We start from the raw sequence: 56,586 nt of genomic DNA, 5'->3' as shown, positions 1-56,586 counted from the left end.
CCAGCACCAGAAAGGTTCCCCCATGCCCGCGAGCCGCGATGTCCGGCCGGTGTTCGACCCCGGCCTCCCCCCGAACGTCGCCACACGGCTGCGCGACAACCCCGAGGTCCTGATCCCCAAGAGCAGGCTGACCGACCACCGCCCCCTGCGCCGTCCCCTGCTCGTCGCGGGCGGGACCGCCCTGGCAGCCCTGAACCTCGTCTGGGCCGCCGCTAGCATCCCCTCCGTGGAGGCGGGCGCGTTCGGTGCCTACGTCCCCGGCGCCGTGGTCCACGCCGCCCTGGTGGGTGCCGCCGGCATCGCGGCTCTGCGCACTACCCCCCGTTCGTGGCTGCCCGAGGCGCTGCGCGAGGGCAGGAGACGCGACCTGTGGACCCTGTTCTGCGCGACGCCGCTCCCCCTGTCGTGCACGGCCTTCGTCCTCGGCTCCCTGTGGTGGCCGACGGCCACCGCCGTGCTGTCGGTGTACTCCGCCGCCGCGCTGTGGGTGGCGTTCGGGTGGACCGCCCGTGACCGCTTCGCCACGGCCCACGCCCACCGGTACCTGGTGCCGGAGGACTTCAGCTCCTCCTACTCCGCCCTGCTCACCGACGTCCAGCGGACGATCGACCGCCTTGAGGAGGCGGGCGAGAGGTTCGACGCCGCCGAGCCGCTGGCAGTGCTGCGCGCCGAGGAGTGGCGGATCGCCTCGGCCCTGCACCGCTACCAGCGCCAACGCGCCGAGTACCTGAAGAAGGCCGCCCGCGCGGCCGACCGGCAGGAGCGTTCCACGCTCACCCGGCAGTACGAGCAGCAGGAGCAGGAGTACCGGGAGCTGTCCAGACAGCGGCACCGCATCCTGGAGTACGGCAAGGTGATCGAGGAGGCGCTGCGCACCCCGCAGGGGCGCGCGGAGGTCGAGCGCGCCCTGGCCTCGGGGGAACTGCTGGCGGCGGACCGCTCCGACGGCGGCTCCTGAGCCCACCCGCACCCGATGTCCTGGCTCACACCGGAAGATGGCACGAACCCCTCCTGGCACCGTGGTAGAGTCGAAGACGTCGCCAGGGGGCACGGCCCACCGGGCGACACACAACTGAAGACCTGCACTCGTAGCTCAATGGATAGAGCATCTGACTACGGATCAGAAGGTTGGGGGTTCGAGTCCTCCCGAGTGCGCCACCGTGAGACAGTGGAGAGAACGCCCGGACCTGCACCAACAGGCCGGGCGTTCTCTTTTGTCCGCACACCCGCGGTCCGGCTGGCGACGGCCGGATCCGACCGCTTACGGCTGCCCGCGACACATACGCGGCAAAATTCTCGCGCCCCCGAACCACGGGGCGAACTCCCACCCATGGACTCGCGTGATCTGCATCACGTACCTTGGCCTGCTGTTTCGGTGCACTGCCCGGGACCGCCCCGTGGCCGCACCGGCAGGGGAAACCCATCCCGGGCGGGGGCGGACCGCATGGTCTCAGAACCCTTTGAACCCTGAAGCGGCCCGGCGCCTGTCGCGCTCCTCGTTGCCGCTGATGCACTTGGCGTAGACCCTCAGCAGAACCTCCTGGCTGTGTCCGGCCCATGCGGCGACCTGCGCCGGAACAATGCCCTGTTCCAGCCACAGGGAGACGCAGGCGCGCCGCAGGTCGTAGGGGGCCTCAGCGAGGGGAGTGGCCTGCTGGGCTTTGCTGAGGACCTGTCTCCGGGCTCTGGCCCAGGCGTCCTGGTACACGCAGGTGGCCAGTTGGCGGCCCTGGACACCGAAGAAGACCAGTCCTCCGGGCCCCTCCCCGAATTCCTCACGGTGCCGACGCAGGACACGGGTGAGTTTGGGCGGGCAGGGAACGTGGCGCTGCTCTCCCACCGCGCGTCCTTTGGGCTGGCGACGGTCGCGCAACTCACCCGAGTCGGTCCACCGCTTGCCGACGTCGGGGGCCACCTCGCGCACGACGATCTCACCCCAGTCGTGCTCCGCCTCGGGCGGGCACCACTGCTGTGTCTCGTGGTCCCAGGAGCACGGCTTGAGGTGGACGTCTCCCCAGGTGAGGTTGACTGCCTCTTCGGGGCGCAGCGCGGTGAGGTAGAGGGTGGAGAAGAAGGCGTTGAGGCGGGGGCCGCTGGGCTTGTGGCGGGTGACGGAGTCGATGAGGGCACGCACCTGCTTGGGGCTGGGCACCGAGGTGCGGTCCAGTTCCCGGCTGACCTTGGGGGCCTTCCACTTGACCGCCGACAGCGGATTGGCCGTCAGGTACCCGCATTCGACCGCGTAGTCGAGCGTGTGGGACAGGACGCGCTTGGCCTTGACGGCGCTGGACGCCGCGGCCGGCGTGCCATCCTTCTTCTCAGTGATTCTTTTGAGGACTGCACGTACAACCGACGGTTCGGCAAGCGCGGTCAGGACAACGGTGTGTTTGTCGGCCCAGGCGATCGCGTTCTCTATATCCACAGTACACTCGTCGCCGCGGTGTGCGGTGTTGTAGGACCATCTTTGCAGGGCGGTACGCATCAGATCCCGGTCGGGTTTTCCCTTGTCCGTGGTCCACAGCGCTTCGGTGGCGTCGGTGAGAATGCGAGCCCGGTCCTTGCGGTGGTTACCCGAGGCGTCCCTCCAGTGCTCGTCCATGTATGTCTGCACAAAAGCGTGCCAGGTCAGGACATCCTTCTCCTGTTTCCAGGTGACGGGTTCTCCGGTGGAGATATGAAAGGCCTCGCCGCGGCGCTGGGCTGCTGTGAGCTCTGTTCTGAAGGACTCGGCGAGCGCCTTGGTCCTGAAAGTTCTGCTGTGGAGCTTACCCCCGACGACCCAGCGGATGTTATGGGTCGTCTTCTTCTTTCCCTGGAGTTTCCTGATTCCCCAGATCTTTACATCGTAGGTACTGTCTTCCATAAGTGGGCTACTCCAGTTCCTTGAGCCAGTGGTCGTAGTCGCTGCGGCGAATGCGCAGCGAACCGTTGGGGAGTTTGGTGCACTTGGGGGCACGCCTCTTGGCCCGCCAGTCGTGGAATGTGGACCTGGCGACACCGAGGTCGGCGCAGATGTCGTCCACGGTGAGCCAGGTATCGGCGGACGCCGTGGTGCGGGTGGCGTTGCTTCGCACATCACCTCCGGGGTTCGGTCGGGGCTCGGCACGCGGTGGAGTGGGCGCGGCCCGGTTCGGTACACGCGCGCGGCGCGGTGGTCCGGCCCGGGTCAGGGGCGGTACAGGCGGGGGTTGACCAGGTAGCGGCGACTGGGCCGCCCCGGGGCGGGGGTGGCGGGCCCTGGTGCGGGGCGCAGCCAGCCCAGGTCGGTGAGCAGCGCGACGGCGGGGTCGAGGTCGCCCGAGCGTTGAAGGGTGGAGCAGCGCAGGGCGGTGAACAGGTCGCGGTGGCCGATCGTGCCGTCGGTACTGGTGCGCGTGCGCAGGTGGGTGAGGACCCTTCCGGCGATGGCGTGGGCCGATGCGGGGTCGGTCCGGTCGAAGACGGCCAGGGCGTGTTCGCTGTAGTAGCGGCCGATCTCTTCGGCGGCGTGCAGCGTGGCGGCTTGGACCGGGTGCTGGTCGGCGTTCTCGAGGTGTCGGGCGGTGTGCAGCAGCCCGGCGATGCGCACGGTGGCGCCCAGGAGTTTGCCGCCCCAGTCGCCGATGTGTCCGAGGCGGCCGTTGGGGCGCAGCTGGGGTTCGATGACCTCGTCGTGCAGGTGGACGATGCGCTCGCGGGCCTGTTCGGCCAGGGTCAGGGTGACCGGGCGGGGGTGGTGGCGGGCCCAGGTCAGGAGCCGGTTCAGGTGCTGGTGGTAGGTGTGGCGCACCTGGGCGGGCATCGGGGTGCTGCGGCCGATCTGTCGGAAGCCGACCGTGCTGCGGGGCAGCGAGAAGAGGATGCGGGCGGTCATGCCGCGTCCGCGGCCCCCGGGGGTGGCGAGGATGTCCCGGACGGCCTCGGGCTGTAGGGCGACGCCGATGGTCAGGGCGGGTGCTGGGACGCGGTCGGGGGCACGTCCCTGGCGGTCGACGCGGATGGGGTCGCCGGCGTGGGCTTTGAGGAAGGTCTCCAGGTTGGGGGTGCCGCCGTGGCGGCCGCCCAGCGTGGAGAAGAAGCCTCCTTCGGGGGAGAGCAGGGAGAGTCCTCCGCCCTGTTCGGCGAGTTGGCGGGCCAGGTTGGCGGGGGTGATGTCGGCGACGATGAGTCTGGGCGGGGCGGGGACGGTGGCGTGGGCGGCCTGCTCAGCGGCCCGCACCGCCTGCGCCAGGGCCTGGGGGGTGCCTTCGGTCTCTGCGGTCTTGGCTGCCTTCTTGGCCTGGGCCAGGGCGACGCGGCGGGTGAGTTCGGCTTCTCTGATGCGGGGTGCGGCCTGCTCGGCCAGACGGTGCTCGGCCTCGGCCAGGGGCGCGGTCATGGCGGTGAACACCGCGGACTTGCGCGAGGCGGGTTCCATGGCGACCACCGTGTACAGGCAGCATGGTTCGCTCCACATGCCGGTGTCGATGCGTACCCGTCCTGAGGCGGCGGTGGACAGGGCGGCCAGGCTCAGGCACCCGGCGAGGTCGGGTGGGGTCTGGGTCTGCTCGGCCAGAGCACCGGCGTGCTCGCCCACCCACGTCGGCAGGGCGTGCAGGGGGAAGTCGGGCAGAGGGCGGCCCGGCGCGGGCAGGGGTTCGGGGCTGTTCCAGCGGTCCCTGGCCCTGTCGTAGCGGTCACCGGTTTCGGTGGGCGCGGCTACGCGGTGTTCGTTAGGGTGGACGGGCGCGCAACCGCCTCGGGCTCGTGGGTCTGTGGTGGTCATGGCCTGCGCTTTCTCCCTGTTTCTCCGTCAGCGTTCGCCTGGTGGGCGGCCGTGTATGGGGTTGTGCTGCTCGTCAAGGGAGAAAGGTTCTCCCGCGGGCTCTTGTGACTCCTGGGCCCGGTGGCCCTCGCCGGGGCAGCCGATCGGTTGCCGGCCCCCGGTGGCGTGCTCTGGTACAGCGCGGACCGATCCGGTCCGTCCCTGGTCCGGCCCGATGCGTCGTGGTCCGCACCTGAGACACCAACCGATGGAATCATAGATTATTTTCTAATCTATACTTACATCAGTTGGTGTCTCCCCCTCGGGAGCGCGGCCGGACCGCCGCGGAGCCCTCGCGTCCGCGGCCCCACGAGCACAGGTGCAGGAGAAGCATGGAACGTGTCGCCCTCGACCCGGCATCGTGGTCTCGTCTGGTGGTCAGCGCCGCAGGCCTGTCCCGGACCGTGCAGGCCTCGTTGACCACCCTGGGACTGCTGATGTCGCCCTCGGGCTCGGTGCGCAACGCCCTCGCCCACCTGGTGGGCCTGACCGACAGGTCCCGGTCCACGATCAGCGAACATCTGGGCACGGCCCAGGCCCAGGGGTGGCTGACCTGTCTGGAGCGCGGGGGCCAGCGCGCCGACGGACCCCGGCCGAGCGTGTACCAGGCCACCGTGCCCGCCCAGGTCTGGCAGCGGCGCGAGGAGTTCCTGGCCCCCTTCGCGTGCGAAGAACCCGACCAGGACGCCCTGCCGGTGTTCCCCGCGGGGTCTGTCATCCCAGCTCAGGACCACCGTGGACCCTCGTCGGAGTTTTCCGCCCAGAAGATCAATCCATCTATCCCTCAAGGAGAAGCGCCGGCTGCGCCGTCGAAGCAGCAGGTGGCGCTCGCCCCGGGGACCGATCCGGTCATCGCCGCGGTGATCGAGGAGCTGGCCGCTCTGGCCGACCACGTGGTCTCCCCCGCATGGGCCGCCCGGTGCGTCAGCCAGATCATGCGCCACCGGCGGGTCCGCCACCCCATCGCCTACGTCGTCAAGACGCTGCAGAACGCCGCCGGGGACGGCACCCTGACCGAACGCTTCCTCCCCCCGCAGGCCGCGGGCCGCCGGTCGGGGCAGTATCCGGCACAAGAGCCTGCGCCCGTCGCAGACCGGGCCCCAGAGCAGGAGAGCACCGCGGCGTCGGGCACTGGGGCCGGTGAGGCCCCCTGGGACCGGTCGTCCTTCCCCACGGCGAACGGTTGGGGTCACGAGCCCGAGACACCCGCCGCCCCCGTAGCCGAGCCCGACCGTCCCGCAGCACAGCCTGACGCCGTGGGCAGCCCTCCGGAACCGCAGGAGCCCCCGCAGGAGATCTACCGTCCCGGGGGTCGCGTCCTGTCCGGCCTGGGTGAGACGGGGGCCAAGGAGCTGCTCAGGCTGCGCCGACAACTCGCCGAGCGCCAGCACCCGGGCCACCAGCAGAGCAGGAGCCAGGCAGAACGAGCTGAGCCGTTGGTCGGCTCCCTGGCCCCTGCGGCCTGAGGGTTCCCACCGTGCCGACGAGAGATCATCTAGGCCTGCAAGGACAGGGGTTCCTGCACGCCGCGAACGTCATCGACAGACCCACAAGCGTGTCCCGGTCCCACACGCGGAGCGGGCACGCGGTCTCCATGGAGAGGAGCGAGCGGATCGTCTATATCCGGACGCCGGTGACCGGCGGACACCGGCCGCAAGGTCACACCCCGCCACTATGGTCACCGGAACCAACCGCTGCCGGAGAGGACCCCGCCCCATGGCCCCGTACACCAGCGTCGTCGACGTACACACCATCCTGCGCCGGAGCGGCGAGATCGCCCTGCTGGAGCGCCGGGGCACCGGCTACTGCGACGGCATGCTGCACCTGCCCTCCGGGCACCTGGAAGAGGGCGAACCCGCGCACGCGGCCGCGGCCCGCGAGGTGCACGAGGAGGTCGGGGTCCGGGTGGATCCCGGCCACCTCACCCTGGCGGCGGTGGTCCACCACCGCCAGGAGCCCGGACACGCGCGCATCGGACTGTTCTTCTCAGCCACCGCATGGGAAGGCGAGCCCTACAACGCAGAATCCCACAAAGCCGCCGAGCTGGTGTGGGCCGATCCCCGCAGCCTGCCGTCGAACACGATCGCCTACCCGGCCGAAGGGATCCGGGCCTGGCTCGACGGAACAGGGTTCGTCCCACACGGGTGGTAGCTCAGAGCACCGCGCACACGCCCAAACGGCGCCAGGCCGCGGGCGTTCGCCCGCCCCGGCGCGTCCGTCTAGAGTCCTAGGAACGGATCGTTGGCCGACGAGGGTACGGGTGAGCATGCCGAGAAGCGGGGTCGTGGGCTGGAAGCCCTCCGTACTCAGACAGGCCCGCCAGGACAAGGACTGGAACCTCTCGGAGCTGGCCCGCCACGCCGATCTGAGCCGCACCGCCGTGAGCCGCTACGAGAAGGACGGCGGCAGCGCCCCCACCCCCGAGGCCCTGCAGCGCCTGGCCGCGATCCTGGGCGTGCCGGCCCGGACCTTTCTCGACTTCCAGGTCGCGGGCCTGGCCGGATACCGGGCCGTGGCCGGGCTGACCCAGGACCAGCTGGTCGACGCGGTCGCCGACCCGGACCTGAACGTGCAGACCTACCGCGCGCTGGAGAGCGGGCGCACCCGCAAGCTGCGCACCGCCCAGGCGCGGTCCCTGGCGGCGTTCTTCGGTGTCGACGAGGAGGAGGTGCGCACCGCCCACGCGCACTCGGTACGGCGACGCCAGGAACAGGAGGGTGCGGGCCTCACGGGCGGGAGCGCAGAGCGAACGCGGTGAGGCCGGCGGTGACCACCCCGGCCCGTTCGGCATGAGCGCGCAGCACCTCGCGCAGGGCTTTGGGCGCCATGCGCTCACTGGTGAGGGATCCGCCCCGCCGGACCCTGCGCAGCAGCCAGGCGTGCGGGTCGGCCGGCGCGGCCAGGGCGTGGTCGAGATGGCCGCGGGGCGGGGTGCGGCCCGTCTCGGTGAAGGTGCGGCGCAGGGTCTCCTTGCCGTCCTGGGCCAGGTCCAGGACCTGTCTCCACAGCACCAGGGAGCAGGGCAGGCAGGTGGTCCAGTCCGCCTCCGGCAGCGGGGCGGCCAGCGCTCGGGGCGGCTCGTCGGCCGCGGCCAGGACCGCGGTGCCCTCGGCGATGGCGAGTTGTCCGGTTCGCAGGGCGAGGGTCTCCTCGGGGCCGTGTCCGGTGGCGCGGGCCAGGAGCAGGGCGAGGCGGTTGCGGCGGTTGATGACCAGCTCGGGCCACCTCTCCTGGCGTGTGGTGGCCAGCACGCGGGTGAGTTCGGTGTCGGTGAGCCAGCGTGAGGTGCGCCGCTGGGGCTGGGGGCCGGAGCGGCGCAGCCACCTGAGCAGGTCCAGGACGGCCGGTTTGCTGGTGGGGTCGGGGTGGCCGTTGGCGGTGTGGGCGGTGGCCAGGGCCGAGGCCCACCGCTGCAGGGTGGCCTGGCCCTTGTGGTGGGTGTCGTGGGCGTGGGCCAGGTACAGGGCTACGTCCGCGGGGTCGGCGGGCAGGGGTGTGCGGTGGTTGGCGCGGCACCAGCGGGCCCAGAGCGTCCAGTCGGTGAGGTAGGCGCGGCGGGTGGCGGGTGCGTAGTCGGCCAGGTGGCGGCGCAGGTGTTCCAGTCCGGGCGGGGTGTCGCTGCCAGGGTCGGCCGGGGGTGTGTGCAGGGTGTCCAGCAGTGGGCGAAGCCCGGACGGCAGTGCCGTCCGGGCCTGGTCACGGTGTGGCGGGGCCTGGCCCACGCTGCTCACTCCTCACTCACCTGCCCGTGCAGGGGTGCTTGCCGGATACGCCAGGGCCGGTCCTGGCCCACAGGGCGGGCGTAGCCCGCCAGGTCGAAGACGAAGCCCTCCAGTTCGGGGTTGACCAGCGGACGGTTGTCGGCCAGCGCCTGGCACACCTCGTCCAGGGCGGTGGCCGGGTCGATACCCAGCAGCCCGGAATAACGGGCCGCCACGCTGGGGGTGCGGCTGCGGCCCGCCGCGCAGTGCACCAGCACCCGCTTGCCCTCCCCGCGCAGGCCGTGCACCGCGCGGGCGGCCTGGTCCAGGGTGTGGTGGCCGTGGGCGTTGGCACCGGGGCGGTCGATGAGCCACACCTGGACGTGGTCGCGGGCCGGGACGTGGGCGAAGTCGGCGGCGCCCACCCGGCACAGCGACACCACCGCGTCCACACCCAGCGCGGCCGGGTCCAGGTCGGCCAGGGGCAGGTTGCCCAGGACCACCCCGTCGTCGTGCGGGTGGGCGGTGTGGAAGGGGTCGGGGGCCTCGGCATGGCGGGGGTGGCGTGCGGCGTGGGGCCAGCCCTGGCCGTCGGGGGCGCCCTGGCGGGTCAGGCCGATAGCCAGGGCGATGAGGTCGCGGGCGGTGTGGCCGGGCCAGCCGTGGACGGCGCGCTGCCAGTGCCAGGGCACGGCCGAGGCGCCCCAGCGGGCGCCGAGCAGGGATCCGGCGATCGCGGCGACGGTGTCGGTGTCGCCTCCGGCGCGCACGGCCGCCTCCAGGGCCAGGCGCAGGTGGTCGGCGGCGAAGACGCCCGCGGCGGGGTCCTCGTCGGGGACCGGGGTGCGGGTGATGGCCGACCAGGCGACCTGCAACGCGGTGACGGTGTAGCCGTTGTCGGCGAAGGCGTGCGGGTCTTCGGCCTCGGCTTCGTCGAGGCGTGCGTGCCACCAGGGGCGGCGCTGGGCGGGGAGCAGGTCGACCCCGGCACGGACGCCGTCGAAGCCGCCGTGCAGGACGGCGTGGCGGATGCCCTCGCACCAGATGACGCAGGCGTCCCCGGCGAGGGGGTCGGCGTGGGTGAGGTCGCTGACCAGCCGCGCGGCCTCGGCAGTGGCCTGGGCGTCGTACAGGTCGTGGAGAGCGACGGGGGCGGTGCGCATCAGGGAACCGTTGCCCGCGGAGCGCCTACCGGACTGCCATCGTTCGCGTGATCTGCGGAGCATCGCACCGGCCACCCATGGGGTGGCCGCGTCGCTTGCGGTAGCGCTGAGCACCGAGCGGGTCTGGATGCCGATGTCGGTGGCGCCCTCGCGCAGCCAGGTGAGGAAGTGGTCGGCGATGCGGTTGAGGACCCGGCTCTCCTGGATGGCGGCGGGGGCGGTCTCGGTCAGGGCGCGGGCGATGCACACGCTCATCTGGGTGTCGTCGGAGTACTCGCCCGGGGCGTAGGGGCCCAGGCCGCCGCCGACCATCTGCGGGGTCTGGTCCGGGGTGAGGCGGGGGGCGAACTCGTAGGGGACGCCGAGGGCGTCGCCGCAGGCGGCGGCGAGCAGCACACCGGCGGCGCGGTCGTCTCGGTAGGGGGCAGGGGTACGCGGTAGGGCCATGGAACTCCTCGGATCAGGGGCATGGTGGAACACCCAGAAACTTAACAGTCGATAATGACATTATCAACTTCTATTTTCAGGGATGGTCACAGCCGTGCGCCCTGATGGCTTGCAGGGGTTGTTTCCGCACACAGGAGGAGCCCGACCATGGACCAGCACCCGGTGTCCGCCGCCGATCCCCGACCGTTCACCCTGCTCACGGTGACGGGCCGACCCGGCGAACCCGGCAACAGCATCGATCTGGCCTTCCGCACCAGCGGCAGCGGCAGGGAGGCCCACGGCCCCGAGGTGCTCTGCCACACCTATGCGGACCGGACCCCGATCCTGAAGCTGCACCAGGGCGACTTCAGCGTGAGCCTGACCACCGCGGGCCCGGAGACCGCCGGAGAGGCCGACGTGCGCTTCGCCCGGGCGATGGTCATGGGTGCACTGCGCTACTACCAGGCCCTGCACCAGTTGCGTCGGGGGCAGGGCGCGGCGCCGACGCGCTAGCCAACCGAGGGCCGCTGCCTGCGCGCCCATCCGGGGCAGGCCGCCGCGTTCGCGCTGGGGCGCACGCGGCGGCGCGGGCTTCGTCGTCGTCCTCCTCGTCCCGCTCGTTGGCGTGGCGGTCCGCTGCGGACTGCGCCCGGGTGTCGAACCCGGACTGGGCCGTATCGGACTGCGGTTCCCGGTCCGCCACCGACTGGATGCGCGCGGCGGCGTCCTTGTCCATCTCGGTGTGTCTGCCCATGTCCGTTACCTACCCCGGCCAACGCGAGCGGCACAGGGCAGCCGCCCTTCTGAAGGAGCGGCCCCGTGGCGCACGTGAGCACTCGGGACCGGATCCGGAGCTTGCGTTCTCGCAGTCCAAGGCATTGATAAACCCTGGGCCACACGGGGGGACGCGGGTCCGACTTGCCAAGATGATGCTCATAGATTAATTTCAAATCTATGAGCACATACAGCGGGCGGAGACCCCGCACCACCGACCACGACCGCATCCGCACCATCACCGACCGCGTCTGCGCCGCCTGGGCCAGCCGCTTCTCCGGCTCAGGCATCGAACTGCCGCTCAGCGCCGTGGCGGCACTGGCCCACCTGCGGGACCGCAACCCCCGCAAGGCCACCGACGACTTCCTCGACCTGGACCGGCAGCAGGCCGCCCACGTGCTGCGCATGCTCTGGACCGGCTTCACCCGCACCCGCCCGGACCTGGCCTACCGCGTCCTGCCCCTGGCGCAGCACAGCCACCACAAGGGGCGAAGCGACCACGATGCGGCCCTGGCCGCCATCGCCCGCACCGCCGTCAGCGCCGGACTCTTCGACCTGACCATGACGCCCAGCAGGACCTCGACCGACCTCTTCGGCCCCCTGCTCATGGGCCTGCGCCCCCGCAAGGCCCTCGAATCCCACGGGCAGTTCTACACCTCACCCAGCACCGCCGCACTCCTGGCCGACATGGACGCGGTGCCACCGCCCGGCTCGGCGGTCTGCGAGCACTCGGCGGGCACCGGCGCCCTGGTACTGGCCCTGGCCGAGCGCATCCGCGCCCACGGGGGCGACCCCGCCGACCTGCGCTGGGAACTGGTCGACATCGACCCGGTGGCCACCGCGTGCCTGGCGGTCAACGCCGACCTGTGGCAACTGGGCCCCCACGTACTCATCGGGTGCGCCGATTCCCTCACCGGGAACTGGCAGGCCCGCGCCCGCTACGAGCGCGGCCTCGGGATCGAGATCGACAGGACGCGGGCGCTGTACCGGCTCGCCGTCCTGGGAGACCGCTACGCCTCGGCTGCCTGACCCCCACCTCTCCCCCCAGCCCTCATTTCGCCTGCGAGACGACAGGAGACCCGCCCATGACCGTAAATTCCACTGCCTTCGCCGACGCCGTCGCCAACCAGTGGCACGACCTGTACGGCCCCAGCCGCGCCGAAGTACCGATGAGTGTGCTCACCGCGGCCGCCTTGCGCTCCCGTCTGGACTTGAGCACACCGCAGCACGCCCCCGACGGTGTCGGCGCCTTCCTCTCCGCCCAGCGGCGGGTGTGGGAGAGGGCAGCCCAGCGCTGGCCGCACCTGTACCACCACTGGGATCAGTACACCGACTGGCCCGCCTGGCCCGACCGCGAGCACACCACGAGCGCCGCGCTGGAACTGGCGCGCCGTCTCACCGCCACGGGCGTGATCGATTACCTGGACGACCTCACCCACCGGCGCGACTTCCTCGGCGGTGTGCTGTACCGGCTGCGCGCCCCGCTGGCCAGCACCGGCCGCGACCCGCTGGAGGCCGCCACCATGCGCCCCGTGCACCTGGACCGGGACCGGCCCGTGCGGTCGATCACCCTGGAGCGCACCGGAACCGGACACGGGCTCCTGCCCCTGCTGGCAGCCCTGCACGAGCACGGCGTCGACCCCCGGGACCTGGCCTGGCAGCTGCGCGAGATCGACCAGTTCCAGGCCGCGGTGCTGTGCACCAACCTCGCGTGCTGGGACGTGGCCGCCCCCAGAGGGGCGAACGTGCTGGTGGCCACCGGCCAGGACGACGACTGGATCCAGGCCGAGCGGGAAGAGCGCGCCGAGTCGCTGCAGACCCTGTCCATGGTCACGGACCTGTCCGGCCCCTGCCCCTGACCGGCACCCCCACCCCACGCCGCACACCAGCCCCACCCGCAGCCCCTCTGGGAGGTCCCCCCATGCCCGCATCCTGGCGCACCGCGCCCATGCCCGCACCCGTCGCCGCGCTGCCCCGCACCGCGCAGGGGATGCCCATCCCCTACACCGTCTCCCGCGGCGAGGACCCCGAACGCATCGTCCACCGGCCGGGAACCGGACCGATCGCGGTGTGCGACTGCTCCCCCGACCACGGACGCCCCTTCTTCGGCTCCCAGTGCCCCCAGCGCCAGCGCCGGTGCGTGCGCCAACGGCGCTGCCCGGTGTGCGGCCAGAGGGTGGACTCAGACTCCTACCTGGCCTTCGGCGGCCTTCCCCTGCCGGGCACACCGTGGTTCATGGAGGCCGGAGCGCACCCGCAGTGCCTGGCCTACTCCCTGGCCGTGTGCCCGGCCCTGCGACGCGGCGCCGGCCCCGACTTCCCCATCGCGCTGGCCCTGACGGTGCACACCTGCGAGGAGCGCCTCATCCACGGCCCCGGCACCACCGCGATCCTCGCCGTGCCCCACGGCGACCCGCTGGGCCGAGAGGGGACGCTGCACTTCTTCCTCTCGCGCCCCCTGCAGCCGCTGGTGCTGGAGCGCGACACCTTCCTCGCCCACCCCCTGGCACGCCCCTGACATCCCAGGCCAGCCACCACCGCACGCACCCCGCTCCCCTCAAAACCCCAGGTGATCACCATGAGCACTGACGTCCCCATACCCGGACCGATCCGGCGCCTGCCCACCACCCGGGCGGGCTACCCGATCCCCGTCCTCACCCCGCGCGGCGACATGTCCGCCACCTTCACCATCAAGGAGCTGCCCGACACCGGCCTGACCGCCGTGTGCCCCTGCCGCGACCACGACCAGCCCCACAAGCTCGGCGCGATCTGCCCCGACCTGCAGCGCAGCGCGATGCGCCGACACCGGTGCGGCGTGTGCGGCACACGCCTGGACCCCCGCTCGGGCCTGGCCTTCATCCGCGACGACCCGTACACGCTCGACTTCATCGAACCGCCGCTGCATCCGCGGTGCATGGCCTACTCGGCGCGGGTGTGCCCCGTGCTCGCACGCTCGATCGACACCGCCCAGATCCTCATCTGCCGCCGGGTGCGGCTCTACGAACGCCGCGAGACCGCCAGCCAGGACGGGCAGCGTACCGTCCACCGCTACTTCCCGCTCGGCGACGGGCAAGGGCGCCGGTTCGGGGCCCTGGTCTACCTGGTGGCCGTGCCCGTCAACCCCGAGGTCCACCCCTGCGCCGCGTGGCTCGACCAGCACGCGCCACCGCTGTCGTGAACCCCCGCCCCTGGAGAACCCCTTTCACATGGACACCACGCAACTGATCATCCTCACCGTCTGCGGCCTCGCCGCCGTCGGCGTCCTGCTCTACCCCTGCCTGCGGCTCGCCCGGTCCTTCTCCGCCTGGTACAGGGACCTCACCGGCCAGGAGCGCGCCAACCTGGTGGAGAACGCCCTCGTGGTGTTCTTCGCCTCGGTGGCCAGCGGACTCATCATGCAGGGCCTGGTGGGGTTCGCCCGAACGGAGATGGGCCTGACCGGTATCTGGCCCTACCTGCTGTTCGCCGCCCTGGACGGCATGGCCGGCTTCTTCGCCTTCGTCTCCTACCGGTGGGCGCGCATGGGCGCCAGCGCTCTGGGGCCACGGGCGATGGTGCTGCTGATCGTGGCGGGCAGCGCCTGGTTCCAGTGGTCGCACGCGGCCGCCGCAGGCCAGGGCGTGGCCGCCCGGGTGGCGTGGTCGCTGATGCCGGTCATCGCCGCCGCCCTGTGGGAGACCGTGCTGCGCCACCGCCGCAAGCAGTGGGCCCGCAGCCGCCAGGAGGCGGCCGGGCCCCTGGTCCCGGCGGCCCGCTGGTGGTGGGACCCGCTGGGCTCGCTGCGCATCGCCCGCCAGGCCGCCATGTGGCACGTCACCGACTGGGAGAGCGCCCTGGACCTGTACGCGATGAAGATCGAGACCCAGCGCCGCCTCAAGAGCGCCTTGGGGCCGCTGTGGCGGCGCAGGGTGCCCGCCGAGATCTCGGTGCGTCTGCGCCAGGGGTTCCACATCCGCGAGGCCAAAGACCTGGCCGACGCCTTCCTCGCCCAGCAGGAGAAGAGGAACGGGACCTCGGCCGAGACCGACCCGCTCGTCTTCTTCAAGGCCGTGCAGTTCTACGTCGAGGCGGCCGGGGCCGGCATGGCCCCGTCCGAACGCGGGCTGTGTGAGCAGTTCGGCATCTCCCCCAAGAAGCGCCGCTGGGCGCAGAAGGTCATCGCCAAGGCCAAGGAAGTACGCGAGGACGGCGACGCGCCGACTCGCTCCGCTCAGCAGCAGATCGAGGCCGGCGCCTGACCCCCGCGGCGCCGACCGTCCCCGCCCCCTGTCCTCAGAAGGAGTCCGTATGACCACTCATCCGATGCCGCCCGAGATCGCCCGCCTGCCCCGCGCCGGTTCGACGCCTGTGCCGTGGACGGTGCAGTGGAGCGGCGGGGGCGACCACGTCGTCCAGCGCGACCAGGGGCCCGTGCTCGTGTGCACCTGCAAGCCCGGAAAGGGCCGACCCCGGTTCGGCACACCGTGTGTGAACCACCAGCGGCGCGCGGTCCAGGAACGCCGCTGCACCGTCTGCGGTATCCCCATCGACACCGATCAGGCGTGCACCTGGCCGTTGGCCGACACCGACACCCGCTACTACTTCGAAGCGCCCTCTCACGCGCAGTGCCTGGCCTTCGCGCTGCGGTCCTGCCCCAAGCTGGCCTCGATCGCCCACCGCACCCACGTGGTGCGGGCCCGCGACTACACGGTCTTGGAGCGCCGAGCGGTCGGCACCAGCCCGGAGGGGATCGTCTTCGAGATGGTCCCGCTGGGTGAGCAGGGCTCGGGAGTGGTCGAGCTCTACGCGCTCACTCCGATTGACCCCGAATTCACGCCGACTTCTGAATGGCTGGCAGCCCAGTAGCACGCATCCACAAAGCAACCCAAGGGAGAGCGATTGAAAAAAGATATTTACTTCTCCCATTTGGTCATCTCTGAATCAGACCATGCGAGAATACACGAGCTAATCGCCTTTCCTTGCGACGAACAGGGAAGACCAGGGAAAAACGTGATACTCACCATGAAATCGGAAGATGAACCTGAACACGCAGCCCATCAGTCGGGAGCAATCAGATGGAATGAAACACAAAATATAGCAACGGAAATATACGTTACTCCAACGATGCGCAGGAAAGGCATAGGGACCGCACTGTGGCGCATGGCCAGAAATTTGCATGCCATAGAAACCGGTCGCGCACTTCAACCTTCCCGAAGGCGCACCATATTAGGCGAACTTCTGACCCAAAAAATCTGCACCGATCCACCCAAGGTCAAGGAAATCATTCTACCGATGACACCTCAATCAGAAATCAACGGAGCCAGGAAGCATCAGCTTGTTCCAGATGACATGAACGCGATTCTCCGCCTCTATTCTGATCGGGGTTCCTCAAAGCAGATCAGGGCTCTGTGTGCAGCTACAGCCGAGGAAGCTTGGGGTTACCTTCGCAAAAAGAACCGGAGCTAGCGTTGACAAGAACCCGACTTGGGTCAATTTTGTACGGACGAAGTTGACCCAAGTCGGGCGCCATTAAACCGAGTGAGAAATGACGTTGGCCTACGACTCACCGGAACAGAAATAATGACCCCATATTTACGAACCAGGGTTCATTTGCACCGTCTTGGATTCCTCTTTTCCCAAGTCCAACTCGGCCTGACTGCCATGGGGAGCCGAACCTGCTCGCCATGCTTCAAAATCCTGGTCCGACACCTCGAACCAGTGCCTGAGGGCCTTCTTGAGATCCTGGGTCGCCAATTTCTCAGCCTTTTCTTTCCGCTTCCCGGGGTCAAGAGTCGGCTCACTCTTTTCCAAGGCTTTGTCCTTCTGTTTGATACAGAGGTCCATGTAGAGGCGCCGGGCATGGCCGAGTCCGGTATCGAAGTCGTCCTGGTTAATCAGCCAGGGAGCGATGTGCTGCCACACCTCGGGGATGGCGAGGGCCTGCATCCAAAAGTATCGGAAATACACCGCGTAGGGGGTATCCATTTGGGAGATCTGGTTGATCGGGTAACTGCAGTCTCTACTGAAGGCATACTTCCGGTCACGAGCTCGGCCGTGCTCCATTTGAAAGAATGTATTCCATGCGGTGACGAGGGCGTCCGCGAAGGCAGGGAGATCCTTGAGGTCGACACCTCCGGGCTGCTTCTTACGCATCTCCCAAAGCGAACCGAGGGCCATGACCATGCCGAGCTGACAGGCATGCGTGTTGAAGACATCGAAGGCAATCTTACAACGCTTGATGACCTGAGGGCGAGTCGAACCGAGATACTCACGAGCGCGGTGTTCGTCGAACTCGGCCTGCTTATCCCTCAGAGTGTCCCAAGCTCGGATCACGTCCGATTTCACAGGTCGAGGGCCCTCAGAGTTCCGGACAGCGTCCTGGTAATGGTCGTAGCCGTCGCGAAGAGTCCAGTAAACTCCGACCCCGCCGAACAGGGCGTCGTGCGCGAGTGCCGCATGGGTTTTTGTGGTGTCCCAGTTCTCCTTGAATTTGGTGAGGCTAGCGGCGTGGGCAGCATAGGGAGCGGCCTTGGACAAGAGGATCAGGATCGCTTGCCCCCAGGTTTCCATGAACCTGTCAGCCAAAACCTCCGCACGGCCCAGTGGGAACTTGAGGTCCCCGATACTGTCCCGGTCATACTGGTAGCCAGCATCATCGAGATACTCCGGCAAGAGGCTGACCAAGTCCAGTTGGGCGTGCATGAATTCGTCGCGGTCCTTGGCACTCTCCCTTCCACCAATCGTCTGGGCGAGATTGGTGAGGTACTTGGAGGGACCGAAGACGCAGCGATTGACGGCCATCTTGAGGAGATGAATGTTCGTCATGACCGACCAGCGGGCGGGGCGGCTGGTGTTGATCTCAGGGTTGTCGTACTCGACCGCATACAGCGGCAGGTGACTGTCCCTGCGGCTGCGCAAGGCACTCAGGAGACTGCGTGTGAGGACATTGGAGAGTTCGCCGTCAGACAGGAGGATGATGCGGGAATCGCTTGGTGGACGAGCCTCCTTGTTGACGTCGACAAAGAGCTTGCGTGCCGCTTCGTGTGGCCGTGAGGGATCCCCGGTCTCGTCAGGGAACCAGCAGACTGTCACCGGAACTTCGATCTTCGCCAGGTCCAGTTCGGACACTTGGTACTCGTCCAACAGACGCTCAACCTGGTGTTCGTAGAAGGGGCGAAACTTCTCGCCGTTGTTCTGCCAGGAACGGGACAGAGTGCGCTCGATAGCCAGCAAAGCCATCGCTCGGTGTTGGCCATCGAGAACTACGAGGCTGGCCTCAGACTGGTTCCACCATAGCTTGCCGAGATTCGCAGGGTGCAACTCACCGTCGGGGAACACAAGCCGGTGGACCTGGAAGGATTTCCCCGCTCGTGCTTCCTGCCACAGTGTGTCGTCATGCTCCACCTGGGTCGGATCCGCCAGTGTCGGGAAGGTGGTCGGTCGCTTGTTCCGGAAAGGCAGAAGAATAGCGACGATAGGGGGGAAGAGCGCAGGCCCGGTCACCTCTTGCTTGAGCAGATAGGGGATGAGCTTCACCGCCACCCGATGATCATCCAGGTCACGTTGCAGCAGCTGGTTGAAGTCCAGGTCGCCAGGATCCATGATCTCTCGAACAGGGGCAAGGCTCCTGGTGAGCCGTCGTTCAGGGGCATCAAGATCTCCGCCGAGTCGGGCCTTGGTCATGATGTAGTCGACCCGGCCAGCAGGAGTGGCGAATCTGCCCCAGGTGCCTTGCACGTAATCGCGGAACGTGAAATTAGAACCGGAGCCAAACATCTTTGTGTGTTTACCTTTCTGAAGAGGGTCAAGCCCAGAGTGGCAGGAGAACACTGTCCGAGAATATTGAGACAGCGGGGCTGAAGACTTCTAGGCGTTTGACGGTGCCTGCCATTTGCAACGAGCTGGGTGAGATTCCAGAGACATCCCACCCAGCGTCCGCTCACTGATCCTTGAACTTCTCCCGGAGCAGTGCCTCGGTGAACATGCCCCAGTAGGTGCGCAGGTCGTCGAAGCGCTCAGGGTCCTCGTACATGCCCTCAGCGCGCGCGTAACCCATGAACAAAAGGTCGATGGCTGCTTGAGCCCGCAGGGCCAGGTCAGTGAGCTCTTCGTGTTCCAGGCCTTCCGCGCCTTCGTCGGCAACCTTCTTCAAAGGGGCGTACACCTTGTCGAAGAAGGCGTGACGATGGTTGATCTTGACAACGGATTTTCCGTTGAGGTGGCGGATCTCCAGGAATTCCTTACCGGGCCACTGACCATCCAGCAGCGTGATGGGTTTGGTCTTGATCTGCTCGCGCAGCTTCTCGATCTCGGGAGCGTCGTTGTCGGCGTCCAGCCCCATGTCCGCGGCGGTCTCTTGGACGACCTTCTCCTCCTCCGCTGCGGTCGCCCCCCGGCCGGCCAGTCCCTTGGGCAGAGAGGGCGCCACCTTAGCGGCGGTTTCCATGCTCCCGCTGTGCTCACCGTTCTCCAGCCGCTGGCGGGTCTCGTGTTCCTTCCACGCCGCACGCACTTGCCGCAAGGCCTGCTTCACCGGAGCCTTGAGCCACTCCCGGAGTTGGGTCCGCAGCTTGCTGACCGGCTCCGCGCCGCGCTTGACATGGCGGACCTGGAAGTACTCGTCCAGTTCGGCAGGAAAGTTGACCTCGATGGCGACGTAACGCAGGACCTTGTCGTTGCGCCCGCCTTCCAGCAGGCGTGGGACGATGTCGTAGTAGATCTCACGGCCGTTGCGCAGGATACTGATCTTGGCCGTGTTCTCATAGTTGATCTGAAACTCTTTGATGTCCTGACCTTTTGAATCCACCTCACCACCAGCTCCCTGCCATGGGCGAAACTCCTTGGGCACGATAGCGACCGAGACGTGAACCTTGTGGCCGTCAACCTCCAGATCGGTCTCCTCGATGAGCTCTCCACGTGGGTCCAGTTGCTTGTAGCGGGAGATGATCCGAGGATTGTCCCTCAAGAAGAGCGGATCGTGGAGTGTGACGGCCTTCCCGTCCAGCTCGAACACCCGACCTGTGTCGATGTATGTGCGGTAGGCACGAGCGATGAACTTGCGCAGATCGGCGAGCTTCTCGTCAAGGGAAGTACCGTAGGGCCCCCCGCTAGACAGCCGATCGATCTTGCCGAACACCACGATCGTGCCGGAGGAAAACGCCCGTCCATCACGCCCGGTCATGAGCTTGGCCGCTTCCGCAGGCCAGCCCTCAGCCTCGGTGGTGGTGATGTGGGTCTGCTCGCCCTCCCGGATCTCTTCGAGGTCGATGTAGCTGTGGTAGATCGTCGGGTTATTGGTCTGCTTGCTGTAAATGTCGATGCGTTCGCCCAGGCTGAGGCCAGCGAGCTTGAGTCCGACCCCGAACCGTCCCAGCCCTTGGCGCTGTCCGTACCGGGTGCTGTAGCCCATGGAGAGCACGTGGTGCATCTGGGTGGGGTCGATGCCGATGCCGTTGTCGGTGATGATGATCTTGTCGATCGTCTTCTTGCCCCGGCCGAAGACGGACTGCACACGCATCAGCGTGGCCTCCGCCTCGATGGAGTTGTCCAGGGGCTCGCCGATGGCAGCGGTGAGGTCGAAGCCTGCGTCACGCATGGAGTCCAAGGCCCGGTCGACCTGGATGAGGTCAGCGCGGTGATCGTCGGAGGACAAGAACAGCGGATTGGTCGCCATAGTGGATCCTTAGCTCGTGTTAGTGCCGTAGCGGCCCCAGTCCTTTCCCGGGGGCTACATGCGGAGACGGGGCCAGCGCGCATCGCGCTGCTCAGGTAGGCAGAACGCGCACGGGGTGGGATGGAAGTCAGGACGGCGGGGGTGGATACGGTTGGACACCTGCGGTGTCAAGATGTGGAACAGCGCGCACTCAACGTCATAGGCACTGACCGAGCTGGGGTGGACGTCGTAGGTGAAGTAGTCGCCATGCCGGTCGGTGCAGTGTCTCAGGAGCCTTCGACGGATGTCAGTGTCGCTGCGACCGATGTAGGTGGGCTCGCCATCTGCCGTATAGAGCACGTATGTGCCGATCCGGCAAGGCGGGATGAGAGCACGCACCAACCACGGGCGAAGCCTCAGGGCCCTGGGGCTCACGCAGCAGCCTCCTCTGCGGTCCACAGCGTCCTCGCACGGCGACGGGCACGGCTGATGCGCTCGCGCATACGGGGTAGTGGCACACCATAACGCTGGGCCATGGTTGTGGCGTCGTGGCCGTGTGCTAAGTCCTCGAGCAGCGCGCGCTCCCCGTTGGCAAGGTGGGGCTCGGTCTGCAACCACGTATGGATTTCCACCACCAGGTAGCTGGCGTCGGTGTTCTCCTGGTCCCCAAGCTCGTGGTCGAAGGCAGCAGCAGGAGCGATGGTCCTACGGCGCTCCAGAACCTCATAGGCGTGCCCCATAGCCGAACGGATGCGGTGCTTGGTGGGGGTGGAGGAGGTGTCGTCGGGGTTTCGGAGAAGCTCGTCCAAAGCGCGGTCGATACGGTCGAGCTCGTAGGTGTCGTGGCTGGTCAGGGCCTGCTTCTGCAAAGCCTGGACTGCCCCGATAACCGGGGGGCTGATCATATTGCTCCAAGTATCTGGTGGTGGGCCCCATACGGTGGCACACGTCCGAAAAGTGAAGCTGAGTTATGGAGTTGTCGGGTCAGCGTACTGGACAGAGCCGACAAGTGAGGGGGTTTTACCGAAACCGGGGCGGCTTCGGCTCTTCCTTCCTCCTCACTCATAGAGGTCGGGTGGGAAGCCAAGTTGTTGCGCCCCGCCCGAGGAATTTTTGATGGGACATCAGCGGTCGGCGAGGACTGGCAGTGTGACATGGCAAGGGCCCGCCGCTCCGAAGCTGCTCAGAGAACGGGCCCATGGTCAGGTGAAGGCTCTACTCAGTTGTGATGGCGAGAAGATCCTGGATGGAACGCAGGTCCTGGCGCCCGGCAAGGTAGCCGATACCGCGGTGCAGGTGGATGTGCAGAGTCTTGTTCACAGCATCGTCGTTGGGCTCTTGCCCATCGGCTACGCACCGTTGCTTGAGCAAGGACAGGTAGATGTCGCTGTGCTGGCCCGTGAAGGTCTTCCAGGCGATCTCCACGTTGGAGTCGGTGACAATGTCCCGCACAAGGGGTGCCGAGGAATCTCTTAGGGACATAGCCAGTGCCCACCGGCACAGCTCATTCCACTGGGTCATCCCTGTGTGACGTTTGAGACGACTGAGCTGATCCTTGGCGGTTTGGGACAACCGGATGGTGATCTCAGACGGCATGCAGGGCTCCCTCAGTCCACCAGTAGCCCGACGCGACGCGAGTGGTGAACGTGGTGTCGTCGTGCACAAGGATGTAGCTATGGGCGATGGACGGCTTCAGCCGGCGCAGCAGGTGCTCGTCGATCTCCTCGTCAGTGGATAGGAGAAGGACTTGTCGACCAGCACGCGGGAAGTAACGGTCCACCAGGTGTTCACGATGGCGACTGTCCAAACGCCCCAGTGGCGTATCGATCACAGTAGGTAGTCGGTTACCCGCCACCTTAGCCAATCCCCACAACAGCGAGATGGCCAGTAGCTGACGCTCGCCAGCGCTGAGCCGGGTGGGGTCTATGGCTTCCCCATCGCGATCGGTCAAGGCGAGCGTGAACTTGTCCGTGTCGATTCGGAGATCCTTGACCAGCCCATTCTTACGCATCAGTGCCTGGAAACTGCTCAGGACCGCCACTTCCAAGCTGCTGATGTGCTTGCGCAAGAGCGCTTCACCGAACCGCCCCAACGTGGCGCGGGCCTTCTCTGAATAGGTGACGATGCGCTGGAGTTCCTCCTCGCGGATGAACGTCCTGACCCGCTTTTGCCGGGCACGTTCCAGGTCCGCTTCGAGACGCTCGAGTCGAGCCCTGGCCTCATCCACCAACTCTTGATGACGATTGACCGTGGAGCGGGCGACCACCACAGCTTCTCTTGCCTGTTGGCAGCCTTCGATCAGGTCCTTGATGAGTCGCTCATCGGGGACCGCTGCCAATTGCCGCTCGGCTTCCTGGAGCTCGTGTACTGCCTTGCCTGCGGCCTGGAGAAGCTCCGCTGTGCGAACGGTATCCCCTCGCAATCCCCCCTCCAACGTCGAGAGCTTCTCCGTGAGACCTCTTGGCAGGGAAAGGTTCAGCTCCAGATCAGCTTTGGCCGCCCGCACCTCACGGTCAGCCGCCAGCTTCTTCTCCAGCTCAGCGCGAACATCCGCAGACACGTCGTCAGAGAGCTGATCGATCAGCCACGCATCACGCTTCTGAAGCGCGCTCGTGATCTGTCGAGCCTCACTCGCTTCCTGCTCACGCACCGCCTGCTCGCCCAACGCGGTGAGCTGTTCGCGTAGCAAGACGAGTGGCAGTGCGCCCTCGGCCAGTCCGCGAAGAGCTTTCTGGGTTTCGGCCAAGTATCCCTCAGCGTCGTTCTTTGCCGCCTCCAAGGAGCGTCGCTCCTCGTACAGCCGGCCTCCCGCCCGTTCGAAGTCCCGTTCTGCCGTGGCGAGCCGGGCTTGGGCGACGTCCAGGGACGAGACGGCCTGGGCGTGGCGCTGACTGTGGTCAGACACCTCCTGAGCTGTGTCCTGCGCCTTGGCCTTAAGGTCACGGATCTGCTCAATGATGCCCTGATCTTCTTGCGACAACCGTTGACGACGTTGAAGGGCAAGAAGGTCCGTTCGCAGCCGTTCGACCGCCCTGACACCGAGGAGAGACTGGACGGCGGCCTCGATCACACCAGCGGCTCTCTCGGAGTCCGCGAGCTGCTCAACCTTCTCACCGTCGAAGAAGAAGAGAGAGGCGACTTCGAGGGGCAGAATCTGCTCGACGTGCTCAGCCCACGTATCGCTGATCGTCGCGTCGTACTTGTCGTCCACAGCGACGGAGAGGTCCTCGCGCACGTGCTTACCACTGACATACCAGGTGCGAGACACTTCGTAGGTGCGGGGACGACCTTCGACAGTGATCGAGAACTCCAGGTGGAGTTGGGCCCCGCGGCTGGAGTCGGCCGCACGGTTGATGCTCTCTCGCAGGTAGTTGTCGTAGGAGCGGTTGCCCCGTCCACTGCAACGAGCTCTGGGCCCGTACAGCACGAGTTGAATGGCATCAAGCAGGGTTGTCTTGCCACAGCCGTTGAGGCCACCGATCAGGACGATCGGGCGCTTCGGCTTGACCCGAAGGTCCAGGGTCTGTCGTCCCTTGTAGGCGCCGAAGTCGTGCAGGGTGAGGTTATGCAGGTGCATCGGTGGTGGTCTCTTCGTCCAGCTTCATCTGGGTGGGGTCACTGTCACGCAGTTCCTCGAGCTTCTTGGCGAACTGCAGCGCATCGTCTGCGTCCTCGTAGTAGCCCTTCTTGACCGCCTTCTCCAGGGCTTCGAACAGACCGGCCCTCCTGCTCATGGTTCGGTACTGGCGCTCGACCGCCAGGAGCTCGCGGGTCATCGAGAAGTGGATCGGGTCGTCGTCGCACGCCTCCTTGAGCAGGCCGATCTCCTCGGCTCCCAGGACGACTTGTTCGTCGAGGGGCAGGCCAGGGAACTTCTCGCCAGTGGTCTCCTCGTAGATCTGCGGCAGGGAGTCCTCGACCTCGTGCTTGTCGAAGACCCAGATCCGGCGGATCTCATGAAGCTCCGGCATCGAGATGAGCTCGATGTTGCTGACGTGCTCTGGGGCCTTCCTGCGGACTTGAGCCTGGGCGTCAAGGAGCTTGCGCAGCCAGTCTTCGCGCGCCGACTGTTTGTAGGGGCCAGGGATAGGCCGTTCACCGAAGAGCTGGACCTTGCCGTTCATGCGGCGAAAGTCCCGGGTCTGGCTTTCCTTGCTCACATCGTCGAGCTCGTTGCGGAGCTTGAGCAGCGGTCGCATCCACTGCTTCTCTTCGTCGTTGCGGATCATCGCGGTCATGGACTTGTCCTGCTCCACCAGCGTGCACGTCCAGCAGCCGAAGCGGCTGTCTCCGCATGAGGGAGTGGTGTCGTCGACGACCAGCGGGCACTCGGAGTCGTCGGACGCTCCTTGGTACATCGTCAACAGGTCCTTGTTCTGATGCCCCCAGGGATTGGGGTGCTGCATCAGGAACGTCCATACCTCGTCGGTGGACCACGCCTCGATCGGGCTGTAGACAAGGGAATTGGGCAGATTGCCGTTGGGAGAGAGGCGATCGCGAACACGCTTCTTCTCGTGCCGGGCCATCGCCCGGGCCCGGGCTTGGCTCTCGGCCTTGCGAATGCCTAGCACCAGGATCGCCTCACCGTGTCGGCGTACGACGCGGCGGATGAAGGCGTTCGACGGCTTGATCTTCAGCCGCTCGGTGCACCAGCGGAACTTGGGACGGGGCGCTGGATAGCCACGGCCGATCAGGTTCACCCAGAAGGTGTCTTTGATGGCGGGGGTGAGCTTGTGCGGCTCGATGGGCAGCTGCTGAGTCTGGGCCGCCGTGTGCATGGTGTCCAGAGATTGGCTGACCCACGCAGCGACAACCGGGTTCTCCACCAGGGTGTCGGTGCTGATCACATGAACCGGCTTTGTGCGCTGCTCGGCTGGTAGGTCCTTCAGAGCCAGCCACACCAGTTGGAGGACGGCGGTGGAGTCCTTGCCCCCGCTGTATCCGACAACCCAGGGAACCTCATCAGCAACGTAGAGCTCACGGATCTCCTCCGTCAGCTCTTCGATGACCTCAGCCAGGGACCTGTCCTGGAAGGGCGCACTCGACTTAGGGGTGCTCATGAGTCTCCTCGCAGGTAGGCGTCTTCCGCACGCTGTTCTTCGGCGCTCAGTTGGAGCGCTAGATGTTGGCGCAGGTAGTTCACGGTAAGAGTCAGATTCTGGTGGCTCTTGGAGACCTTGCCGTTGATGAGGGCGCGCCCTTCCCAGTCCGGGTTGGTACGCGACCAGTCCACGGACGAGAGGAGGGTGAGGGACGGCGTCCAGTCAGAGGGGGTCAGCGAGTCACGCAACAGGGCGTTGCCCACGCGTCCTAGCGCGTGCAGTGCGATTCCGTGGCTGTGCAAGTAGTCAAGGCGCACGTCCCGGGCCGACAGTTCCCGGTTCCGCACCAGCTTCCAGTCCGGGATCGTCTTGTCGATCGCTGTCCAGTATGCCTCAGCCAGTTCCTGGGATTGTTCCTTGGTGACCTCCAGCCCTTGCAGCAGGGCCTGAGTGGCGTAGTACACCGAGCTCAAGGTGAACAGCTTGCGTGAACGCTGGGAGAGCGTGCTGCTCTCCATCTCCACACATCCCTTGAACACCGGCGTGCGCATCGCCAGCAGTCGTACGATGGCGGCCAGGTCGTCGCGGTGATCGTAGAGCACTCCGATGGAGCGCGGGGGGCGCACGGCGTGCCGGTTCAAGTCAGCGAACATCTGCTGGCAGCGGGCGAGCCCGGTGTCATGGAAGAACACGACCGCGATGGTTTCTTCCCCGAGGTCAGGGTTCTCCTTGAGTGCCTGTTCGATCGCGGCGCGCCGGTGCTGACCGTCGTTGATCAGGAACCGAGCTGCCATCGGGATCCGGATCTGGCCGGTACGCATCCCCACGCCACTGTCGGCGATGGCTTCGAAGCGGATGTCGCCATCAACCGAGGCGGTGATCGCGCTGAAGACGTAGTCAGTGGGGTTGTCGACGATGTAGCGGGTTAACGCGGGCAGGCGCCCCTTGTTCAGGATCCGCTGGGCGCGTACTTCAGGCGCCAGTTCGTCCTCGTCGAAGAGGAAGATCTTCGGGATGAGCCGCATCGGGCACATGGACGCGTAGTACTCGCGCCCCGCCTGGATACCGCGGATGGCTGGGAAGACGTACTCAAACCCGGCAGACGTGGCCGGTTCCGCAGACTGAGAAGCGATAGAAGATACCACTCGGTCACGCTATCGTACGTCAAGGAAATCACGTACAGAGACCGAATATTAACGTTTGAAGGTGACTTGGGTTCGATGGTGACGTACCTCGATGCGGCGGCGACAACACGCGTGGACCAGCGAGTAGCCGATGTCGTCCTGCACTGGATGACATCGGAGTTCGGCAACGCGGGCAGCCGCCATGGGTACGGAAACCAGGCCAAACGAGGGGTGGAGCGGGCTCGCGAGTACCTGGCCAGCACCGTCGGAGCGGAGCCCGACGAGCTCATCTTCACCAGCGGAGCTACGGAGAGTAACAACATCGCTCTGCTCGGGCTCGCTCCACACGGCGAGCGCACAGGTCGACGCCACATCATCACTTCCGCCATCGAGCACAAGGCCGTCCTAGAACCGCTGGAACACCTGGCCAGCCACGGATTCGAGGTCGACTTCCTCAAGCCTGGCCCCTCTGGGCGGGTCACAGCTGAGGCGGTGATGGAACGACTGCGGCCAGACACCCTCCTCGTTTCGCTGATGCACGTCAACAACGAGACAGGGGTGATTCAGCCAGTGGCTGAGTTGGCTCGCGAACTGCAAGCGACCCCCACGTACCTGCACGTGGATGCCGCCCAAGGGTACGGCAAGGTCCCTGATGACCTCACTGCGCCCATCGACATGATCAGCATTAGCGGACACAAGATCGGCGCGCCCAAGGGTGTAGGAGCCCTGCTCACCCGCCGCCGAGAGGATATGGACGACGAACGGCCTCCGCTCGAGCCGATCATGTTCGGGGGCGGTCAGGAGCGGAAGCTTCGCCCAGGAACCCTGCCCGTTCCCCTGATCATGGGCTTGGCCGAAGCTGCACGGATCGTCGAAGCTGAGCACGTCCAATGGCAGTCCGCCGCCCAAGAGTTGCGCTCCCGGCTGCTCACCGGGCTAGCTCAGACACGCTTTCACCTCAACGGCGACCAGGACTGCGTCGTCCCGCACATCATCAATCTTTCCTTCGAGGATGTGGACGCCGAAGCTCTTCTCGTCACGCTCAAAGACTCGGTCGCAGTCGCCACTGGCTCCGCATGTACCAGCGCCTCGTACGCCCCCAGCCATGTGCTCCGGGCTATGGGGCTGCCCGATGAAGCGGCCTCGAACGGCTTGCGCTTCTCCTGGTTCCCCTCACAAGCAGCGGACTTGGACGTGGAAGCACTGGCCAACGGTATCGCGAAGCTACAGCCACGCGCCTGATGCACTGTCAATCACGTCACGAGGCAGGGGTGGGTCCTGACCTCTCAGGATCCACATCTGACCAAGGTGGGCGTACCGCGAGAGTATGGGGGAAGGGGCGAGGTCCGGCACTGGCCATGATCTAGTCAGTCAGCGGTGGCCCCGGGGTATCTATGGGCAGTGCCCAGCACCGCTGCGCTGCTATGGCTGCACTTCGGATCTGTGGTCGGGCGACGTCTCCCCACCCCAGGAGCGTTTCAGCCTCCACCAAGCCGCAGCGGTGCCGAACATGGATGCGGCCGTGGTCAGGGTCCGGCGCTCGTTCGCCAGCAGCTGTGAGACACGCTGCCATCCGCAGTTGAGCGTATGGGGCTCGTCCGGGCATGTGGACTGTCTGGTAGCCCAGGTAGACCGGGCCAGCCAGACGTACCTGGACTTCTTCCCACACTTCGCGTTCCAGAGTGGCCAGGGGGTCGCCGCCGTCCTCGGTCTCTGGGGTGCCGCCGGGTAGATTCCATGTCCCGGTGGGGTCGCGGAGCAGGACCACACGGGCCTGGTTGTCGAACACGTAGCCGTACACCTGCTTCACCGCCATCCCGTCCGGGGGATGCTGATCGCTATGCCACACGTAGGTGACATCCGTCTGGTCTGTCATCTGTCCTCCCCATGCTGTGGGGCCGATGGGAGTTCACCAACTGCTCAGCAAGTGGTGGGCGTGGACTCGGGCCGTAAGGGGTCAACTGGGCATGCAGGGCATCGCGCAGACGGCCTGGATGATCTCGGCACAGATGATCAACTGCGCCAAGCGGCCGTCCTCGGTGTCCAAGACATCGGGGGGAAGCCCCGCCTGAGACTTGGAGAGGGTCATGCGCCCGGGTCCGCTTGCCAGTCCATCTGCGGCGTGTCGTGCTGGTCCCACAGGGCGAGAAGGCGTGTGTGCCGGGTTCGAATCACACCGTGTACAGCAGGGATGTCGGGGTGGGCGAGGAAGCGGGGGCCGGGGCCGCTGCGATGGTCGCGGTCCCACCGTTGGACGTGATCGACCAGGATGGCGGCCAGTTCCGCGGCGTCGGGTCCGTGTCCTCGGGCGAGGAACTCCCACTCGGCGGGATCGGTCGATGCCTTGGGAAGCAACAAGTAGGCCAAAGAGGTACCGTCCCACGTCGCCGGAGTCTGATGCCTGCCCATCGTGTTGTGGCCCAGAGCTTCAGCATCACCGGACAGGGTGGCGAAGTCGACCAGAGTGGTGGCCAGCCACATCTGCAGGCCGCCGAAGTACTCGTTGCGGCCCATCCGTACCCCGGTGTACTGCTCGTGGGCGGGCGCGGCAAATACATCAGGCAGGCGGTCCGGCGCTGGGACGGGGTCGGCATCAGTGGTCAGCGCCACCGCATCGGTCACTGGCACGATGGTCGGCGCTGGCGCGCCCAAGCCCTGCATCTTGACGAAACCGGCGTGGTCACCCGTCTCACCGACCAGCAGGTTCCCACTTTGGTGGGTGAAGGCGTAGACGCGCTGGAACCCCCGAACGCCTAGAGGAAGGACCAGGCGTCCGCCGTCGACGAGCTGCTCGGTCCAGGCTTCGGGTAGATCAGTGGCGGCCACCGTGACGATGATCCGATCGTAGGGAGCACCATCAGGGTGGCCGTGTTCGGCGTCGCCGACGACCGTCTTCACCCGGTCGTCGTACCCGGTCTTGGCCAGGTGAGTGCGAGCGCGGTCGACGACTTCCGGATCGATGTCGATGGAGGTCACCTGACCGCCCTCACCGACCAGCTCGGCGATCAGCGCGGCGTTGTACCCGCCGCTGCCGATCTCCAGCACGCGCATGCCGGGGCGGATGTCTGCTCGTTCCAGCATCAGGGTCTGGACCCAGGGGGCTGAGACCGAGCTGGTGGCGTGGCCGTCGGCGTCCCACCGGGTCCGCAGGGCCGTGTTGGCGTCGTATGCCTCCTGGGAAGAGCGCTCGGGGGCGAAGCGGTGGCGGGGTACCGCACGCACCGCGGCGGCCACCTGTTCCGAGCGCAGCGCGTTGATGGCCCACAGCCGGTCGATCATCCGCTCACACAACGCGGTGACGTCGTCGGTGTCGTGGGTGGGGGTGGTGGTGTCGGAAGTCGTCACACCGGAAGGCTAACGGGGTGAGGGCACAACGCGTGGGGGTTTCCGGGGCAGCGGCGCGCAAAGCAGTGAGGGGATCTGACTGATCCAGCCCTCGAGTGGGGGTGGTGTCGGTTAGGGTCGCGCTCATGGTCTCGTTGGGAAGCGACGAGCTCGCGCAAGCGTGCATTGGATGCAATTCGACGGGGTTTCCTCGGTTGGTCGTGCTGCGAGGCAACTCGGCCTCGGGCAAGTCCACCGTGGCCCAGGCGCTACGGGCGGCGTACGGGCGTGGGCTGGCGATCATCTCCCAGGACGTGGTGCGCCGCGAGATCCTCAGGGAGCGGGACAGGCCAGGCGCTGCCAACATCTCTCTGATCGACCTGATGGCGCGCCACGCCCTGGACGCGGGCTACCACGTGGTGGTCGAGGGGATCCTGTACGCCGACCACTACGGCAAGATGCTCACCCGTCTGGTGCGCGATCACAAGGGGATGTCGCGCACCTACTATTTTGACGTCCCGTTCGAGGTCACGCTGGAGCGCCACGCGACCAAACCCGTCGCCGGCAAGTTCGGTGAGGCCGAACTGCGGCAGTGGTGGCGCCTCCGGGACCTGCTCCCCGACGGGCTAGAAGAGCTCATCGACGAACACAGCAGCGTCGAGCAGAGTGTGGCGCGGATCCTCAGCGACTGCGGCCTGGCGGCGCAGGGACCACTGCGGATCCCCGAGGTGGTGTGGATCAACGACCCGACCAAAAAGCGCCAAAACCCCCCACAGAACCCATGAACAGACCATCATCTCATTTGCTTTGACATCTACCAACCAGTTCCTCCACGCACCTGGCGGAGATCGTGCAAGCTGGAGCTCTGACCGTTTCGCCCACGGCGGTCGAGCGCTACCGCGCCCTGCTGCGCGGCCGGAACGAAAGGGATCCCACCAGGTGATGCTCTCCCAGGACACGGCGCACCCGCCCCTGACGTTGGATGATCTGTCGGCCGTAGACATCAGCAACGTCCTTGCCCAAGCTCAGAAGCGGCTGGGGCGTTCCTTCAGTCGCGAAGGCGTCCGCTACAGCCGCGTCAACGGCACTGCCGGATTCCCTACTGACGCCGGAACGTGGGTGCGCCTGTCCTGGCGCCGCACCGGACGTATGAACACGCCCTCCTGGACCGGAACCGAGGCATCGGTGGCAATCCAGGGCGTACCCCGCCCCCAGTGGATCGCTGCCTCCACCTGGACCGACAGTGAGCGTGGCGTGGCGTGGAAGGCCGAGGAGACTACGCTGGCCCCCGCTCCTGCTGTTTCGACCACAGCCGACATCACCGCCGACCCTGGACTGCCGGACTCATGGTGGAACACCATGCACACCGCTCTGCGCTCCCTCGCCGACCACAGCACCAGTCGTGTCGCTCTGGAGCAGGCCCACCTGACTCGGCGCATCCAGGAGGTCTACGGAACCGACATCGACACACACATTCCCGAACAGGACTGGGCGTGCGCCCACGGCGACCTGGGCTACGCCAACATCACCGGACCCGAGTTCATGCTCTTGGACTGGGAGAGCTGGGGCTTGGCCCCCCGCGGCTGGGACGCTGCCTGCCTGTGGTCGGCCTCCCTGAGGGTTCCGCAGGTTGCCGAACGCGTCCGTGTCCAGTTCGACGATGTCCTGTCCACCCGGCCTGGCCGCCTATGCCAACTCCTGCTGTGCGCCAACGTCGCCCGAGCGTCCAAGCGGGCGGGAAGGACGCTGCCGATCAGGTCACTGATGGGTGAGACCGCAGACGCGCTCCTGGCCAAACTCTCCTGAGCACCCAAGCGATAACTGTTTCGTGCCGGGTGCAATGGAGGCTCTGGCATGTACCGCGGGTTCGGCATTCCCGCCTGCCCCGGGGCGGTGCGACCTGGGCCGCTGGTGGGCGGTTCGCGGGGTGCGTAGGGTGGCGCCGACATGCCGGCGGTGTGAGGGTTCGAGGACGGTGTGGCCGTGATGCTGTGCGGTAACTGCGGACGGCCCCGTGGCCGTAGGCGGGTGAACTTCTGTACCTGCCTGCCGTCGGGGTTCTGGGAACGGCCCCAGGTGCGCCAGAAGGTGCACGAGCGGGACGCCGCTGGTGTGCTGCGCCTGGTGCGGCAGGCGAACCCGCGCTTGAGCCAGGAGGCGCTGGCGCGGATGAGTGGGCTGTCGCAGAGCACGATGTCACGGCTGCTCAACGGCCGTCCGGTGGGCAATCCCGCGAAGGCGGCAGCTGCGTTGACGCGGTTGGGTGCCCCGCTCACGGCGGCGGCCACGCCCAGGCGGGTGGCGGCCGAGGCCGACCTGAACGCCGATGACCACCAAGTGCTGGCACGTCTGCTGTCCTCATCGGCACCGGTGGACCCGGCCGCCGTCCGGGCCAGCGCTCAGATCCTGGCTGCCCAGCGCCGGTTGGACGATGTGGTGGGGGCCCAGGCCATGATCCCGGTGACCATGGACCACCTGCGGGTGGTGGAGGAGCTTGCCGCTCAGGCACGTGGAGCCCACGCGCCTGGTCTGCGGGAGGTAGGGGCCGAGTACGTGCAGTTCGCCGGATGGCTGCACGCCTGCACCGGCCGCCACGGCAGGGCCCGGTCGCTACTGGGGCGTGCCGAGGCGTTGGCCGCCGAGGTCGGGGACGCGACCCTGCTGGCCCAAGCCAGGAACTTCTTCGGCTACCTGGCCCGGCGTGAGGGCGATGTCCCCGCGATCGTGGAGCACTTCACCCGCGCCTACACCACGCCGGGAGCGCACCCGGCCCAGCGGGTGGGGGACGCGGCCCAGGCGGCCCAGGGACACGCTCTGCTGGGTGAGCGCTCCGAGGCCTTGCGGCTGTTGGAGGAGGCCGTCCATCTCGCGGAGACAACGGTCGGGGTAGAGCCGCCGCGCACCGCCTACTGGCTGAACGGCACCTACCACCGCCTCAATCTCGGCATCGCGCACTTGGCGCTGGGTGAGGCCGATGTGGCCGCCGACCTGCTGGCCTCGGGGCTGGACGGGCTGCCGGACGATCAGCAGGACGCGGATTGGACGAATGAGTACCGGCAAGCGTGGGCGCGGGCTCGCGCCATGCTCTGAGAGGGGGATGGGTGGTGGTGTGCGGCAACTGCCATCGGACGGGAGGCTGCGGGTGCGTACCTGCGGGGTTCGCTGACGACGCGCGGGTGCGAGCGGCGGCCCAGCGCGGTGACATGGTGGAAGTCGTCACGGCGCTGCGCTCTTTCGCTCCGGAACTGTCACAGGTGGCGCTGGCCCGGCTGACAGGACTGTCGGCCACGACCATCCACCGGTTGGAGTCCCGGCGCCGCCCGTTGCGGGATCCGGTGAAGATCCGCCAGGCGCTGGAGCGGCTCGGGTTGGCCGCCACGGCCCGAGCAGAGGGCGGTGCTGCGGTGGAGAACGTTGCGATGCCGGCCCCGAATCAGGGGTGGGAAGCCGATCAGGTCGTGGACGCGCTGGCCCGGCTGGGCGGAGAACGTATCAGTCGGCGGCGGTTGTTGGCGGCGGCGACTTCGGGGCTGGCCGCGCAGGTGGTGCAGTGGGCCGTGGCCGACCCGTTCGCGGCGTTGCAGGCCTCCCAGGGGCGGCCGATCGCTCCGCACCTGGTCGATGCCCTGGTTCAGGGGGTCGACGCCCTGCGGTTGGCCGATGCGCGCGGTGGCGCCAGTGCGCACCTGCACGCCCTGGCCCGTCCCCAGTTGGCGTTCGTGCAGCAGCTGCTGTCCCAGGGTCACATGGATACGGCGGTACGGGGTCCACTGCTGGCCGTGGCCTCCGACCTGGCGGGGCTGATGGGGTGGATGATGGTCGACGCCGGCGACCACGCCGGTGCCGCCCGCCTGTTCCCGGTGGCGCTGCGTGCCGCCCATACCGCTCACGACCCTGTCATGGGAGCGGGCGTGGTGTCCTATATGACGGTGCTCTCCTACAGCACGGGGCACGGGTCCGAGGCGGCGTTGATGGCGCGTACCGCCCAGATGCGCACGGCTGGGCAGGCCAGCGCACATGTGGAGACGATGCTGTCGATCCGCCAGGCCCGCGGTTATGCGGTGGCCCGCCAGCGCATGGGGGCGATGCGGGCCCTGGAGGGGGCGTTCACGGCGTTCGAGCGCGGCCCCGGTGAACGGGATCCGGCCTGGCTGTACTGGATGAGTGGCGGGGAGCTGCACGCCCAGGCGGGAAGTTGCCTGCTGGAGCTGGGAGATTACGAGGCGGCTCTGGGACATCTGGACGAGGCACAGGAGGCGTTCGGGGGCGACTGTGTGCGTGACCGCGCCTGTGCTCAGGTGCGGGCCGCCACCGCCCTGGTCCGGCTGGGACAGGTCGAGGCCGCTCTGGAACGGGGGCACCGGGCGGTGGACCTGGCCGCGCCGGTGCGCTCGCGTCGGCTGGCCGAGCAGGTCGCCGACCTGGGTGAGGAGCTGGCCGCGCTTCCGGTGGCCGGGGCCGGGGAGGTCGCCGAGCGGGCGCGCGTTCTATCCTCAGCGCTGTGACACCAGCGAACCGTTCTTCCGTGTGCCCGCGGCTGCTGCTGTTGTGGGACATCGACCGCACCTTGGTCTACACCGGCCACACCGACCGGCTGGTCTATCGGGAGGCCTTCGCCGCCCTGGTGGGACGGCCCGCCCGTGTGCTGCCGGCCAAGGGCACCGGACGCACCGTGCCCCGGGCGGTGGAGGAGCTGTTGCGTGTCAACGGTGTGCCCGAAGCCGAGGTTCACGGCCTGGCCGAGGAGATGGTCGCACAGGTGCCCGAGCGTCAGGCCGCGCATCTGGACCACATGCGCGCCCACGGGTATGTGCTGGCCGGGGCCCGCCGCGCCGTCCGCGCGGTGGCCGACCGCCCTGATGTGGCAGCCGGGGTGGTCACCGGCAACCTGCGTCGCAGTGCTGAACTCAAGCTCCGCGCCTTCGCCCTGGACGGGGACGTGGAGACCGCGGTGGGAGGCTACTCCAGCGACGACCCACACAGGCCCCACTTGGTGGCGGTGGCCCAGCGCCGTGCGGGCGAGCGCTACGGAACGGTCTTCACCCGGGACACCACCGTCATCGTCGGGGACTCCCTCGAAGACGTCCACACCGGTGTGGAAGGGGGTGCGCGCGTGGTGGCCGTGGCTTCCGGCACCACCGCGGCCGCCGATTTGGCCGCGGCCGGAGCGGATTCGGTCCTGGAGGACCTGCGTGACGTCGGGGCACTGCTGGACGCTGTGGGCGCCTGGATTCCAGGCGGTTTCTCCGCGTGAGGTTTGAAGAGCCGCCAGGCCGCCGGTGCCACGGGGTTCACGTCTCGATGGGTTCGGGCAAGGGCCGCGTGAGGTGCTTGTCTCACAGCGCTGGCGCCCAGTGCCAGGGGCGTCCCCCGCGACGGCCCCGGAGGCAATCGATCCTCAACCGTGCTTGGGCCTGCATCTTCGGGTCGGCTCCGGCGTGTTGGGCGCAGTACAGGGTCATCCTCAGCTCGCGGATGTCGCGCATGAGGATGAAGCCGGGCCAAGCGGTGACGTCGTAGCCGCCATAGGCCTGGACGAAGCGCGCGTAGTCGTCCTGGTCGAGCCAGGGCACCGTGCTGGCCTTGATCGCGGTGGAGACCAGATCCCACTCCACGGGGCCGATGGAGCACCGCTCCAGGTCCAGCAGGACCGCGGTCCCGTCGGCGCACCGTGCGACGTTGCCGGTCCAGGCGTCGCCGTGCACCACGCTCTGGGGCTGTCCTGGCGGAAGGTGTTCCCATTGCTGGTGGAGGTGGCGTGTGTGGGCGCTCAGCCAGCGCAGGTCCTCGTCGGGCAGGTGGCCGGTGGCGTCGGCGATGCGTGTGTGCAGGCGCACGAACGGGTCGAGCCGTCCCAGGTCCAGGTGGTCGGGGGCCGGCAGGGCGTGTAGGCGCCGCAGCAGATGGGCGACGTCGTCCACGGTGCCGTGGGTGTGCTCGGGCAGTTCGGCCCAGAAGGTGACGGCCTGGTCGTCCACCAGCACGGGCTGGTCGATGTCCAGAGGGCGTACGGCCGGAACCCGGTGGTCCGCCAGCCAGCGGGCCACGGCGACCTCGCGGCGGGCGGCGTCGGCCTGCCCGGGGCGTGCGATGCGCACGATGGTGCCGGGCAGGCGGTAGACCGCGTTCTCAGCGATGCGCACAGGGCTGGCTCGGTGTGCGGGGTGGGCCAACCCGGCGGCGGGCAAGGCGTGGCTGAGGATGTGCTCGTGGGAGAGGTCGACGGTCATCGGTGTCCGCGGACCGCGTCGGCGGTGTGGGCGCTCAACACTTTGACCGGTGCGGGAGGTGCCCGTCATTCAGAGGGTTCAAGGAACATGGCGTCGTAGACGGGGGATTCGGGGGCGTGTTTGATCTGCCCCATGATCTGGTACCCCCAGCGCAGGTAAGCGCTGTGGGCGGGTTCGTTGCCGACGATGCACGTAAGAGTGGTCCACTTCTCGTGGCGGCCTTCGATAGCGGTGTCGTGCAGCGCCCGCCCCCAGCCGCGGTTCTGTTCCTCGGGCAGCACCATCAACTCCCGCAGCCAGAAGACCTGGCCCGCCTCAGCGGCGCGGACCATGGAGCTGGGGCGTTTGTGGTCCAGCAAGGTGAACCACGGTTTGTCTGGGAGCAGGGTGGCGCCGTGAACGTAGCCAACGATCTCTCCCTCAACGCGACCGACGATGGCCTCGAACCCGATCGAGGGCAGGGCTGCGGTCAGGCGCCCGGTGAAGGCCTCCGTGGAAAAGAACGGGTCGCCGATGTAGGGCGCGACGTCGTAGACCTGGGCGTACACCGCTACCAGCTCGTCGACAAGATCCACAGCAGCGTCGGCTTCATAGCGCGTGATCTCGATGTCCGTCACGTTCGGTCTCCCCACTAGGTCTCATCTGTCATGCGGGAATGTACTGGTCGAGCCGGTCGGTGAGTTGACGGGCCGCACGATCTGCCTGCAGAGGGACCAGGCCTTCCCGCACCAGCCTGAGCTGCTTGAAGTTGCGGGAGGACGCCATTCCGCCGTCGACCAGTGTCAACGCCTGCTCCGCAGCGAAGGCGGTCTGGTCCAGGTCCTGTTTCTTGAGCGCGGCGTTGGCCAGACGGGCCAGACACATGCCGCGGTTGCGCGAATGTTCGACGTCCTGGAGCCGGGCAGAAGCCGTCAACAGCTCGATGGCACGCGTGTGCTGCCCCAGATCGGAACGGCACATACCCTCCAAGCAGGTGAGTTCGGCTTCGTTGAGGAAACTGCTCCAATCCGGATCGCGATCGGTGACGCCGCGTTCGAACAGTTCCCAGGAGCGCTTGATGGCCTCTTCGCAGGCTGGTCTGTCGCCGCTGCGGGCGTGGCCTTGGGCCTGGCGGATAGCCAGTAGGGCCCGGACCCGTGGCGGGGAGTGCCATTCAGCGGCATGGACTTCGGCCAGCCGACTGAACCGCACTGCCTCACGGGCCTTGCCCAGGTCGACGGATTGGCGGGCCATGTTGGACAGGGTACGGGTGGCCAAGGGGTCGTCCCCTCCGAGCATGGCGACGTTGAGGGCTTCGGAGAAGTACACACGAGCCTCGGTTTGCTGATCGGCGTCGTAGCAGAACCATCCGAGCGAGGTGGTCAGCTGGCCGGCGATGCTGTGCAACTGTCGGCCGGTGGCGTCGCTGTAGGTGCCGTGCTCGATCAGGTGGTGCACCCAGTACAGGTGGGCGCGGGCCGGACGCCACAGGCGAGCACCGCCGAAACGCTGATCGAGGGCATCGAGATCCAAGGCGGCGTCGCTGAGAAGGCCGACTTCGGCCTCACCGATCCTTAGTTGGGCGCGGTCGGTGGTCGCGGCGGTGTGGGCCAGCCAAGGCAGGTTGTGGCCAGCGGCGACCGCTCCCAGGGAAGCGCCTCTGGTCAGGGTGTGGGGGTATCGCGTGGGGTCGATCGGTGTCGGATCCCTGGGTACGCCGGAAGAGGGTGGCGGTACGGCTGCGGAGCTGTGGCTGCAGGAGTGGGAAACATCGGCACGAGGCGCTCCGAACCCGTCGAGGGCCTGTCGTGCGCGTTTGGGGTTGGTGAGTCCTTTGCCCTGTTCGGCGCGGTGGATGGTGCTCTGCGATAGTCCGCTCATCCGCGCCAGCGCCTCTTGGGACAGGGCGGGCAGCGTACGGCGCAGGTACTGGACCACCGTCACCGCGTCACCGCGCTCGACGGCGGTCTGGACCTCGCGCACCTGCCACACCTGGGCTGGAATGCATGCGCATTCTGTGGGGGCGTTTGCGCGTGGACGACCGCAGTTTCCGCACAGCACCGCTTGGAACCTCCGCCCTCGTGGACCCGTACGGTTCTCAGGTGGTGCCAGAGTAACGGCGCGCCGTAGTGCGCACGCGGGACTTTGGTCCTGCTCTATCACACCCGGTGCGAAACATGGCTGCGCACCGTAATGCGAGAGCTCCTCCATTCATTTCGTTCTTTGAACTGTTCGCAGCAGGTGAATCGAACTTCTTCGATGCTGTTCGAACTCAAAGAAGCTCGCTGAGTGACTAGGGGGCCACGCGGGCAGCCTTACAGGCTGGGGGCCATGAGCACACACACCGCGGGCACCGATGCCCGCCCCGACACCTCCAGTGCTGCGGAGGGCGGACGTCCCGGCACCGGCCTGTCCCAGCTTCTGCAGGAGCTGGTGGAGCGCACCGGCGCCGAACAGGGCGTCGTGCTGGGCCGGGACGGCCTGTACCGGGCCCGCAGCGCCGCCCTGGACCAGGTCGCCGCTGAGCGCTCGGCCGCAGCGCTGCACAGCATCTGGTCCATGGCCGACAGGGCCGGTCACTACGCCGGGCGCGGTGAGGCCGAGACGATCACCGTGCGGTGCGCCGGCGGGCTGCTGGCTCTGGCCCCGATCACCCCAGAGGCCGCGGTGGCCCTGGTCCTGGGCCCGAACGCCTCCCTGGCCAACGCGGGCTACGCCCTGATCGGCTTCACCGAAGAGGCCGCCGCCCACGTCACGAACACCCGGCCTGCGCCTTCCCTGGCGGGGGTGGCATGAGTTCCGCGCCCACTCTGCTGCGCCGCGACGCGACCGCCGCGCACCACCGTTCGGTGCTGGTGCACAGCTTCATCAGCGGTGCAGGAACCAACGCCACCAGCCCTCTCGCTCCTGCCTGTCTCAACGAGGTGGCGGCCTCAGTGCTGCAGACCTGCATGTGGGTGGACCACCCGGTGACGGTGGCCGAGCTGGCCGCCCGCCAGCAGATCTCGCCCGCCGTGATCGCCGTGGCCGTCTCCGACCTGCTGGACCGGGGGCTGCTGCACCTGCACCACCCCACCTCGCCCGCCGCCGACGCCACGCACCTGCGGCGCGTCATCGACCACATGAACGGGCACACCCCGCCCTCCCACCTGGTCAAGATCCTGGTCGTGGGCGGCCACCGGTCAGGGGTGAGCACGTTCGTGGGGCAGGTCGCCGACAGCGCTCCCCTGGTCTACGCCGACCCGCCCAACGCCCACGGCCGGATCCGCATCGACACCGCCGTCACCCGTGTCGAGCCTGGCCTGTACCTGGGGCTGTTCGGCGCCTCAGGGCTGACCGAGGACAGCCCTCAGTGGACGGACCTGACCCGTCACGCGGTCGGGGCCGTGGCCCTGGCCCACAGCGACCGCATCGCCGAGGCGGCCCCGGCCGTACGTGCGCTGGACGCCGTCGGGGTGCCCTTCGCCGTGGGTGTGAACCTGGCCCCGGACGCCGACCCCTGCCCCGCGCACGTGCGGTCAGTGCTGGGGCTGGCCGATGACGCCCCGGTGGTGATGGGCGATGCCCGGTTGCGTGATGCGGTCACCCGCATCCTGATGGACCTGTGCATCCATGTAGAGACCTCTGCCGCCTGCACCCACGACGCACCGGTGGGGGGCCGTTGATGGCGCGCGCACTCATCATCGGGTCGGGCACCTCAGGACTGGTGCTGGCCACTGGTCTGCAGGCCGACGGGTGGCAGGTGGACCTGTTCACACGACGCACGACCGACGAGATCATCGGCGGCCCCGCCCAGCTCACCCAGCTGACCTTTCCCACCAGCCGCGCCACCGAGGCCGGATTCGGGCTGGACTTCTGGTCCACCGCAGCGGCCACAGCCACCGGGGGCACACCGGTGCCAGCCCCGCCCTTCACCACGATCCGGCTGACCATGGCACCCCCCGACGCCGCAGCCTCCTCCTTCACCGGCCGCCAGCAGCAGCCCGGCACCGCCATCGACCACCGCGCCAAGACCGCCGAATGGCTCTCCTGTTTCGAGGAGCGCGGCGGCTCCGTCCACGTGAAGACCTTCACCGACGGCGACCTGCTCGGGTTCGCCGCCACCGGAATGCACGACCTGATCGTGGTCGCCACCGGCGCCGACAGCGAGCTGGCAGCCCGTTTCCCCCACGATGCGGGCCGCAGCGGCGGGGCCACCGACCGCGTCATCACCCAGGCCCACCTGGTCGGCGCAGCGCCCGGCACCGCGGACGTGGACGTGGTCACCACCCCGCACGGGGAGATCTTCACCTTCCCGGTGCTGGCGCTGGCCGACGAGGCGGTGATCGACCCGGACACAGCGGAGCCGCAGCCTGTCCCGGTCACCGCTACCTGTGTGCAGGTCTTCGCCCGGCCCGGCAGCGCGCTGGACCCCAGCGCGCACCTGGACCACGACCCCTCCTCTCTGGCCGCGCGCCGCCCCCGGGTGCGTGCCCGGCAGGCCTGGGACCGGTCGCTGCGCACCCTGGCCGCCACAGCGCCCGACATCGCGCGGCGGTGCGCACAGGCCACGGTGCTGGAGAACTCGCTGCTGTTCACCCGCCTCACCCCGTCGGTACGCGCCCCGGTGGTCGACGTGGCCGGATCTCCGGTCCTGGCGATCGGGGACGCGAGCTTGACGATCGACCCGACCTCCGGGCAGGGAGCCGACGCCTCCTCGCTGGCCGCTGCCACCATCCGCGCCCATATCGCCGACCGCCGCGCCGCGGGCGGCGTGTTGGATGCCGCGTTCCTGCGAGACGCCTACGCCGCCTACTGGGAGCGGCACGGCCAGTACACCAGCGGTTTTTCCACCATGGTCCGCGACTTCTGGTCGGGTGCCCTGCCGCCCCACGTGCTGGAGGTGTTCGCCCGGGCCGCCACCGACCCGCAGGTGGCCGACGCCTGGGTGGCTGGCTTCGACAACCCGACCTCACTGGACTGGCTCCTGACCCCCTGAACCCCATCCCCTTTCCCCCTTCCCCGATGGCGCGTTGCGCCGATGCGAGGTCCCCTCATGCCCGAACACCCCTCCCCCACCACGTCCGGCCACACCGCCCCCGGTATCTACACCCGCCTGGTCATGCGCACCCTCTACCCCCTGTGGGTGCACGGCCTGTGCCACCGCCTCGCCTGGGGGGTATCCAACCGCTGGCTGCGGCGCGCCTACCGGCTCTGGCCCGGCCACACCCACCTGAGCGTGGGCCCGGGCAACGGGACGTTCCTGCGCCACCTGCCCGCAGGCGTGCGGGAGCTGCACCTGCTGGACTTCTCCCCCCACTGCCTGCACCTGGCCGCGCGGGCGGTACACCACCGCCGCGGTATTGCGGTCCGTCCCCACCTGCAGGACGTCCTGGACACCTGGAAGGGGCTGGACGAGGGCAGTGTCGATTCGGTGGACTGCGTGATGGTCGCCCACTGCCTGCCCGGCGCCTCCCTGGCCGAAAAGAGGGCGCTGTTCTGCGAGGCCTACAGGGTCCTGCGGCCGGGCGGGCGCTTCTTCGGCGCCACCGTCCTCACCGGCGGGCCCGGGGTGGGGGTCAACGCCTTCGCCCGGTGGCTGATCGGCGCCTACACCCGCCGGGGCTGGTTCTCCAACCAAGGCGACACCTCCACCGGCCTGGTGGAGACCGTGCGGGGCCTCTTCCCCGACGCGGACGTGCAGGTGCAGGGCTGCACCGGGGTGTGGACGGCGGTCAAGCGATGAACACCCACACGGCTGCGGGCCGGGATGCGGTGGCGGTGGTGGGGATGGCCTGCCGCCTGCCCGGCGCCATCACCACCCCCCACGCCCTCTGGGACGCCCTCCTGCGGGGCCGGGACCTGGTCACCGACCCGGCCCCCGGCCACCCTCGCGCGGACCTGCTGCCCGCCGCCCTGCTCGACGAGGCCGGGCTCGGGTTCGACGCCGCGCACTTCGGCCTTGCTCCGGCTGAGGTGGCGGCGATGGACCCCCAGCAGATGCTGCTGCTGGAACTGGTCGAGGAGGCCTTCCAGCACGCCGGGATCCCCCTCTCAGAGTGGCGGGGACGCAGGGTGGGGCTGTGGATCGGTTCCTCCTGCCTGGACCAGGCGCTCCTGCGCCTGGGGCCGGGGCGGGGCGGCACCATGGTCGACACCGCCGGCGCCCTGCCCTCCATGCTCGCGGGCCGGGTCTCGCGCCACCGGCTCACCCACTGGCGCGGTCCCTGCGAGACCGTGGACACCGCCTGCTCGGCCTCGCTGGTGGCGGTGCACCGGGCGCGTGCCGCGCTGGCGTGCGGGGAGGTGGACCTGGCGGTGGTGGGCGGCACCAACCTGCTGCGCCTGGACACCCACACCCGCATGTTCCGCGCCTCCGGGGTCCTCTCCGCCCGGGGGCGGGTGAAGCCCTTCGATGCGGGCGCGGACGGGTTCGTGCGCGGTGAGGGCGCCGGGGTCGTGGTACTGCAGCGCTCAGGTGAGGCGCGGGCTGCGGGGGTGGCGGTGCGCGCTGTGGTGGTGGGCAGTGAGACCGGCTCGGACGGCTACGGCACTCCGATCGGCGCACCCAGTGTGCAGGGCCAGAGGGAGCTGTTGGAGTGGACCTACGGCCGCACCCCGGTCTGGCCCGGGCAGGTGGACTATGTGCAGTGCCACGGCACCGGGACGCGGGCCGGGGACGCCGCCGAGGCGCGGGCGCTGGGCCGCTTCCTGGCCCGCGACCGCGAGTCGGGGCCGCTGCTGTTGGGGTCGGTCAAGGCCAACCTGGGCCATCTGGAGGGCGCGGCGGGGATCGTGGGTCTGATCGCGACGGTCCTGGCGCTGGAACACCAGGTGGTGCCGCCCACCCTCGGGCACAGCAGCCCCCTGCCGGTGCTCCAGCAGCTGGGGTTGGAGGTGCCCACCGCTGCGCGGGCCTGGCCGCGCACGGGCCGCCCCGCGACGGCGGCGGTGCAGGCGTTCGGGTTCGGCGGCACCAACGTCCACGTCGTCCTGCAGGCCCCATCGCCTGTCGACAGCGCTGTTCCCGGCCGTGGTGAGGGTGCGCACGAGAGCGGCGACCATCTGGTGCCGGTGTCGGCCTCCAGCCCTGAAGCGCTGGAAGAGACCGCCGCCCGGTGGGCAGGCGCCATCGAAGAGCGCAGCCTTGCTCTGGGGCCGGTGGCCTCCACCGCCGCGCACCGGCGCGACCACCACCGCGGCGCCCGCGCCGCCGCCCTCGCCCACACCCCCGCCGAGGCGGTGCGGGCGCTGCACGCCGCCGCCGGACGCCGCGCCGATCCGGCGCTGGTCGGACCCCGGGTGCCGTTCCAGGGCAGGCCGCGGGTGGTGTTCGTCTACCCCGGCCACGGCGCCCACCCCACCGGCGAGGACAGTCTGGCGGGCGGGGAGCCGGTGTTCGCCGCCGCGCTGGAGCGCGCCCACCGCGCCCTCACACACCACAACGGCGACGACCAGAGCAGCGGCCAGGACGGCGGTTTGGGGTGGGTGCAGCCCGCCCAGTGGGCGTGGCAGGTGGCCGCCACCTGCCTGCTCGCCTCCTGGGGCGTCGTCCCCGATGCGGTGGTGGGCCACTCCCTGGGCGAGGTCGCCGCCGCGACCGCCGCCGGAGCCCTCACCCTCGACGGCGCCGCCCGCGTGGTGGCCGAACGCAGCCGCCTGCTGGAGCAGACCGCACCGGCCGGGGGTCTGCTGGCCACCGCTTTGCGCGCCGACCAGGCCCACGCCCTGGCCGCCAACCGTCCCGGGGTGGGGGTGGCCGCCCTCAACGCCGACCGCTCCACCGTCCTGTCCGGCCCGCACGCCGACCTGGCCCAGATCGCCGCCCGCCTGCAGGCCGAGCGGGTGTGGCACCGGCCTGTGGCCGGCGCTCCGCCCGCGCACAGCCCCCTGGTCGCCGACGCCGCCGCACGCCTGACCGACCGCCTCCGCGGCCTGTCCCCCGCCTCGGGGCGGGTGGCGATGCACTCCACCGTCACCGCCGCACCCATCGGCGGCGGCGAGCTCGGAGCAGGCTACTGGGGGCGCCAACTGCGCTGCACCGTGCACCTGCACCGGGTCATGCGAGCCCTCGCGGAGCAGGAGCACCCGATGGTGGTGGTCGAGATCGGCGCCCGCTCGGTGCTGGGCGCGGCGCTGGCCGACACCCTCACCCGCGCCCGCCCCCGCTACGCCGTGGACCCGCCGCTGGTCGCGGTGGGGATGAGCGGCCAGCGCGAGCACGCCGACGCCCTGGCCGCCCTGGCGGGGCTGTACACGTTCGGGCTCGACCCCGCCTGGCCCGGGCAGCGGTCGGCGGCGGTGGAGCTGCCGCCGCGCGCCTGGACCCACACCGCCCCCACCTCCTCTGACCAAGGCGAGGGGCAGGCGGGGGTGCTGGCCGGGTGCACACCCGAACAGGGGCGCACGGTCATCGCCGAACAGGTGCACGCCCTGCTCGCCCAGATGTCACCGGCCGACGGCGTCCAGGGGCGGGACCTGGCCGAGCTGGGGCTGGGATCGCTCGCCCTGACCCACCTGCACCACCAACTCCTGCGCCGCCTGCCCGACCTGGCGGGGATGCCCGCCCACACCACCCTGGCCTGCCGCACCCCCGACCAGTTGGTCGAGGCCGCCACCGCCCACTGGCAGCCCACCCGTGAGATCACTGCCGCCCCCTGAACCGTAGGAGAGCCGAGGATCTGTGATGTCCTGCCTGGACCACTGGCCCACACCCACCAGCCCCGACGTACTGCGTACGGTGCAAACGGTGGTGTTCTCCCACAGCGCGCTGTCGCTGCCGGGGCGCTACCCCGCGGCGATGGTGCTCGCCCAGGTACTCGAACGGCACGGCGTGGTGCTGGCCGAGAACGCCTACCTCTCCTACGGCCAAGCGGTGGTGCACCAGAGCGCGGCGGGGACGACGGAGGCGATCGCCGACCTTATCCGGTGGCTGCTGGACCTGTACCACCCCAGGAGTGATCTGGACCCACTGCAGATCGTGGTGGAGCTGTTCGACAAGGTCGGCGACGCCCCTGTGGAGGAGTCTGCGGCGGGAGTGGTCACCGATCTACTCAAGGCCGGATACCGGGTGCTGGTGGCCACCAACACCTGCCGTACCCGTGCTCAACGCCGCACCACCCTGGACGCGGCCGGTCTGGAGCAGGTCGGCCTGGTGGCCTCCTCCGAAATAGGGGTGGGCAAACCCCACCGGCGCTTCTACGAGCGGGTGTGGGAGCTGGCCGGAGAGCCCCACCGGGTGCTGTGGGTGGGCACCGACCGGGACTGCGATGCCACCGCACCCGCCCGGTTCGGGGCACACGCCCTGCTGCTGGCCCGAGGGTGGTCCCGTCCGCCCACCTGCCGCAACAGCGTGATCGACAGCCTGGAAGCGCTGCGGCCCCTGCTGCTGGGCCGCGACCCTTGACCGCCGTCGCGTTGGCGAAACCCTGCTGCGCCCCGCCCCCGCCCGCTGGCCCCGGGGCGGGGCATGCCCCTGATCTGCCTTTTGTGTTGAGACTGACTGTGGAAGAGACGATGCACAGCGCCCTGACCGACCCCTCCCTCGCCAACTGCCGCACCGTCGACCCCGACGCCCTGTTCGTCAAGGGCACGGAGCAGACGCGTGCCCGCCGTATCTGTGAGGGCTGCCCGGTGCGGTTGGACTGCCTGGCCGAGGCCTTGGACGCAAGGATCGAGTTCGGGGTGTGGGGCGGGCTGACCGAACGCCAGCGCCGCGCGCTGCTGCGCCGCCACCCCGACGTGGCCCGCTGGCGCCCCCGGCTCCTACAGGCGCCGGAGCTCTACACCGGGCGCACCGTGGGCTGCCTGTGACACCGCCGCCCCACCGCTGCACCTTCACGAGGATCCCCGGCCCCTATCTGTGTCCCAAGGCCCCAGACCGGTCAACGACGCTCCCCGCTCGGCCCGGCCCCACAGCCACGACAGACCCCTGCTCCGCCCCGGATGTCCCGACCCCCGACCCCTCGGGGCGGAGCAGGCCCCACCACCCATCGGACAAGGACGACTGTGCCCCCTTCACCCTGCTGGCCGTACCGCACACGAGCCGCCTATCCCAGCCCCGGGGACGGTGCCCTCTGATGCCGGGAATCAACACCCCCCGCCTGCCCCGCACCGCCACACTGCAGCAGATGGCCGCCCGGGAAGGCCTGCGGGTCAGCCCCACCGATCACCGCGGTGTGGTCCTGACCCGGTTCGGGGCCGCGGTACGGGCCCACCTGCGCGAGGGGGCCTGGTGGTTGGCCGACCCCGCTGCCGACGGGGCGGGTGAGCGGGTGTGCGCCGCCGGCCAGGAGGGCGTCCTCATGCGGGCCGCCGCCCGAAGGATCGAGCAGGCCCAACACCGCTCCCGCACCAGGAGAGCGTATGAGTGAGGCGCATCCGCCGCAGCCCCCCGGTTCACATGCCCAAAGCCGGGAACTGCGGCTGCTGGCCGTGTACCCCGGCCCGGCGCTGACCGTGGACGTGGCCGCGGTGCTGCTGAACACCACCTACGCCCAGGCCAAGACCCTGCTGCAGGAGTGGGCGCGCTCCGGCCTGCTCACCGACCGGGGCCGGGGCCGGTACGCCCACCGCCTGGCCCCCGACCCGGGCCCTCTCCCCCACGGCGAGTACCACCGTGCGGTGGAGGTCCTGTTGCACTACGTCCGGCTGCGGCTGGCCGCCGCGGCCGACCGGCTCTCCCCGGGCCGTTACACCCTCGACCGGGAGGGCGCCCTCCTGGCCCAGACCGCGCAGAGCACGTTCGCGACGTGGTGGCCCGGACCGGTGCGGTGGCTCTGCGACCACGAGGGCGCCCTGGTCGGCGCGGCCCGCCTGGCCCTACGGCACAGCCGACACCGGGTGCTGTGCCAGATCACCGACCACCTCGGCGCGGTGCTGCACGCCCTGGACGAGGGGACGGCGATCGCCGATCGCGTGTATCCGTGGGCGCTGGAGGCCGCTACCGAAGAGGCCCCTGCCGTGCTGGCGCTGATGCACCAACGGGTGGGCTCCCAGTCCACGGACCGGCACCAGGCGCTGCACCACGCCGCGGCGGCGGTGCACCACTACGCCGTCGCCGACGATGACCGGGGCCTGCAGAGCGCGGTCGTGGACACCGCCACGGCGCTGATCCGCAGCGGCACAGCACGGGATCTGACGCACGCCCAGGACATGCTGACCGAGGCCGAGACCGACCTGCACCGCTTCGGTGACCGGCGCGGGGCGGCGCTGGCCGCCCTGGAGAGCGGGAAGGTCCACGCCGCTCTGGGCGACCCGGCCCGGGCCCTGGACTGCTTCCAACGCGCACAGACCCTCGTGCAGGGCCTGGCGGTGGTCGATGACCACCAGCTCGGCCGGTGCCTGCTCGCCCAAGCCCTCCTCCACCGTGCCCAGACCCGTCCCGCACCGGCCCGCCGGGCCGCACGCGCCGCTCTGGACCGGTTCGAGGCCGCCCCCGCGCCGCGCCTGGCACAGACGGCACGGGCGCTGCTCACCGACCTGGACCGCTGAACAACACGACGTCGAAGGAGGGGCACGCTGTGCTCGACACGCTGGCCGACCGGTCCGGCGCACTGTTGGGGCTGGAGGCCTACGAGGCCGACTTCGACCGCCGCTTCGAGGCGCTGCGCGGCACCGGGGTGTGGAAGCTGGAGCGGCTCCAGGACTTCCACCAGCCCGAGAACCCGAGCTGGATGCTCTACCGGGCCGGTGACGTGCCCGGGGCACTGCGTCTGCTGGAACAGGAACGGCCCGCCCTGTCACAGATGTTCACCGGCCTGGAGCGCCGGGGCGTGCGGGTGCACAGGGTGCGGGTCGTGCAGTGGCCGCTGACCCCCTACCTGCACTGGGAGCTGTGCTCACTGCGCATCCGCGCCCAGTGCGGTGAGCGCGTCCGGGTCGTGGGCCCCGAAGCGGTCGCGCACCTGGAGAGGGCGGGCCCGCTGCCCGAGGTCCTCACCCTCGGCTCGGGGGTGGCCTACCGGATCCGCTACGACCGGGCGGGCGTGCTGGCCGGAAGTGTGCGCCACACCGATGCGCACCTGGTGGCGTCCTGCCGCGCCCGGATCGTCGCCCTGTACCGGGAAGGTGAACCCCTGGAGTCCTTCTTCGCCCGCGAGATCGCCCCCGTGCAACACACGCCGCGACCCTAGCCCGGACCGACCCCTTGGAGTGCTCGCGTGACCTCACCCCCCACCACGTCCGCCCCCCTCACCGACACCTCCTCCGACATCGGAGCCGACGAGGAGCTGACCGCCCCCAAGTGGCAGTACTTCGACGACGAACTCGCCCGCACCTCCCTGTGGGCCAAGATCACCCGCATGCCCCGCCTGACCGTCGACGCCCTGTCCTGGGCCTGGCACGCCAACCGCCGCGACCTGCTCACGGCCCTGGCCGCGAGCACCCTCGCCGCGGTGCTGTCCGCGGTCAGCCTGGCCTCGGTGACGCGGGTCCTGGACGCGCTGCTGGCCCAGGGCACGATCATCGAGCGGGTGGAGCAGGCCCTGCCGGCGGTCGCGCTGGTCGCCGCCGTGGCCGCGGTCGCCGGAGCGGTGCGCCTGGCCGCGGACTGGGCGCTGGCCCGCCTGGGCACCCAGACCGAACGCATCGTCGAACTGCAGCTGTTCGACCTGACGACCCGAGCCAACCTGGTCGCCTTCGACGACGAGGCGTGGGCCGACGCGATGTACCGGTCCCGGGACCGGGGCCTGTACGAGGTGCCGCGCATGGTCACCGCCTGTCTGGAAGTGCTCTCCGCTCTGGTGGGGCTGCTGTCCATGGCCGGGGTCCTGGCCGTCCTGCACCCGCTCCTGCTGCCCCTGCTGCTGGTCAGCGTCGTTCCCACCGGGTGGGCGGCGATGCGCGCCGCCCGCATGGAGTACCAGGCCCAGCGCCGGCTGAGCACCGGCCGACGGCGCCGGTGGACCCTCGGGGACCGGATGGCCGCGCGCGACTCGGCTGCCGAACTGCGCTCCTACACCATGCGCGACTCCCTCATCGCCGACTACAGCGCGCTGGCCGACCGCGAACGCGCCACCATGCTCTCGGTGGCCTGGCGCCAGACCCGGGTGCGCGCCGTGGGCGCTCTGGCCGGGGGCGCGGCGACCGCCCTCACCTACGCCGTGCTGGGCGGCCTGCTGGTGGCCGGGTGGATGCCGCTGGCCGCGGTGGGCACCGCGGTACTGGCGCTGCAGCGCGCCCAGGGGCAGATGCGGCAGTCGCTGCACTCGCTGAACAGGGTGTACGAGTCCGGGCTGTACTTCGCGGACTTCACCGAGTTCTGCGACCGGACCCGCGCCCAGCTGCCCCCGGCGCCCACCGCCCCGCCGCCGGCCCGCATGGAGCAGGTGCGGGTGCACGAGGCCGCCTTCACCTACCCGACGCGGGACGAGCCCTCCCTGCAGGGGGTCACCGTCCATGTGGAGGCGGGGGAGACGGTCGCGCTCGTGGGCGAGAACGGGTCGGGCAAGTCCACCCTGGCCCGTCTGCTGGGCGGCCTGTACCGACCCCAGAGCGGAACCGTGACGTGGAACGGCACCGACTACACCGCGATCGGCACCTCGGTGCGCGACCGGATCAGCGTCATCATCCAGGACCACACCCGCTGGCCCATGACCGCGCGCCGCAACGTCACCATGGCCCAGGACTGCGACTCCGCCCGGTTGGAGGAGGCGGCCCGCCTGAGCGGCACCGACGAGGTGGTCGCCGCCCTGCCCCAGGGGTGGGGCACCTTGTTGGACACCACCTTCGCCTCGGGGGTGAACCTCTCGGGCGGCCAGTGGCAGCGCTTGGCCGCCGCACGCGGTTTCCACCGCGAGGCCGACCTGCTCATCGCCGACGAGCCGACCTCGGCCCTGGACGCGCGTGCCGAGCACCGGTTCTTCACCACCATCCACGAACACGCCGCGCGCACCGGCGCCGCGGTCGTGCTCATCACCCACCGCCTGGCGTCGGTGCGCCGGGCCGACCGCATCTATGTCCTGCACCAGGGGCGGGTGGTCGAGCACGGCACCCACACCCAGTTGATGGAGCGCGGCGGGCGCTACGCCGACCTGTTCACGTTGCAGGCCCGCGCCTACCAGGACCCGGAACAGGACCGGTGACCGGCAGGAACGGACACTCCGCGCCTTTGGCCGCTGGCCGTTTCACCCGCGACGAAGGGACAGCGATGGCCCGCCCGAGAGCTGATGCCGCCGCACAGGCTGTGGACCGCGAGCCCGCCCGGCGGCGGGGTACAGCCCTCACTGCTCGGGCGACCAGTTCGGAGCACAGGGCGTTGATCGACGTGGTGTCGACTGCGTCGGAGGCCGTCCCCCGGCAGAGTAACCGGAGCCCCTAACGGTGGTGGCGGTTTCGCGTGAACCTGTGTCCCCCGTCGACGGGCCTTATGGCTTCCGCGCGCCTCAGGCTTTTTGAAGGTGCGTTTCTTACCGCCGACGAACGTCTCAGTTGACAGAAATGGAGCCGCCATGCAGCCGTTCATCGGCCACGGCACACCCCTGTGGCCTCCGGACGCCCGCGTCCTGCACCTGTACCTGGTGCCCGACCGCGATCATCCCGCGAACGCGGGCTTCTTCGAACTGGCCGAGCGCCACCGCCGGATCCTCACCCAGCGTTTCGCGCACCTGGTGGCTCCGGTTCAGCCGCCCTGGCTGCACTCCACCGTCCAGATGGTCACCGAGCCCGGCGCGCCGAGCCTGAGCGAGCACAAGCTGGCCGATCTCATAGACCAGCTCACTTCACGCCTCACCCCTTTGGCCCCGTTCATCCTGGAGGCGGCACCGCACGTGGGCGCATCCGGATCCGGCCTCGACCTGGCTCCCGACGGTGACTTCGATCGGCTCGTCGAGATCACCGGAACCGTCCTGGACACCGTACTCGGATCCTCCCGTGCCGCCTACCGGACCAACGCCCCCCACATCACCACCAGCTACTGCCATACCGCTGGCGACTCCGGACCGGTGGCCAGCGCTCTGCGGGCCTCGCGTCCCTCGCGCGCCCAGCTTGCCGTGACGTCCGTGTCCTTGGTGGATGTGGTCCAGGACGCCGAGCACCATACCTACCGGTGGGAGCCCCCGGTAGCCGTGATCGCCCTGCAGGGATCACGCTGACCGGTCTCCCCCAGCCGCGGCGAAGGGAGCATGGGTCAATGGTCGGCCACACGGGTCACCCGATCGGCCCACACCGCCACCGGCACGCTCGCCGCTTCCGGTAGCACCGTCAGCATCCCGAGCGTGAACTCCGGCTCCAGGCCTCCCAGAGGCCATCCCACAGTGAGGTCCTTGTGGTTGAGGAGTGTCCCGGTGAGCGGAACGGTGTAGCCACCCAGGTCCACCACCCACAGATCGACCCTCCTCCCAGGGGGCAAGGGATCAGGGATCGCTCCGGCGCTGGCCTTCTCCAGCTGTTCCAGCAGCCACAGATCGTATGTGATGCCTTCCAGGGCTTGGTCTTGCCCTGTGGCGTCGTCGCTGTGGGCTCCGGCCATCCGCCAGGAAGCCTGTGAGGTCTCCAGATGGCAGCGGATGACCGCCAGGGGCCACCCGGCCGCGCTGCTGTGCAGCCAGCGCCACCGGCAGCGCCGCCGTTCAATGCCGGTCCAGGCCAGATCGTCCTGGGCGGGCTGCTCGGGGTCCCACACGCGGTGCTGGATGTGCGGCAGTGGCCGGGGAGGCCAGCCTTGGCCCCGGTCCGCGCGGATCCAGCAGGTGTCCCTGAACCGGTTGGCAGTGTCGTCGGCCAGTGCGGCGACGTCCGGTTCAGTCAGGACCGCCCATGCGTCGCTGCGGGCGCGCCCCCAATGCCATTCGCCTCGGAGCCGGGCCAGAGCGCTGTCGTCGTCGGTGGAGGCCCACAGGGCTACCACCGCGTCGGCGTCGTCAGAGCCCATGTGGGTGGTGAGCACTCGGCGTGCGGCGTGCTGGCCGCCCGCGATCGCGAGCGCAAGCGTCTGGGCGCTGTGTGGGTGGTTCATTCCGTCGGCTACCGCTGGAGCGCGCCCGGGCTCTGAAGGGTCCGTGCTGTGCTGGGACTGGGGCGGTGCGAACGCCGCCTCATTCGCATGGTGCACGCCCATGAGGGTGAGCAGAGTGAGCTGCGCTGCGACGCGGTGGCGTACTGCCTCGTGCCAGACCTCGGCGGGTAGATCGGCGGCCACGGCAGTGCCGCGTTCGACCACCCCTTGGTGGAGCGGACTGGGACGGGAGGGGTCCATCATGCTGTGACGGTAACAGGGGCGGGATCCGGAAGGCAGGAACAGTGGTGCACCCCGGATCTCTGGTGGGAGTGGCCCCCACCACTGGTCGAGGTAGGGCTTGTAGGGGTCTACCTTGCTCGATCGGCTCTGCCACTGGCCGCAGAACAGCTCCTCCGGTACCGCCGCACGGGCGTAGCGGACCACCGTGGTGGAGCCCATACCCAGGTGGCATTGGACCGACCGGTGGCTGTGCCCCTTAGCGAGCAGGTCGTGGACGGCGGCGTAGGCCTCCCGGACGCGGTCGGCGAACCGGTGCCCGGTCGGCCAGGGCGAGACCAACACCTCCCCGACCCCCGCTTCGGTCTCTTCCGTGGTGTCGTTCCCGTCCTCGGGCTCGGTCGGGGCGGCGTGCAGGCAGGACCGGTGGGCGGAGACGCAGCGATCGACGGCCCGGCTCAGGTTCGCCCAGGCCCCTCCAACATCGGCAACTACCTCGCCGGGCTGGGCCTGCCGGCCACGGCCGGGTTCGGCCCCGTCTACGAAGGCTTGCACGCCACCGACGAGCACATCCGAATCGACAGCGTCCCCCCTCGTCCAAGCCGTGTACGACCGGGCAGTGCGCACCCTCATGTCCTCAGCGCGGGGGTGGGAAGACACAGCACCCTGGAAGGCTCGTCCACCCACAGCCGGGTGCCTTCCTCGTCCACGGTCACACCCAGGCGGCCCCTGTCTGGTCGGCCGGACTGCTCCCACACCTGCCACGCCTGGCCGATCTGCGCCCACAGGTCCTGCGGACCGGCTTGCTCGGTCTCGTAGAGCCCTCCGGAAGGGGTGTACTCGGCGAGCGCCCACGAACCGTCTGGGGCGGCGACGTACACGGTGGCCTCGCCCGCCCACTCCGGGCGGTCCCGGGCGGCCTCGTACACCGCGTACCGCAGGTCGGGCACCAGATGCCCCAAAGCGAGCTGCCAGCCCGGATGCCGGTAGGCGACAACCCGGGGGTTCACGGCCGTGCGGCCGGTGCTCTTGCCCGGGGTGTCCTCCTCCACCAGGTCCCGTACATGGCGCGGGTCGGGGCGTTGGGACCTGAGCACCATGAACGGAGCGTCGCCTACGATCCGGCCGTGCGCGGCGCCGTCCTCTCCGACCGAGAGCCGCACCAGCACCCCCGGCTGGTTGCCGACCTCCCACGGGGTGACGACCACACCGCCGGGATGCACCTGGCTCACCCACGAGTGCGGGATGCTCTGGCGGGCCGCCACCGTCGCAAGAACCCGGTGGAACATCCCCGCTCCGTCCTTGAGGAGGTCGGCCCCGTCCTGGTCCAGCACGGTCGGCCGGTACCCCGCATCGGCGAGGTTGGTGACGGCGGTCGCCGCCAGCGCAGGGTCGACCTCGGTTGAGACCACTGCGCTGTCGGAGAGGGCGTGGCAGAGCAGGGCGGTGTTGTAGCCGGTCCCAGCCCCGATCTCCAGGACGCGCTGCCCCTCGGTGGCGTCGAGGTGTTGGAGCATGTCCACAACCAGCGACGGCTGGCTGATGCTGGAGGTCGGTGTGCGGCCCCGCCCCTCGTCCCCGGTGGGGTTGCCGTCGTCGACCTGGGTGACGAGCGCGTAGTCGCCCGACACCCATTCCGCCCATCGGGGGTCGGCAGAGGTGACGGGGCATTCCCAGCCGGGGTGTGCCGGGTCGGGGCCGTACAGCACAGGGGGGATGAACCGGGTCCGGTCGGTGGCCAGGACCGCCCGGTGCCATCGGGGGTCGGTGAACACCCCTCGGGAGGCGAGGAGGCGGGCGAGCGCTTGGCCGGGCGCGGCGGTGTCCATCAGGTGGGCCTCTGCCCGTCCTGAGAAGGGGAGGGGAATCCTTCGTTGCCGTGTTCGTTGGGGCGGTCGCCGTCGGTGCCGCCGGATCCTCCAGAGCCGCTGTCGGTGGGTTTGTCTGGGTTGTCGTGCTTACCCACAGGGATCTCCTGGTGTTAGGGGGCATCACCAGTGACGGTAACCCGGAAAGCACATGGTGTCACCACTGTGTGGGTGCGCTCCCCTACCAGAACAGACACATCCCATCGGACCGGCAATGCCCCTCTTACCCACCTTGGAGAAGACCAGCGGCCATACCGCTTCCAGCGCCCGCTGTTCTTTCGCCGGGAGCACTTGGACCGGGGTACGGCACGTGCCCTCCGCCGTGAACTGAGGCTTTCTCGGTAGTACCGGATCTACACACGACCGGTGTAGACACACGCACCACGACAGCCTTCATCGAAAGGGGCAGTTCTTCCTGGCACATGGACTTCATCTACCAGATGGGGCCTCCCCCACGTGTGCGGGGAACCCGTGAGGAGTCGAACCGCCATCTGGTCGTACACCTGCCACTCGGGCCACGGGGCCGAGCAGTTCGAGGTCGCATGATCAGCACCAGGCCACTGCGCTGGGAGAAGGGGCGCCGCCAGTCGTTCCTCGAAGCTAGCGAGACCGATGTCGGCAGCGCCCCTCGCCATCAGGCCAGTGGGGCTGTCAGGCGTGGCTGCCCCACCAGGAATCGCTCGACAGCGCCTCCAGCTCTTCCTCCTCCTGCGCCGACAAGCCCAGGACGAAGACGTCCCACAGGCGAAGCTCGGCGAGCTCGCCCCCCGCGGCGGGTTCGATGCGCGCGCTCTGCCCACTGGAGAGGGCGAAGACCACCGCATCGCCGTCCACCCCGGCCTCGGTCCAGGACAGGGCACGGCGTCGGCACAGGTTGAGGTTGTAGACCCGAGTACCGGTGGCGGGGTCGGCTCCGCCGGGGTGGATCGGCCGCACCCAGAGCAGGCGCTCCTGCTCCGGGTCGACACGCACATGCCGGGCCAGGGGTGCGCGGAACACCTCCTGCCCGCCCGCCTGGGTGACGACAAGTTGGGCGCCCGCGTCGGTTTCGTCGCCGGTGGGGCTGTGCGCTCCGCCCAGCAGCGACTCCAGTTGCCGGTTCCAGTGCATAGTCGTTCCGCTCCCTGTCTTCTATGCGACCACGACGTCGTCGATGCTCTTGCCGCCCAGCTGGGTGACGCCCTTCTTGTGCAGGACGGAGAGCACGCTGGTGCGCTCGGCCTCGTCCTGGCAGATGATCCTGCTCGGTGCGTGTTCGCCGAGCAGGTCCAGGCCGTGTTTGACCATCACCTCGTTGCTCACACCGGAGAAGGCGGCGATCTTCTCGGGGTCCTTGGTCATGCCCGACGCGGAGTGCAGGTGGTGGGCGGGGTTGACCGCACCGAAGTGGTCGGAGGGGTATCCGTAGACGCTGGTGTTGTTCAAGACCTTCAGGGGCTGGTCCCACACCAGCTTGGGGCCCTTGGAGACCGTGCTTTTGCGCACGCGCATGAACACGCTGGACGCGCCGCCGGTGTACTTGTCCTGCTGTTCGCTGATGCCCAGCCCGGTGGAGATGCCCATGGTGGCCCTGCGCTCGGTGGAGGCCAGCACGCCGGTGGCGATGATGTGGGCCAGGTTCTTGCCGTGGACCTTGTGGACCAGGGACTTGCCCTGCCACGCCTTGTCCAGGGCCGCTTGCTGGTTGCCCAGGTCGAAGCGCCCCCAGGTGAGCCAGCCGCCCGCGGCTCTGGGAACGGGGTCATACCCCTGGCTGGCGGCCAGGTCCGCGCCGTCGGCGAAGCCTGTGGAGGTGGCGACGGCTTCGCGGACCAGCCGCACCTTCTTGGGCAGGCACGCTGCGGCGGCCTCGATCTGCCACTGTTTGGCGAGCCCGGACAGGCCCTGGGCGTCCAGACCGACCGCCTGGTGGGCGTTGTGGTGGAAGAGCTCCTGCAGTTGCAGCTCCTCCATCTGGCTGGCCTGGGCCAGCGCGGCCTTGACGGCGGGTTTGTCGGCCAGCCCTTGGGCGTCGATGTTGTTGGACAGGTAGGTCCACTCGGCCTCTCCGGCGGACATGCCGCGGTTGACCAGGTGCAGTGCGCCCAGGCGTTTGACGAGGTCCTGGCCGTGGCCCGCGCCTTGGGGCGCATGGACCTCCAGCTGTCCGCGCAGGCTGTACTCGCTGCTGGCCTTGGCGTTGGCGGCATGGGGGCGGTAGAGGGCGGTGTAGCCGTCGCCGAGGTCGATCCNGTACTCCTTGCCCGCGGCTTTGGAGCGCGCTGTGCCGTCCCAGCTGGTGGTGCCGGTGTCGGTGTCGATGCTGGCCTTGATGCGGCTGGCGTCGCGGACCGTGGCGGCCAGCCCGTCCAGGGGCTGCTGGGCGGGGGCGGGCATCATCTTGGTGAC

At 68.9% G+C, this 56,586-nt stretch carries 52 protein-coding genes, 1 tRNA gene and 1 pseudogene; 31 read left to right on the top strand and 23 right to left on the bottom strand.

Features of this window, described 5'->3' with window-relative positions:
- Window positions 1-22 precede the first annotated feature (22 nt).
- Window positions 23-958 (top strand): hypothetical protein, encoded by a 936-nt coding sequence (locus B042_RS22605; RefSeq protein WP_051415582.1) that lies wholly within the window; start codon window positions 23-25, stop codon window positions 956-958.
- Window positions 959-1,082: 124 nt separating this feature from the next.
- Window positions 1,083-1,158, top strand: a tRNA-Arg gene (locus tag B042_RS0109570).
- A 292-nt stretch (window positions 1,159-1,450) separates the two neighbouring features.
- On the opposite strand, the gene B042_RS24915 is transcribed toward B042_RS0109570, so the two are convergent.
- The 3 genes from B042_RS24915 to B042_RS22600 form a co-directional block, all read right to left on the bottom strand.
- Entirely contained in the window at window positions 1,451-2,599 is a 1,149-nt protein-coding gene (locus tag B042_RS24915; protein WP_197024237.1) for a site-specific integrase, read from the bottom strand.
- 271 nt (window positions 2,600-2,870) lie between these two features.
- Window positions 2,871-3,074 (bottom strand): AlpA family transcriptional regulator, encoded by a 204-nt coding sequence (locus tag B042_RS0109560; RefSeq protein WP_028648102.1) that lies wholly within the window; start codon window positions 3,072-3,074, stop codon window positions 2,871-2,873.
- A gap of 92 nt (window positions 3,075-3,166) precedes the next feature.
- Complete coding sequence (locus B042_RS22600) at window positions 3,167-4,744, bottom strand: YfjI family protein (RefSeq protein ID WP_051415581.1); 1,578 nt, start codon at window positions 4,742-4,744, stop codon at window positions 3,167-3,169.
- Between the two features lie 371 nt (window positions 4,745-5,115).
- On the opposite strand from B042_RS22600, the gene B042_RS22595 reads away from it, so the two are divergent.
- The 3 genes from B042_RS22595 (at window position 5,116) to B042_RS0109540 (ending at window position 7,541) form a co-directional block, all read left to right on the top strand.
- The gene (locus tag B042_RS22595) at window positions 5,116-6,249 is read left to right on the top strand and encodes a hypothetical protein (protein ID WP_197024236.1); all 1,134 of its coding nucleotides are present in this window, start codon (window positions 5,116-5,118) and stop codon (window positions 6,247-6,249) included.
- 250 nt (window positions 6,250-6,499) lie between these two features.
- A complete protein-coding gene (locus B042_RS0109545; protein WP_081748699.1) occupies window positions 6,500-6,934 on the top strand; it encodes an NUDIX domain-containing protein in 435 nt (144 codons plus the stop codon).
- Window positions 6,935-7,049: 115 nt separating this feature from the next.
- Window positions 7,050-7,541 (top strand): helix-turn-helix domain-containing protein, encoded by a 492-nt coding sequence (locus B042_RS0109540; RefSeq protein WP_051415580.1) that lies wholly within the window; start codon window positions 7,050-7,052, stop codon window positions 7,539-7,541.
- Here B042_RS0109540 and B042_RS0109535 read toward each other — a convergent pair.
- A complete protein-coding gene (locus B042_RS0109535) occupies window positions 7,510-8,514 on the bottom strand; it encodes a hypothetical protein (RefSeq protein WP_231493901.1) in 1,005 nt (334 codons plus the stop codon). The two genes, B042_RS0109540 and B042_RS0109535, sit on opposite strands and share 32 nt — an antisense overlap.
- Window positions 8,511-10,094: an ADP-ribosylglycohydrolase family protein gene (locus tag B042_RS27045; RefSeq protein ID WP_081748698.1), complete on the bottom strand. Its 1,584-nt coding sequence runs from the start codon at window positions 10,092-10,094 to the stop codon at window positions 8,511-8,513. The genes B042_RS0109535 and B042_RS27045 overlap by 4 nt, the downstream gene beginning before the upstream one ends.
- Before the next feature lie 147 nt (window positions 10,095-10,241).
- Between B042_RS27045 and B042_RS24330 the strand changes: the two genes are divergently transcribed.
- The 8 genes from B042_RS24330 (at window position 10,242) to B042_RS25630 (ending at window position 16,292) form a co-directional block, all read left to right on the top strand.
- Window positions 10,242-10,586: a hypothetical protein gene (locus B042_RS24330; RefSeq protein ID WP_051415579.1), complete on the top strand. Its 345-nt coding sequence runs from the start codon at window positions 10,242-10,244 to the stop codon at window positions 10,584-10,586.
- A gap of 441 nt (window positions 10,587-11,027) precedes the next feature.
- Entirely contained in the window at window positions 11,028-11,876 is an 849-nt protein-coding gene (locus tag B042_RS0109520; RefSeq protein ID WP_231493900.1) for an SAM-dependent DNA methyltransferase, read from the top strand.
- A gap of 56 nt (window positions 11,877-11,932) precedes the next feature.
- Window positions 11,933-12,706: a hypothetical protein gene (locus B042_RS22585; RefSeq protein WP_051415578.1), complete on the top strand. Its 774-nt coding sequence runs from the start codon at window positions 11,933-11,935 to the stop codon at window positions 12,704-12,706.
- A 62-nt stretch (window positions 12,707-12,768) separates the two neighbouring features.
- Complete coding sequence (locus tag B042_RS0109510) at window positions 12,769-13,365, top strand: hypothetical protein (RefSeq protein ID WP_028648096.1); 597 nt, start codon at window positions 12,769-12,771, stop codon at window positions 13,363-13,365.
- 60 nt (window positions 13,366-13,425) lie between these two features.
- Window positions 13,426-14,025, top strand: coding sequence for a hypothetical protein (locus tag B042_RS0109505; RefSeq protein WP_231493899.1), 600 nt, complete (start codon window positions 13,426-13,428; stop codon window positions 14,023-14,025).
- Between the two features lie 28 nt (window positions 14,026-14,053).
- Complete coding sequence (locus tag B042_RS0109500) at window positions 14,054-15,085, top strand: DUF2637 domain-containing protein (RefSeq protein WP_028648094.1); 1,032 nt, start codon at window positions 14,054-14,056, stop codon at window positions 15,083-15,085.
- A gap of 49 nt (window positions 15,086-15,134) precedes the next feature.
- Window positions 15,135-15,692: a hypothetical protein gene (locus B042_RS0109495; protein ID WP_028648093.1), complete on the top strand. Its 558-nt coding sequence runs from the start codon at window positions 15,135-15,137 to the stop codon at window positions 15,690-15,692.
- Window positions 15,693-15,836: 144 nt separating this feature from the next.
- A complete protein-coding gene (locus B042_RS25630; protein ID WP_155988984.1) occupies window positions 15,837-16,292 on the top strand; it encodes a GNAT family N-acetyltransferase in 456 nt (151 codons plus the stop codon).
- 126 nt (window positions 16,293-16,418) lie between these two features.
- On the opposite strand, the gene B042_RS0109490 is transcribed toward B042_RS25630, so the two are convergent.
- The 8 genes from B042_RS0109490 to dndB form a co-directional block, all read right to left on the bottom strand.
- Window positions 16,419-18,602 (bottom strand): DNA sulfur modification protein DndB, encoded by a 2,184-nt coding sequence (locus B042_RS0109490; protein WP_036554450.1) that lies wholly within the window; start codon window positions 18,600-18,602, stop codon window positions 16,419-16,421.
- 163 nt (window positions 18,603-18,765) lie between these two features.
- Window positions 18,766-20,499 (bottom strand): ATP-binding protein, encoded by a 1,734-nt coding sequence (locus B042_RS0109485; protein ID WP_028648091.1) that lies wholly within the window; start codon window positions 20,497-20,499, stop codon window positions 18,766-18,768.
- Window positions 20,500-20,553: 54 nt separating this feature from the next.
- Window positions 20,554-20,838, bottom strand: coding sequence for a GIY-YIG nuclease family protein (locus B042_RS27040; RefSeq protein ID WP_369797690.1), 285 nt, complete (start codon window positions 20,836-20,838; stop codon window positions 20,554-20,556).
- 71 nt (window positions 20,839-20,909) lie between these two features.
- On the bottom strand, window positions 20,910-21,383 hold the full coding sequence (locus tag B042_RS0109475; protein WP_028648089.1) for a hypothetical protein: 474 nt from the start codon (window positions 21,381-21,383) through the stop codon (window positions 20,910-20,912).
- Window positions 21,384-21,693: 310 nt separating this feature from the next.
- Window positions 21,694-22,074 (bottom strand): DNA sulfur modification protein DndE, encoded by a 381-nt coding sequence (dndE, locus tag B042_RS0109470; RefSeq protein WP_028648088.1) that lies wholly within the window; start codon window positions 22,072-22,074, stop codon window positions 21,694-21,696.
- Window positions 22,064-24,055, bottom strand: a complete 1,992-nt coding sequence (gene dndD, locus B042_RS0109465; protein ID WP_028648087.1) for a DNA sulfur modification protein DndD — start codon at window positions 24,053-24,055, stop codon at window positions 22,064-22,066. Before dndD ends, dndE begins: the two co-directional genes overlap by 11 nt.
- A complete protein-coding gene (dndC, locus tag B042_RS0109460) occupies window positions 24,042-25,538 on the bottom strand; it encodes a DNA phosphorothioation system sulfurtransferase DndC (protein ID WP_028648086.1) in 1,497 nt (498 codons plus the stop codon). The genes dndD and dndC overlap by 14 nt, the downstream gene beginning before the upstream one ends.
- The gene (gene dndB / locus B042_RS0109455; RefSeq protein WP_028648085.1) at window positions 25,535-26,665 is read right to left on the bottom strand and encodes a DNA sulfur modification protein DndB; all 1,131 of its coding nucleotides are present in this window, start codon (window positions 26,663-26,665) and stop codon (window positions 25,535-25,537) included. Before dndB ends, dndC begins: the two co-directional genes overlap by 4 nt.
- A 75-nt stretch (window positions 26,666-26,740) precedes the next feature.
- On the opposite strand from dndB, the gene dndA reads away from it, so the two are divergent.
- Window positions 26,741-27,886, top strand: coding sequence for a cysteine desulfurase DndA (gene dndA, locus B042_RS0109450; RefSeq protein WP_028648084.1), 1,146 nt, complete (start codon window positions 26,741-26,743; stop codon window positions 27,884-27,886).
- 121 nt (window positions 27,887-28,007) lie between these two features.
- On the opposite strand, the gene B042_RS24910 is transcribed toward dndA, so the two are convergent.
- The 3 genes from B042_RS24910 to fxlM all read right to left on the bottom strand — a co-directional run bounded on the left by B042_RS24910 (window position 28,008) and on the right by fxlM (window position 29,989).
- The gene (locus tag B042_RS24910; protein WP_231493905.1) at window positions 28,008-28,460 is read right to left on the bottom strand and encodes an NUDIX hydrolase; all 453 of its coding nucleotides are present in this window, start codon (window positions 28,458-28,460) and stop codon (window positions 28,008-28,010) included.
- A 141-nt stretch (window positions 28,461-28,601) separates the two neighbouring features.
- Window positions 28,602-28,733 carry a hypothetical protein gene (locus B042_RS26875; protein WP_255342328.1) on the bottom strand — a complete coding sequence of 44 codons (132 nt, stop codon included), beginning with the start codon at window positions 28,731-28,733 and terminating at the stop codon, window positions 28,602-28,604.
- Window positions 28,730-29,989 (bottom strand): methyltransferase, FxLD system, encoded by a 1,260-nt coding sequence (gene fxlM / locus B042_RS0109435; protein ID WP_028648082.1) that lies wholly within the window; start codon window positions 29,987-29,989, stop codon window positions 28,730-28,732. The genes B042_RS26875 and fxlM overlap by 4 nt, the downstream gene beginning before the upstream one ends.
- 200 nt (window positions 29,990-30,189) lie before the next feature.
- On the opposite strand from fxlM, the gene B042_RS22580 reads away from it, so the two are divergent.
- The 5 genes from B042_RS22580 (at window position 30,190) to B042_RS0109410 (ending at window position 35,222) form a co-directional block, all read left to right on the top strand.
- Window positions 30,190-30,753, top strand: a complete 564-nt coding sequence (locus B042_RS22580) for an AAA family ATPase (RefSeq protein ID WP_231493904.1) — start codon at window positions 30,190-30,192, stop codon at window positions 30,751-30,753.
- A 157-nt stretch (window positions 30,754-30,910) separates the two neighbouring features.
- Window positions 30,911-31,774 (top strand): aminoglycoside phosphotransferase, encoded by an 864-nt coding sequence (locus B042_RS0109425; RefSeq protein ID WP_051415577.1) that lies wholly within the window; start codon window positions 30,911-30,913, stop codon window positions 31,772-31,774.
- 222 nt (window positions 31,775-31,996) lie between these two features.
- The gene (locus B042_RS0109420) at window positions 31,997-33,058 is read left to right on the top strand and encodes a helix-turn-helix transcriptional regulator (RefSeq protein ID WP_197024235.1); all 1,062 of its coding nucleotides are present in this window, start codon (window positions 31,997-31,999) and stop codon (window positions 33,056-33,058) included.
- A gap of 113 nt (window positions 33,059-33,171) precedes the next feature.
- Window positions 33,172-34,473 carry a helix-turn-helix transcriptional regulator gene (locus B042_RS0109415; RefSeq protein ID WP_155988982.1) on the top strand — a complete coding sequence of 434 codons (1,302 nt, stop codon included), beginning with the start codon at window positions 33,172-33,174 and terminating at the stop codon, window positions 34,471-34,473.
- Complete coding sequence (locus tag B042_RS0109410) at window positions 34,470-35,222, top strand: haloacid dehalogenase-like hydrolase (protein WP_231493898.1); 753 nt, start codon at window positions 34,470-34,472, stop codon at window positions 35,220-35,222. The genes B042_RS0109415 and B042_RS0109410 overlap by 4 nt, the downstream gene beginning before the upstream one ends.
- 82 nt (window positions 35,223-35,304) lie before the next feature.
- Here B042_RS0109410 and B042_RS0109405 read toward each other — a convergent pair whose 3' ends face one another.
- From B042_RS0109405 to B042_RS24325, 3 genes are all read right to left on the bottom strand, one after another.
- Window positions 35,305-36,198 carry a phosphotransferase enzyme family protein gene (locus B042_RS0109405; RefSeq protein WP_028648077.1) on the bottom strand — a complete coding sequence of 298 codons (894 nt, stop codon included), beginning with the start codon at window positions 36,196-36,198 and terminating at the stop codon, window positions 35,305-35,307.
- Between the two features lie 65 nt (window positions 36,199-36,263).
- On the bottom strand, window positions 36,264-36,815 hold the full coding sequence (locus tag B042_RS0109400; protein ID WP_028648076.1) for a GNAT family N-acetyltransferase: 552 nt from the start codon (window positions 36,813-36,815) through the stop codon (window positions 36,264-36,266).
- A 28-nt stretch (window positions 36,816-36,843) separates the two neighbouring features.
- The gene (locus tag B042_RS24325; RefSeq protein ID WP_051415575.1) at window positions 36,844-38,160 is read right to left on the bottom strand and encodes a helix-turn-helix transcriptional regulator; all 1,317 of its coding nucleotides are present in this window, start codon (window positions 38,158-38,160) and stop codon (window positions 36,844-36,846) included.
- 348 nt (window positions 38,161-38,508) lie between these two features.
- Between B042_RS24325 and B042_RS0109390 the strand changes: the two genes are divergently transcribed.
- From B042_RS0109390 to B042_RS0109340, 12 genes are all read left to right on the top strand, one after another.
- Window positions 38,509-38,973 (top strand): roadblock/LC7 domain-containing protein, encoded by a 465-nt coding sequence (locus tag B042_RS0109390; protein ID WP_028648075.1) that lies wholly within the window; start codon window positions 38,509-38,511, stop codon window positions 38,971-38,973.
- On the top strand, window positions 38,970-39,842 hold the full coding sequence (locus B042_RS0109385; RefSeq protein WP_028648074.1) for a DUF742 domain-containing protein: 873 nt from the start codon (window positions 38,970-38,972) through the stop codon (window positions 39,840-39,842). Before B042_RS0109390 ends, B042_RS0109385 begins: the two co-directional genes overlap by 4 nt.
- Window positions 39,842-41,155: a hypothetical protein gene (locus B042_RS22570; protein WP_036554446.1), complete on the top strand. Its 1,314-nt coding sequence runs from the start codon at window positions 39,842-39,844 to the stop codon at window positions 41,153-41,155. The genes B042_RS0109385 and B042_RS22570 overlap by 1 nt, the downstream gene beginning before the upstream one ends.
- A gap of 57 nt (window positions 41,156-41,212) precedes the next feature.
- On the top strand, window positions 41,213-41,902 hold the full coding sequence (locus tag B042_RS24320) for a class I SAM-dependent methyltransferase (RefSeq protein ID WP_051415574.1): 690 nt from the start codon (window positions 41,213-41,215) through the stop codon (window positions 41,900-41,902).
- Window positions 41,899-44,817 (top strand): type I polyketide synthase, encoded by a 2,919-nt coding sequence (locus B042_RS22560; RefSeq protein WP_051415573.1) that lies wholly within the window; start codon window positions 41,899-41,901, stop codon window positions 44,815-44,817. The genes B042_RS24320 and B042_RS22560 overlap by 4 nt, the downstream gene beginning before the upstream one ends.
- A 25-nt stretch (window positions 44,818-44,842) precedes the next feature.
- Window positions 44,843-45,562 (top strand): HAD family hydrolase, encoded by a 720-nt coding sequence (locus tag B042_RS0109370; RefSeq protein ID WP_028648073.1) that lies wholly within the window; start codon window positions 44,843-44,845, stop codon window positions 45,560-45,562.
- 110 nt (window positions 45,563-45,672) lie between these two features.
- Entirely contained in the window at window positions 45,673-45,969 is a 297-nt protein-coding gene (locus B042_RS0109365) for a WhiB family transcriptional regulator (RefSeq protein WP_036554443.1), read from the top strand.
- Window positions 45,970-46,235: 266 nt separating this feature from the next.
- Window positions 46,236-46,529: a hypothetical protein gene (locus B042_RS0109360; protein WP_028648071.1), complete on the top strand. Its 294-nt coding sequence runs from the start codon at window positions 46,236-46,238 to the stop codon at window positions 46,527-46,529.
- Window positions 46,522-47,649 carry a hypothetical protein gene (locus B042_RS0109355; RefSeq protein WP_028648070.1) on the top strand — a complete coding sequence of 376 codons (1,128 nt, stop codon included), beginning with the start codon at window positions 46,522-46,524 and terminating at the stop codon, window positions 47,647-47,649. Before B042_RS0109360 ends, B042_RS0109355 begins: the two co-directional genes overlap by 8 nt.
- A gap of 29 nt (window positions 47,650-47,678) precedes the next feature.
- Entirely contained in the window at window positions 47,679-48,290 is a 612-nt protein-coding gene (locus B042_RS0109350) for a DUF6879 family protein (RefSeq protein WP_028648069.1), read from the top strand.
- Window positions 48,291-48,317: 27 nt separating this feature from the next.
- On the top strand, window positions 48,318-50,240 hold the full coding sequence (locus B042_RS22555; RefSeq protein ID WP_231493897.1) for an ABC transporter ATP-binding protein: 1,923 nt from the start codon (window positions 48,318-48,320) through the stop codon (window positions 50,238-50,240).
- Between the two features lie 366 nt (window positions 50,241-50,606).
- A complete protein-coding gene (locus B042_RS0109340; protein ID WP_028648068.1) occupies window positions 50,607-51,248 on the top strand; it encodes a hypothetical protein in 642 nt (213 codons plus the stop codon).
- A gap of 35 nt (window positions 51,249-51,283) precedes the next feature.
- On the opposite strand, the gene B042_RS26050 is transcribed toward B042_RS0109340, so the two are convergent.
- The 4 genes and pseudogenes from B042_RS26050 to B042_RS26045 all read right to left on the bottom strand — a co-directional run.
- Window positions 51,284-52,885 carry a hypothetical protein gene (locus B042_RS26050; RefSeq protein WP_197024233.1) on the bottom strand — a complete coding sequence of 534 codons (1,602 nt, stop codon included), beginning with the start codon at window positions 52,883-52,885 and terminating at the stop codon, window positions 51,284-51,286.
- A 74-nt stretch (window positions 52,886-52,959) separates the two neighbouring features.
- On the bottom strand, window positions 52,960-54,159 hold the full coding sequence (locus tag B042_RS22550) for an rRNA adenine N-6-methyltransferase family protein (RefSeq protein ID WP_051415572.1): 1,200 nt from the start codon (window positions 54,157-54,159) through the stop codon (window positions 52,960-52,962).
- A 690-nt stretch (window positions 54,160-54,849) separates the two neighbouring features.
- Window positions 54,850-55,308: a hypothetical protein gene (locus tag B042_RS0109325; RefSeq protein WP_028648066.1), complete on the bottom strand. Its 459-nt coding sequence runs from the start codon at window positions 55,306-55,308 to the stop codon at window positions 54,850-54,852.
- Between the two features lie 21 nt (window positions 55,309-55,329).
- Window positions 55,330-56,586: pseudogene (locus tag B042_RS26045) on the bottom strand (hypothetical protein); the annotation flags it as partial.

Source organism: Nocardiopsis sp. CNT312, assembly GCF_000515115.1.
Classification (GTDB): domain Bacteria; phylum Actinomycetota; class Actinomycetes; order Streptosporangiales; family Streptosporangiaceae; genus Nocardiopsis.
This window is presented reverse-complemented; position numbering and strand designations above follow the sequence as displayed.

What these genes read in the sequence shown, in the direction of transcription:
- B042_RS24910 (WP_231493905.1), bottom strand. Translation starts at nt 28,460, where the DNA reads ATGGCGGTGAAGCAGGTGTACGGCTACGTGTTCGACAACCAGGCCCGT.
- dndC (WP_028648086.1), bottom strand. Translation starts at nt 25,538, where the DNA reads ATGAGCACCCCTAAGTCGAGTGCGCCCTTCCAGGACAGGTCCCTGGCT.
- B042_RS24320 (WP_051415574.1), top strand. Translation starts at nt 41,213, where the DNA reads ATGCCCGAACACCCCTCCCCCACCACGTCCGGCCACACCGCCCCCGGT.
- B042_RS0109495 (WP_028648093.1), top strand. Translation starts at nt 15,135, where the DNA reads ATGACCACTCATCCGATGCCGCCCGAGATCGCCCGCCTGCCCCGCGCC.
- B042_RS22585 (WP_051415578.1), top strand. Translation starts at nt 11,933, where the DNA reads ATGACCGTAAATTCCACTGCCTTCGCCGACGCCGTCGCCAACCAGTGG.
- B042_RS0109415 (WP_155988982.1), top strand. Translation starts at nt 33,172, where the DNA reads ATGGTGGAAGTCGTCACGGCGCTGCGCTCTTTCGCTCCGGAACTGTCA.
- dndD (WP_028648087.1), bottom strand. Translation starts at nt 24,055, where the DNA reads ATGCACCTGCATAACCTCACCCTGCACGACTTCGGCGCCTACAAGGGA.
- B042_RS22600 (WP_051415581.1), bottom strand. Translation starts at nt 4,744, where the DNA reads ATGACCACCACAGACCCACGAGCCCGAGGCGGTTGCGCGCCCGTCCAC.
- B042_RS0109355 (WP_028648070.1), top strand. Translation starts at nt 46,522, where the DNA reads ATGAGTGAGGCGCATCCGCCGCAGCCCCCCGGTTCACATGCCCAAAGC.
- B042_RS22570 (WP_036554446.1), top strand. Translation starts at nt 39,842, where the DNA reads ATGGCGCGCGCACTCATCATCGGGTCGGGCACCTCAGGACTGGTGCTG.
- dndE (WP_028648088.1), bottom strand. Translation starts at nt 22,074, where the DNA reads ATGCCGTCTGAGATCACCATCCGGTTGTCCCAAACCGCCAAGGATCAG.
- B042_RS22595 (WP_197024236.1), top strand. Translation starts at nt 5,116, where the DNA reads ATGGAACGTGTCGCCCTCGACCCGGCATCGTGGTCTCGTCTGGTGGTC.
- B042_RS22605 (WP_051415582.1), top strand. Translation starts at nt 23, where the DNA reads ATGCCCGCGAGCCGCGATGTCCGGCCGGTGTTCGACCCCGGCCTCCCC.
- B042_RS0109385 (WP_028648074.1), top strand. Translation starts at nt 38,970, where the DNA reads ATGAGTTCCGCGCCCACTCTGCTGCGCCGCGACGCGACCGCCGCGCAC.
- B042_RS0109390 (WP_028648075.1), top strand. Translation starts at nt 38,509, where the DNA reads ATGAGCACACACACCGCGGGCACCGATGCCCGCCCCGACACCTCCAGT.
- B042_RS27045 (WP_081748698.1), bottom strand. Translation starts at nt 10,094, where the DNA reads ATGGCCCTACCGCGTACCCCTGCCCCCTACCGAGACGACCGCGCCGCC.
- B042_RS0109365 (WP_036554443.1), top strand. Translation starts at nt 45,673, where the DNA reads ATGCACAGCGCCCTGACCGACCCCTCCCTCGCCAACTGCCGCACCGTC.
- B042_RS26875 (WP_255342328.1), bottom strand. Translation starts at nt 28,733, where the DNA reads ATGACCCTCTCCAAGTCTCAGGCGGGGCTTCCCCCCGATGTCTTGGAC.
- B042_RS0109475 (WP_028648089.1), bottom strand. Translation starts at nt 21,383, where the DNA reads ATGATCAGCCCCCCGGTTATCGGGGCAGTCCAGGCTTTGCAGAAGCAG.
- B042_RS0109490 (WP_036554450.1), bottom strand. Translation starts at nt 18,602, where the DNA reads ATGTTTGGCTCCGGTTCTAATTTCACGTTCCGCGATTACGTGCAAGGC.
- B042_RS22550 (WP_051415572.1), bottom strand. Translation starts at nt 54,159, where the DNA reads ATGGACACCGCCGCGCCCGGCCAAGCGCTCGCCCGCCTCCTCGCCTCC.
- dndA (WP_028648084.1), top strand. Translation starts at nt 26,741, where the DNA reads ATGGTGACGTACCTCGATGCGGCGGCGACAACACGCGTGGACCAGCGA.
- B042_RS24915 (WP_197024237.1), bottom strand. Translation starts at nt 2,599, where the DNA reads ATGGACGAGCACTGGAGGGACGCCTCGGGTAACCACCGCAAGGACCGG.
- B042_RS0109370 (WP_028648073.1), top strand. Translation starts at nt 44,843, where the DNA reads ATGTCCTGCCTGGACCACTGGCCCACACCCACCAGCCCCGACGTACTG.
- B042_RS0109340 (WP_028648068.1), top strand. Translation starts at nt 50,607, where the DNA reads ATGCAGCCGTTCATCGGCCACGGCACACCCCTGTGGCCTCCGGACGCC.
- B042_RS0109360 (WP_028648071.1), top strand. Translation starts at nt 46,236, where the DNA reads ATGCCGGGAATCAACACCCCCCGCCTGCCCCGCACCGCCACACTGCAG.
- B042_RS0109545 (WP_081748699.1), top strand. Translation starts at nt 6,500, where the DNA reads ATGGCCCCGTACACCAGCGTCGTCGACGTACACACCATCCTGCGCCGG.
- B042_RS0109425 (WP_051415577.1), top strand. Translation starts at nt 30,911, where the DNA reads ATGCTCTCCCAGGACACGGCGCACCCGCCCCTGACGTTGGATGATCTG.
- B042_RS22560 (WP_051415573.1), top strand. Translation starts at nt 41,899, where the DNA reads ATGAACACCCACACGGCTGCGGGCCGGGATGCGGTGGCGGTGGTGGGG.
- B042_RS0109485 (WP_028648091.1), bottom strand. Translation starts at nt 20,499, where the DNA reads ATGGCGACCAATCCGCTGTTCTTGTCCTCCGACGATCACCGCGCTGAC.
- B042_RS0109405 (WP_028648077.1), bottom strand. Translation starts at nt 36,198, where the DNA reads ATGACCGTCGACCTCTCCCACGAGCACATCCTCAGCCACGCCTTGCCC.
- B042_RS0109520 (WP_231493900.1), top strand. Translation starts at nt 11,028, where the DNA reads ATGAGCACATACAGCGGGCGGAGACCCCGCACCACCGACCACGACCGC.
- B042_RS0109510 (WP_028648096.1), top strand. Translation starts at nt 12,769, where the DNA reads ATGCCCGCATCCTGGCGCACCGCGCCCATGCCCGCACCCGTCGCCGCG.
- B042_RS0109500 (WP_028648094.1), top strand. Translation starts at nt 14,054, where the DNA reads ATGGACACCACGCAACTGATCATCCTCACCGTCTGCGGCCTCGCCGCC.
- B042_RS0109505 (WP_231493899.1), top strand. Translation starts at nt 13,426, where the DNA reads ATGAGCACTGACGTCCCCATACCCGGACCGATCCGGCGCCTGCCCACC.
- B042_RS0109540 (WP_051415580.1), top strand. Translation starts at nt 7,050, where the DNA reads ATGCCGAGAAGCGGGGTCGTGGGCTGGAAGCCCTCCGTACTCAGACAG.
- B042_RS24330 (WP_051415579.1), top strand. Translation starts at nt 10,242, where the DNA reads ATGGACCAGCACCCGGTGTCCGCCGCCGATCCCCGACCGTTCACCCTG.
- B042_RS0109325 (WP_028648066.1), bottom strand. Translation starts at nt 55,308, where the DNA reads ATGCACTGGAACCGGCAACTGGAGTCGCTGCTGGGCGGAGCGCACAGC.